Origin of the sequence: Marinifilum sp. D737 (genome assembly GCF_026672275.1) — a bacterium.
Taxonomy (GTDB): domain Bacteria; phylum Bacteroidota; class Bacteroidia; order Bacteroidales; family Marinifilaceae; genus Marinifilum.
On sequence record NZ_JANQCD010000003.1, the window covers coordinates 173,015 to 230,685 of the forward strand.

At 38.1% G+C, this 57,671-nt stretch carries 37 protein-coding genes and 1 tRNA gene (2 of these 38 running past the window's edge); 28 read left to right on the forward strand and 10 right to left on the reverse strand.

What is annotated here, in order from left to right:
* The 5 genes from NQ163_RS03895 to NQ163_RS03915 all read left to right on the forward strand — a co-directional run.
* On the forward strand, nt 1-1,242 hold the 3' portion of the coding sequence (locus NQ163_RS03895; RefSeq protein WP_268188976.1) for a cellulase family glycosylhydrolase. It extends 102 nt beyond the left edge of the window; only the last 1,242 of its 1,344 coding nucleotides appear in the window; the start codon falls outside the window, past its left edge; it ends in the stop codon at nt 1,240-1,242.
* A gap of 167 nt (nt 1,243-1,409) precedes the next feature.
* Nucleotides 1,410-2,081 carry a putative quinol monooxygenase gene (locus NQ163_RS03900; protein ID WP_268188977.1) on the forward strand — a complete coding sequence of 224 codons (672 nt, stop codon included), beginning with the start codon at nt 1,410-1,412 and terminating at the stop codon, nt 2,079-2,081.
* Nucleotides 2,082-2,382: 301 nt separating this feature from the next.
* A complete protein-coding gene (locus NQ163_RS03905; RefSeq protein WP_268188978.1) occupies nt 2,383-3,591 on the forward strand; it encodes an anaerobic sulfatase maturase in 1,209 nt (402 codons plus the stop codon).
* Between the two features lie 311 nt (nt 3,592-3,902).
* Nucleotides 3,903-4,313 carry a hypothetical protein gene (locus NQ163_RS03910; RefSeq protein WP_268188979.1) on the forward strand — a complete coding sequence of 137 codons (411 nt, stop codon included), beginning with the start codon at nt 3,903-3,905 and terminating at the stop codon, nt 4,311-4,313.
* A gap of 169 nt (nt 4,314-4,482) precedes the next feature.
* Nucleotides 4,483-5,115, forward strand: coding sequence for a hypothetical protein (locus tag NQ163_RS03915; RefSeq protein WP_268188980.1), 633 nt, complete (start codon nt 4,483-4,485; stop codon nt 5,113-5,115).
* Between the two features lie 405 nt (nt 5,116-5,520).
* Here the strand turns inward: NQ163_RS03915 and NQ163_RS03920 are convergent, their stop codons facing one another.
* Nucleotides 5,521-6,216, reverse strand: coding sequence for a DNA-binding domain-containing protein (locus NQ163_RS03920; protein WP_268188981.1), 696 nt, complete (start codon nt 6,214-6,216; stop codon nt 5,521-5,523).
* Nucleotides 6,217-7,097: 881 nt separating this feature from the next.
* On the opposite strand from NQ163_RS03920, the gene NQ163_RS03925 reads away from it, so the two are divergent.
* The 15 genes from NQ163_RS03925 (at nt 7,098) to NQ163_RS03995 (ending at nt 37,586) form a co-directional block, all read left to right on the forward strand.
* Nucleotides 7,098-8,609, forward strand: a complete 1,512-nt coding sequence (locus tag NQ163_RS03925; protein ID WP_268188982.1) for a sulfatase — start codon at nt 7,098-7,100, stop codon at nt 8,607-8,609.
* A gap of 266 nt (nt 8,610-8,875) precedes the next feature.
* Nucleotides 8,876-12,949, forward strand: a complete 4,074-nt coding sequence (locus NQ163_RS03930) for a hybrid sensor histidine kinase/response regulator transcription factor (RefSeq protein ID WP_268188983.1) — start codon at nt 8,876-8,878, stop codon at nt 12,947-12,949.
* 286 nt (nt 12,950-13,235) lie between these two features.
* The gene (locus NQ163_RS03935) at nt 13,236-16,253 is read left to right on the forward strand and encodes a SusC/RagA family TonB-linked outer membrane protein (RefSeq protein WP_268188984.1); all 3,018 of its coding nucleotides are present in this window, start codon (nt 13,236-13,238) and stop codon (nt 16,251-16,253) included.
* Nucleotides 16,254-16,344: 91 nt separating this feature from the next.
* Nucleotides 16,345-17,856, forward strand: a complete 1,512-nt coding sequence (locus tag NQ163_RS03940) for a RagB/SusD family nutrient uptake outer membrane protein (RefSeq protein ID WP_268188985.1) — start codon at nt 16,345-16,347, stop codon at nt 17,854-17,856.
* Nucleotides 17,857-18,021: 165 nt separating this feature from the next.
* Nucleotides 18,022-19,392: a glycosyl hydrolase gene (locus NQ163_RS03945; protein WP_268188986.1), complete on the forward strand. Its 1,371-nt coding sequence runs from the start codon at nt 18,022-18,024 to the stop codon at nt 19,390-19,392.
* Nucleotides 19,393-19,464: 72 nt separating this feature from the next.
* On the forward strand, nt 19,465-20,475 hold the full coding sequence (locus tag NQ163_RS03950; protein ID WP_268188987.1) for a glycoside hydrolase family 43 protein: 1,011 nt from the start codon (nt 19,465-19,467) through the stop codon (nt 20,473-20,475).
* A 59-nt stretch (nt 20,476-20,534) separates the two neighbouring features.
* Nucleotides 20,535-21,950, forward strand: coding sequence for a sulfatase-like hydrolase/transferase (locus NQ163_RS03955; RefSeq protein WP_268188988.1), 1,416 nt, complete (start codon nt 20,535-20,537; stop codon nt 21,948-21,950).
* Between the two features lie 10 nt (nt 21,951-21,960).
* Nucleotides 21,961-23,604 (forward strand): right-handed parallel beta-helix repeat-containing protein, encoded by a 1,644-nt coding sequence (locus NQ163_RS03960; RefSeq protein WP_268188989.1) that lies wholly within the window; start codon nt 21,961-21,963, stop codon nt 23,602-23,604.
* Between the two features lie 72 nt (nt 23,605-23,676).
* Entirely contained in the window at nt 23,677-25,890 is a 2,214-nt protein-coding gene (locus NQ163_RS03965; RefSeq protein ID WP_268188990.1) for a sulfatase-like hydrolase/transferase, read from the forward strand.
* A gap of 112 nt (nt 25,891-26,002) precedes the next feature.
* A complete protein-coding gene (locus tag NQ163_RS03970; protein ID WP_268188991.1) occupies nt 26,003-29,248 on the forward strand; it encodes a glycoside hydrolase family 2 TIM barrel-domain containing protein in 3,246 nt (1,081 codons plus the stop codon).
* 519 nt (nt 29,249-29,767) lie between these two features.
* Nucleotides 29,768-31,168: an arylsulfatase gene (locus NQ163_RS03975; protein ID WP_268188992.1), complete on the forward strand. Its 1,401-nt coding sequence runs from the start codon at nt 29,768-29,770 to the stop codon at nt 31,166-31,168.
* Between the two features lie 18 nt (nt 31,169-31,186).
* Nucleotides 31,187-32,695 (forward strand): sulfatase family protein, encoded by a 1,509-nt coding sequence (locus NQ163_RS03980; protein ID WP_268188993.1) that lies wholly within the window; start codon nt 31,187-31,189, stop codon nt 32,693-32,695.
* A gap of 36 nt (nt 32,696-32,731) precedes the next feature.
* Nucleotides 32,732-34,282 (forward strand): sulfatase family protein, encoded by a 1,551-nt coding sequence (locus tag NQ163_RS03985; protein ID WP_268188994.1) that lies wholly within the window; start codon nt 32,732-32,734, stop codon nt 34,280-34,282.
* A 340-nt stretch (nt 34,283-34,622) separates the two neighbouring features.
* Nucleotides 34,623-35,234, forward strand: coding sequence for a hypothetical protein (locus NQ163_RS03990; protein ID WP_268188995.1), 612 nt, complete (start codon nt 34,623-34,625; stop codon nt 35,232-35,234).
* 75 nt (nt 35,235-35,309) lie between these two features.
* Nucleotides 35,310-37,586 (forward strand): AAA family ATPase, encoded by a 2,277-nt coding sequence (locus NQ163_RS03995; protein WP_268188996.1) that lies wholly within the window; start codon nt 35,310-35,312, stop codon nt 37,584-37,586.
* Between the two features lie 434 nt (nt 37,587-38,020).
* Here NQ163_RS03995 and NQ163_RS04000 read toward each other — a convergent pair whose 3' ends face one another.
* The gene (locus NQ163_RS04000; protein ID WP_268188997.1) at nt 38,021-40,102 is read right to left on the reverse strand and encodes a hypothetical protein; all 2,082 of its coding nucleotides are present in this window, start codon (nt 40,100-40,102) and stop codon (nt 38,021-38,023) included.
* A 411-nt stretch (nt 40,103-40,513) separates the two neighbouring features.
* Between NQ163_RS04000 and NQ163_RS04005 the strand changes: the two genes are divergently transcribed.
* The 3 genes from NQ163_RS04005 to NQ163_RS04015 all read left to right on the forward strand — a co-directional run bounded on the left by NQ163_RS04005 (nt 40,514) and on the right by NQ163_RS04015 (nt 44,013).
* On the forward strand, nt 40,514-41,386 hold the full coding sequence (locus tag NQ163_RS04005) for an HNH endonuclease (protein WP_268189027.1): 873 nt from the start codon (nt 40,514-40,516) through the stop codon (nt 41,384-41,386).
* Nucleotides 41,387-42,048: 662 nt separating this feature from the next.
* Complete coding sequence (locus NQ163_RS04010; RefSeq protein WP_268188998.1) at nt 42,049-43,134, forward strand: 3-oxoacyl-ACP synthase III family protein; 1,086 nt, start codon at nt 42,049-42,051, stop codon at nt 43,132-43,134.
* A 138-nt stretch (nt 43,135-43,272) separates the two neighbouring features.
* Nucleotides 43,273-44,013 (forward strand): NYN domain-containing protein, encoded by a 741-nt coding sequence (locus tag NQ163_RS04015; protein WP_054717675.1) that lies wholly within the window; start codon nt 43,273-43,275, stop codon nt 44,011-44,013.
* 98 nt (nt 44,014-44,111) lie between these two features.
* Here NQ163_RS04015 and NQ163_RS04020 read toward each other — a convergent pair whose 3' ends face one another.
* Nucleotides 44,112-44,306 (reverse strand): cold-shock protein, encoded by a 195-nt coding sequence (locus NQ163_RS04020; RefSeq protein ID WP_268188999.1) that lies wholly within the window; start codon nt 44,304-44,306, stop codon nt 44,112-44,114.
* A gap of 777 nt (nt 44,307-45,083) precedes the next feature.
* On the opposite strand from NQ163_RS04020, the gene NQ163_RS04025 reads away from it, so the two are divergent.
* From NQ163_RS04025 to NQ163_RS04045, 5 genes are all read left to right on the forward strand, one after another.
* Nucleotides 45,084-45,869, forward strand: a complete 786-nt coding sequence (locus NQ163_RS04025) for an SDR family NAD(P)-dependent oxidoreductase (RefSeq protein ID WP_268189000.1) — start codon at nt 45,084-45,086, stop codon at nt 45,867-45,869.
* Nucleotides 45,869-46,840, forward strand: coding sequence for an NAD-dependent epimerase/dehydratase family protein (locus NQ163_RS04030; protein WP_268189001.1), 972 nt, complete (start codon nt 45,869-45,871; stop codon nt 46,838-46,840). Before NQ163_RS04025 ends, NQ163_RS04030 begins: the two co-directional genes overlap by 1 nt.
* 359 nt (nt 46,841-47,199) lie before the next feature.
* Nucleotides 47,200-47,505, forward strand: coding sequence for a hypothetical protein (locus NQ163_RS04035; RefSeq protein WP_268189002.1), 306 nt, complete (start codon nt 47,200-47,202; stop codon nt 47,503-47,505).
* Between the two features lie 134 nt (nt 47,506-47,639).
* On the forward strand, nt 47,640-48,347 hold the full coding sequence (locus NQ163_RS04040; protein ID WP_268189003.1) for a sensor histidine kinase: 708 nt from the start codon (nt 47,640-47,642) through the stop codon (nt 48,345-48,347).
* 699 nt (nt 48,348-49,046) lie between these two features.
* The gene (locus tag NQ163_RS04045) at nt 49,047-49,607 is read left to right on the forward strand and encodes a CPBP family glutamic-type intramembrane protease (RefSeq protein ID WP_268189004.1); all 561 of its coding nucleotides are present in this window, start codon (nt 49,047-49,049) and stop codon (nt 49,605-49,607) included.
* On the opposite strand, the gene NQ163_RS20805 is transcribed toward NQ163_RS04045, so the two are convergent.
* The 7 genes from NQ163_RS20805 to NQ163_RS04075 all read right to left on the reverse strand — a co-directional run.
* Nucleotides 49,604-50,326: a DUF6320 domain-containing protein gene (locus NQ163_RS20805; protein ID WP_442786018.1), complete on the reverse strand. Its 723-nt coding sequence runs from the start codon at nt 50,324-50,326 to the stop codon at nt 49,604-49,606. The two genes, NQ163_RS04045 and NQ163_RS20805, sit on opposite strands and share 4 nt — an antisense overlap.
* A gap of 2 nt (nt 50,327-50,328) precedes the next feature.
* Nucleotides 50,329-51,612 carry a hypothetical protein gene (locus NQ163_RS04050; protein ID WP_268189005.1) on the reverse strand — a complete coding sequence of 428 codons (1,284 nt, stop codon included), beginning with the start codon at nt 51,610-51,612 and terminating at the stop codon, nt 50,329-50,331.
* A 1,042-nt stretch (nt 51,613-52,654) separates the two neighbouring features.
* On the reverse strand, nt 52,655-53,866 hold the full coding sequence (locus tag NQ163_RS04055; RefSeq protein ID WP_268189006.1) for a site-specific integrase: 1,212 nt from the start codon (nt 53,864-53,866) through the stop codon (nt 52,655-52,657).
* A gap of 252 nt (nt 53,867-54,118) precedes the next feature.
* A tRNA-Phe gene (locus NQ163_RS04060) sits at nt 54,119-54,206 on the reverse strand.
* Nucleotides 54,207-54,312: 106 nt separating this feature from the next.
* Nucleotides 54,313-55,686 (reverse strand): 30S ribosomal protein S6--L-glutamate ligase, encoded by a 1,374-nt coding sequence (gene rimK / locus NQ163_RS04065; protein WP_268189007.1) that lies wholly within the window; start codon nt 55,684-55,686, stop codon nt 54,313-54,315.
* 117 nt (nt 55,687-55,803) lie between these two features.
* A complete protein-coding gene (locus NQ163_RS04070) occupies nt 55,804-56,277 on the reverse strand; it encodes a hypothetical protein (RefSeq protein ID WP_268189008.1) in 474 nt (157 codons plus the stop codon).
* Between the two features lie 65 nt (nt 56,278-56,342).
* Nucleotides 56,343-57,671: the 3' portion of a carbon-nitrogen hydrolase family protein gene (locus tag NQ163_RS04075; protein ID WP_268189009.1), read on the reverse strand. The gene runs 189 nt beyond the window's last position; the window shows 1,329 of its 1,518 coding nt (coding positions 190-1,518); its start codon lies beyond the right edge, outside the window; the stop codon is at nt 56,343-56,345.

Sequence of the window (57,671 nt, forward strand, 5' to 3'; positions counted from 1 at the left end):
AATGTAGATGATGGAAATACCGACGACGATAATGATGAATCATCGGAAGAGGACCGGATTGAAGGAGTGCTTTATCCGGATGAATTGGTACAAATGATGGGAAAGGGCTTCGATGTTGCCTGGTCCGAATTCAACAAATACATTGAAAATCATGATGAGCTAAAAGTAATTGATATTGCCGGGGCAGGTTTTACAATGGTGAGAATTCGTGTGAATAAACCAGCTACGGATGAGCTGTTTTCGCATTTGGATGAACAGATTGATCAGTGTTTGAAGCATGGCTTGATTCCTGTATTGGCTTTCCATGGACATGATGCTGAAGATGGAGAGGACATGGAACAGGCAAAGCAAGTTACAGTTGATTGGTGGCGTACTGTTGCGGAGCGATACAAGGACTATTCCGATTTGCTTGTGTTCAACCTCTTTGTTGAACTGAATGGCAATTTGAAAAAAGACCATCAGCTTTTGAATGAGTTTTATGCTGATATCATTCCGGCAATTCGGGAATCAAATCCTTATCGAATTCTAATTGTTCCACCGGTTGGTTTATCAAAACCTGCCAATTTGCAATACATTCAATTGCCGGATGAAACGGACCCTTTTATTATGATGGAATGGCACTGCTATGCTGCCGGGCCGGCTTTGGAAGGGAACAAGCAATGGACCACAGGAACTCCTGAAGAGCGCCAATTGGTGCTTGATCATTTTGAGGCTGCCAAGGAATACATGAAAGCAACTGGCCGCTCTACCTGGCTGGGAGCCTGGATGGCTGGGAACTACAACAAGGGAAATGAGTACGATATTCCTGCTCAGGTGCAGTTTGCTACCTTTTTTGTTCGTGAATTGGCAAAGATAGAAGTGCCTTGGTGTATCAATACCGATGATAAGTTTTACGACTACCTGAACCTTAGGTGGTATCCGGAAGGAGAATATGGTGGAATTCCGGTACGTGATGTCATATTGGATACAGAAAAAGTTGCTCTCTATTCCGGCGAGGGATACCAGGGTGAAAGCTTGCGTTTAAGTCCTGGCGAGTACGATGAGGATGAATTGCAGGCAATGGACTTTGACAATAACATTTCATCAATTATGGTCCCTTGGGGATTTAAAGTGATTGCATATACCGGGAAAGGATTTGCTGGAACTGCGCATGAATATACAAGGACAACACGCAGTTTTAGCAGTGAATTGGAGAATACAATTTCTTCATTGAAGATTATCGATTTGGAAACATACGATTAATCGAACTCAGATTTTTAGATTGGCTAGTCAGCCCGCTGATTTCTTAATTGGAATGGCGGGCTGTTTTTTTTCGAATTGACAGGTGAGAATAATAGAGAACTTAGTTGCCCCTTGATTCAAATCGTTGTAAATTAATGAGAACAAAAATGAATTAAAAAGAATCAAAGATGACTGAATATGCTAACCCCAATGACCTGGTGTTCTATGTGAAATATCATATCAAGCCGGAATTTACAAATGAGTTTCAGGAACGATTAATGGGTGTTGTTGAAAACATGACTCAGGAAGATAGTTTTGTGAGTGCTTTTGTGCACCAGTATGCCGAAAGTGAAGGGCGTTTTTCCATGTATGAACGATGGACGGATTCTTCGAAGGATGCTTTTATGACCTATCAAATGGAAGGAAAAGATTATCGAAAAGAATATGAGAAGCGACTGCCTTTGATAAGCGAAACTCCCAGAAAGATTCACTTGTTAAAACCATTGGCCTATTGGATTAGTGCAAATGTAAAGCCATCAGAAAATGATTTGATCTTCTATGTGAATTTCCACATTAAGCCGGATAAGCTTGAGGAGTGGAAGCAAGCAGCTTTGCAGGTACTCAATAAAATGGCCGAAGAAGACGCCTTTGTAAGTACTTTTCTCCATCAGGATGCAGAAGATCCTTCCCGATTTACCATTTATGAACGATGGAACGAAGCAAGTATGGAGGATTTTGAAAAGAACCACCTGAATGCAAAAGAATATCGACAGGTATATGAAAACATGCTACCAGATCTGATGCAAAGTATGCGAACTTTTCGAATACTGGAGCCTTTAGGAAGTTGGATAGGGAAATAGCAGTGAATTGAACCATTCATACCGCCTGACTGAACGGAAAATCTACTATTACTATTATTTCTATTGGTAATTTAGTACCAGCTTTATTGGCTGGTGTTGTTCGTATTTTTCACAGCTTGTATTTCGATTTTGAAATATAGTATGTAGTTTTACGCGACAAAGAAACACTTCCCGGTAATAGCCTACACATACATTAAAAAATCATACTCCTTCGCAAGTAAATGCGGGAGGTGATAAAATATGAATACAAAAGAAGACTCTGTACTATACAGAAGTTTCTGACGATAGAATAGTAGATGAAATGATTAAAAAACAACTAAACTCAGTTTTGATTAAGCCTTCGGGACCAGATTGTAATTTAGGCTGTACCTATTGCTTTTATTTGGAAAAGGCGGGTCTTTATCACCAACAGAAGGTTCACCGTATGGATGAGGAAACCCTGGAGATGCTAATCCGCCAGGTTATGGAACAATCAGGACCGGAAGTGTCATTTGGATGGCAGGGAGGAGAACCTACCTTAATGGGACTGGACTTTTTCAGGAAAGTGATTGAACTTCAACAGAAATACGGAAACGGGAAAACTGTTGGGAATGGTTTGCAAACCAACGGCTTATTGTTGAATGAAGAGTGGGCCGAATTCCTAAAAGAGTACAATTGGCTGGTAGGTTTATCATTGGATGGACCACAACACATTCACGATCATTATCGTCTTACTCCAAATGGGAAACCAAGTTGGGAGATTGTGTCGAAAAATGCCAAAATGTTATTGGACAAGGGAGTGGCTACAAATGTACTGAGCTGTTTGACCGATCATTCAGCGGATCATATCGAAGAGATCTACAATTATCACAAGGAAATGGGCTTCGATTTTATGCAGTTCATTCCTATTGTTGAGACAGATAAGGAGAACCCCAGGGCGGCTGCATCTTTTTCGCTTTCGCCTGAAAAGTACGGAGAAGTACTTTGTAAGCTTTGGGATCTTTGGATCAATGATTTCCAAAATGGAATCCCTACTACATCGGTTCGTCATTTCGATTCGCTTTTCCACACCTATGTGGGAATACCAGCACCAGAATGTACACTGCAGAAAGAGTGTGGAGTATATACGGTAATCGAGCACAACGGCGATGTATATGCTTGTGATTTCTTTGTGGAACCTCAGTGGAAATTGGGAAACATCAAGCAAGGGAAAATCATCAACATGCTAAACTCCAAAAAGCAGCATCAGTTTGGTTGCATGAAAGCCAAATTGCCGCGTAAATGTAAGAGCTGTAGTTACCTGAAACACTGTTTTGGAGGTTGTACAAAAGACAGAATCAAAGATCCTATGGACAATGGAATGCCGCGTTTCTGTACTTCATACAAAATGTTCTTTGCTCATGCCCACACCCAACTTCAGGAGATGGGAAGAAACTGGATTGCCCAGCAAATGCAGATGCAGAGAGAAATGGAAGCTCAGCAAAGCGGAGGAACCTACAATGCTTTCAATGACTTTGTGAAAAAATCTTAGTATTGATTTGTCATCGGGTGGCCTAAGCCCAATCAAATGCTTGTTGGAAGATCTCCGGCAAATCATACACAAATACAGAGAGTCTAAAAAATAGAAGAATGCCGATTCTAAAAATCAGAATCGGCATTCTTTCTTATATAAGATTTAATGGAAAAATATACTTGTTTGCTTTATATGTAAAATGTTTTAGTAATTTTATTGACTGTGTAACTGATAAAACAAAGAATAAAAGAAAAATAAATACAGCTTGATAAGCTAACAAATAAGTTGCCATTCATTGCGGAGTGGACTCAAGTTTTAAAAATATCTAAATGAATAAAAAAGAAAAACTACTTGCATTGATCCCAGCTTTATGGGCAAGTTTATTTGACACAGTTATAACGATTTTAGGTCAATCGAATGATTATTGGAATGGAAATTTAAATATGGCGAACGAAGGAAATCCCATTGGAAACTTTATGATGAAAAACCATGTTTCGGGAATATTTATCGTTTGTGGACTTTGGATGATCTTGATCGGAATCTTAGGCTACTATCTACCTAGAAAAGTATCTAGAATTTTCCTGTTATTTGTTTTGATAGCACATAGTTGGGGAGCTTCAAGTTGGATTTCAATGAAATTTGGATTTTGGCCAATAATGGTCTTTATTTTATTTAATGCAATTCTGTTTTGTAAAATTGAAGATATTATTAGTAAAAAAAATAGAGCTATGGTAATTTGAACTGGAATCCCCCTAGCTGGCGCGAGTTTGTAACTCGTGTCTTGCAAAATCAATAACACACAAATCCAGTATTAAAAATTACAAAGGCAGCAAATGACTACAGTTTCTGCTAAAGCAAAGTAGAGATACAAGCTCGCACTAGCAGGCGAACGTTGTAGTATATTAAAGATTGAAAATGGGAATAATAATAGTAATCTTAATTGGAGCAATCATTTTGATTTTGTTTCAAAGAAATTTTAAAATACAAACGTTTCAAACTTTCAGTGAATCTGCTGGAGAAGATACTAACGAATCAAGCTCAATATTTTTTCACGAAGATGATTACAAACAAGTGGAAATTGTTCCTTCCGAGAATTTCGGTGAATTGATAAAACAAGCAGAAAACGTTCAAGACTTTGCAGAGAAACATTTCGACGGGGGTGCTTTTACTGATATAATGATCAGAGAAGAAAATGGATTTAAATTGAAAAACCGTGGAATTAAACCCAGAGAGCTTGATTTGATTTTGTTAGACTTGCCTATAAATAAATATACTGAGGTTTCAACAGGAATTAGACCAGGAGAAATGAATAGCGAAAACACTTATGGATATGGGGAAAACTATAACGGAATATTCTTTGATTTCGAATTTGATTCTGTAACTGGAATTTGGATTGTAGGATCGCCAGAAGTAAAAAACAAAGAGTTCGTTCAAGTTTTAAATAATATCGGAAATAAATGGAACTTATTGCTAATGGATTGGAACTCTCTTGAACTGATTGATTTAAAAGACAAGGAACAGATTGAAAATTATTTAAATTAATATGTACTACCCCCTTGCTGCCGCGAGCTTTTAGCTCGTGTCTTGCGAATGCAAATACATTAATAAAATCCTTGAAAACACTATTATATGAATAAGAAAATATTAAAGGTCATAGGAATTATTGTATCCATTGTAGTGGTACTTTTCTTTCTAGATGCTGTTTTAGGAGAGTTTATAACAGGTTGGAATCATCCAAAATAAATTGACCTAGAGAAAAGATCTCTTTAAATATACTTGCAAGCTATTTACGAGCTTCAAATCCTTAGGCACGCAAGATGAAAATATCAGTTGATATACTTTAAAATATCAATTAATATCTGAGTATATATCAAGTGGTATTATGTGGTATATCAATTGATATACGCAGTGTCTATGCCAGGGGATCAAGAGTTTGTAATGCACTGTCTAAAGGGTCTGAAAGGGTAGACTGTAGCAGGACATCATCTCCCTGTGGTGCTGGTAGCGAACTACAATGCGAAAGCGGGCCTCACCGGCAGGCATATCTTCGGGAAGTAAAACCATAAGACTGGAAGCATTTTTATGGCTGATCATTTGAAGCTTAATTGCTTCCTCTTCACTTTCAAGATACACGCCAACCTGCTCATCATCTTTGGGAAATCGAAAGTTGCTGCCTTTAATTTCCACAACTAGTAAAGCTTTTAACTCCTTTAATTCTTCGTTGGTGTGTTTGTTAATTAGTTGATGGATAGAAGGTTTTTTGGGACTCTTGTGTGTTTTTTGAAGCTTTATCTCTTTGCCCAAATCCTTTAGTGATTTGCCCGGAGATGTGGTAAAACACAATTGGTGCTGCCTGGGATTAAAATAATCACTGGAATTGAGAAACTGTCCCCTGATGCTTGGCTTTATTTTCACAAAAGGAAGGTTCACGGTGTAGCCTTCCTTAAGAGAACTTTCGATTGCATGGTTCAGCTCCATGAGAACTCCTTTTGCTTCGGATCTTGTTATGCCTGATCCTGGAAAACAGATGCGATCTACAATGCCTTCAAGGTCTACACTTCCGATGCTTTGAACCTTGGCAAGGTAACTATTCTTTAATCCGGTTTTAAGTTTGTTGGGATTAAGAGCATATTTTATAGTCATAATTTTAGGATTTATTGATAAAGATAAAAGATTTATCATTTGATAGCAATGGGATGTAAACGGATGTTTGGGCAGGCTGCAAAAGATTGATGGTCCAGGGAGTTGGGAGAGGAGAAAATTGTTAAAACCCATATGCGCCCTCATGAACATGGCTTATGAAGCTGAACCGCTAAAAATGGCAGGGCTGATTTTGCCTGTTCTTTGTGCGAATTCCATAAGGAAAAGAAAGATAGGGAGATAGCGCCAGTCCGTGAGCTCAAAACCCCCATGGCGGGCAATAATAAACTCCTCATTATTGTGGATTCAACCACTTTCAAAGCATCAATATTTTCCCGATGCTCAGTTTTTTTATCCAATTTGCAACTACAGTTAAGTGTTAGATTTAGATGCGTTATTTTACTAAAAACAACATGCTGTTATGGCCTAAGTTGGTAGCTGGGCTATAAAATGAAGTATTGGTGAAAAGGGCAATAAATTAAATATGGTTCTATATGGAATATAGTGGGTAACTAAATCAATCATTACTAGAAAAATTATCCTATGATTCTTTAATTTAACTTTGTTTTGCTCGAGCCGCATGGCTCATCCTTTTTCCATTGATGAAAAAGGATGCAAAAAATCTAGGGCGCGTAAGCTCAAACTATTTATACTTGAAAAATTTAAGTGCGGCGGGGTGATCTTCGAACAAGTTCTCAGCTTCCCCGTCTTACTAAAAATTTTTCTGCGTCTAATCAGCTTGACCTTCCAATGCCCACTTTGGAGAATGGAACAAGGTAGGTAGATAATAATGAATTTAAAGAATTACCCACTCCAAATCATGCAGAGCCAGAGATATTTATTGTTCTTCTCACTTTTCTTTTAATAGGAAAGATTGTTACATCATGACAAAGACATTTGGGAAGAGAGTGAGTAAAGGAATTTATATTGGCCTGTTATTTTGGTTCTTGATTGCTCACATGCCGGGAGCAGGGGCGCAAGGCAAATCGTCAAACGCAAAGCCAAATTTTATATTCATACTGGTAGACGACCTGGGATGGGCCGATTTGGCCTGTTATGGATCGGATTTTTATGAGACGCCAAACCTCGATAATCTGGCAGCTGAGGGAGTACGTTTTAGCAATGCCTACGCATCGAGTCCGGTATGTTCTCCAAGCAGGGCAAGCATTTTAGCGGGGAAATATCCTGCCCGTCTTGATCTTACCGACTGGATACCGGGAAGGCAGGCTACACATCGGCCAGGTAAAGGGCAAAAGCTATTGTGCCAGGATTTTGCTGAAGAAATGAAGCTGGAGGAATACAGCATTGCCGAGGCCTTAAAAGATCATGATTACCATACCTTTTTTGCGGGCAAGTGGCACATTGGAGAGGATTCGATTTATTGGCCCGAGCACCAGGGCTTCGATATAAATAAGGGGGGATGGAAAGCCGGATCGCCCAAGGGAGGATATTTTAGTCCCTATGTAAACCCTCGTTTAAAAAGCGGACCCGATGGGGAATACCTTACCGATAGATTAACCAATGAAGCCATCCATTTTTTGAATGAAAGCAAAGAACAGCCCTTCTTTTTGTACCTGTCCTATTACACGGTTCACAACCCATTGAATGCAAAGCCTGAAACCATTGAAAAATATCGCAAAAAGGCGAGCAAACTAAAAGCGCCTCAGAAGGAAAAATTTGTGGACCGATCGGAATGGAAACAGGTATTGGGAAAAGGAAATTTTAGAGAGCGAATGGTTCAGGATCATGCGGTTTATGCAGCCATGATTGAGCATATGGATGAGAATGTTGGCAGGCTGCTGCAGGAGGTAAAGGACTTGAAATTGGATGAGAATACCATAGTAATTTTCACATCGGATAATGGAGGCTTGTCCACATCCGAAGGTTCTCCCACTTCCAATCTGCCTTTGCGTGCCGGGAAAGGCTGGTTGTACGAGGGCGGCATTCGTGAGCCATTGATTATCAAATGGCCGGGAGTGGCCAAGGGGGGAAGTGTGAACCACAGCCCTGTGATTGCTACCGATTTTTATCCGAGCATTTTGGAAATGGCCGGAATTGAAGCTATCCCTCAGCAGCATACCGATGGACTAAGCCTGGTTTCCATGCTGAAAGGAGATGAGGAATTTTCTCGCGATGAGCTGTACTGGCACTATCCGCATTACTCGAACCAGGGAGGTCGTCCAGCAGGAGCAGTGCGAAAGGGAAAATACAAGTTGATTGAGTTTTATGAGGATATGCAGGTAGAATTGTATGATCTGGACAATGATATTGGTGAGCAATCAGATTTGTCTGGTAAAAAACCGCAGCTGGTGAAAGATTTAAGAAAGAAATTAAAGGATTGGCGCAAGTCGGTGAAGGCTAAAATGCCACATCAGAATCCTCATTATCAACCATAGAGAATAACAAATGTAAGGGGAAGGATGCATGGTTTGAAAAAGGATTGCATTCGTTTACCTGTTGGCTCTAAGTGGATGGGTTTGAAAGGGGTTGTTTCTTGTTGCGAAGGAGACAGCCACTTTTTGTTACAGCCAATTTGAAATAAGGATGAATTGCATAAATTGGTATCCTCTGTAAGCTTTGTTATTATTAAAAGTATTAATTTGAACCCATAACCAAAATTCTCTTACCCATTGGAGAATACAGACCGAAAATTTGTGAAACTATGAGAGCATTTCTTTTCTTATTATTGTTGTTGATTGCAGAACAGCTTCGTTGCGAAAACGAGGTGGTTCGATATTTAACTGTGGAAGATGGGCTAACTCAGAATGAGATTACCGGAATTGTTCACGACTCAAAGGGCTTTATGTGGTTTGCCACGCGTGGTGGTTTAAATCGTTACGATGGCTATGAGATCGTACAGTTTAAACCCAGGGTGGGAGACCCCAACAGCATATCAAATCCTTCTATCGAATGTTTGTATGAAGATTCGAAGGGAAGATTTTGGATAGGAACAAAATCAGGAGGGGTGGACATGTATGATCCCAGTAGTGGGAAATTCAGACATTTTAGAAACGATAGCTTGTCAAAGCCTCAGATTGGCGACAATCGCATTGTTTCCATTTTTGAGCAAAGCAATGGGAACATTTGGTTTGGAGGCTGGACCGGGGGAATAAGCATCTGGAATTCGCAGACCGATTCAATTCAGTATCATTTTGAGAACCATAAGATTTCGGCCATAAAAAGTGATGGTAGGGGGAATATATGGATAGGAACCAATCGGGGAGTATATCAATATAAGATAGAAGAGAAGAAGTTTGAGAAACTCAAAATGGGTGCATATAACCGATCGGATATTAATGATCTGGTAATTGATTCGAAGAGAAATGTACTGTGGATTACTGCCTGGGATAAGGGCTTGATCAGGCACGACTTGCATAGTGGGAAAACGAAGGGATATTTGCCCGGGGATGATTCTGAATTGAAGAAAAGGTTCAACCGAAATTCCTATTCCATACTTCTTGATTCCAAGGGAATGGTGCACATGGGAACATGGGGAGGCGGTCTGTTTCGCTTCGATCCGGATTCGGAACAGTTTAGCAAGCAAGTTCTGAAACCTCAGATGCTTGGTGAGTTGAATACCGATTACGATATTGTTCTTAAGATCATAGAGGATAAAACAGGTACCATTTGGGTAGGTACCGATGGTGGAGGAGTATGTCGTTTGAGTGAGCAACCTCCGTTTCAGGGGATTTCGGTGTACAATGAAAGAAGAACAGGCATTGAAAATTACCACATGCTGTCCTTGCTGGAAGATAAAAGCGGAAAGCTATGGCTGGGCACCAAAGGGGGTGGACTATACCTGTCGAATGACAGGAATAATTTTATAGAGATTAAGCCCAACGATCCTAAGAATGTTGGTCCAGATTACAAGGTGATCAAGTGCATGTGGGAGGCTGCAGATGGAAAAATGTGGGTAGGAAGTAATTTTGGTTTGCATGAGATCATAAGCAGAAATGGAAATTACTACTTGTCCAATTACGCCGAAACAGCAAATCTGCAAATCAGAAAAATCTTATCCATACATGAAAAAGATGGTCTTTTAATGCTGGGAACACAGCAGCAAGGCTTATGGGTTGGAGAAAAGCTAAATACCAAGGAGGAAAACTGGAAGCAGTATTCTACAGGCGCAAACTCTATCCTGCGGAATGAGAGAATTTCTTTTATCCGTACCGATAGTAAGAAGCGCACATGGATTGGAACCTACAAGGGAGTTTATTTTTTCGACGAGAAGCCAGGGAATTTTTCAGAGCTGAAGCTGGCAGGGAACAACCAGCTGAGTAGCGATATTATCTTGTGCTGGTGTCAGTTGGATGAGACAACTTATTTGTTGGGTACTCCAAGTGGATTGAACCTTCTTTCTGAAGGAAACACAGGTGAATTTCAGGTAGAGCATTTCTATCAAAAGGAGGGTTTGCCCGATGACTATATTCACGCAATAGTATCAGATGAAAACAGGCATTTGTGGATTAGCACCAATAGTGGAATCTCCAGGTTTAATCCTGACAGCAAATCATTTAGCAATTACGATGTAAGTGATGGTTTGCAAGGGAGGAGTTTTTCAGAGGATTGTGCGTTTAAAAATTCCAATGGAGAGATCTTTTTTGGGGGAGCCAGTGGAATCAACTATTTCCATCCTGAAAATATAAAAGACAATACTGTACTGCCCAATCCGGCCATTATTGGTTTGGAAATGCACAACAAAAGGGTAATGGCAGGCGAGGAGTTGCATGGCAGAAATATTCTCGAAAAAAATATCAGCTATACCGAGGAGTTGGAGTTAACGCACCGGGAAGGTGAATTCTCGCTGACTTTTGCTGCCCTGGCCTACGATGCACCTGAACGAAATAAATATGCATATCGTCTTTTGAACTACGATACAAGATGGAATTATTCAGGAAGCAACAGAACCGTTACATACAACCAGCTAAGGGCAGGGAAGTATGTGTTTGAAGTAAAGGCATCCAACAATCACAATGTATGGAATGAGAAACCTGTACGATTGCACATCAAAGTGATACCCGCTCCTTGGAAGTCCTGGTGGGCCATTGTAATCTATATCCTTATTGCTTTGGGACTGGTGGCACTAATCAGGTGGGTAGCGGTTCGTCAGAGCAGGATGGCTCATCGCCTGGAGATGGAGAGCATGAAGCTCGATCAGGTGAACGAGTTGAATGAAATGAAACTGCGATTCTTCACCAACATTTCCCACGAATTCCGTACACCGCTGACACTGATTTTAGCTCCTGTTCAGGAACTGCTAAAGGGAGAGGACCTTCCATCCCTTGGACGAAAAAAGCTAAAGGTAATCGAACAGAACTCTAAAAAACTATTGGGACTGGTAGGGCAATTGCTCGACTTTAGAAAAGCAGAAACCGGTAAGATGAAAATACTGGTTCGCAAACTGGACCTGATCAAATTCCTGAACCAGGAAATTAAAGCATTTCGATCCTTGGCCGAAAGTAAGAATGTAGAGTTGTCTTTTGAACATGAAGTCAGTCAGCTGACCCTTTGGTTCGATCCTGAGAAAATTGGGATTGTTCTGAATAACCTGCTCTCCAATGCCTTCAAGTATGTTTCGGAGGAAGGACATATCGCTGTAAAAGTGAAGCGGGAAGAAGAGAAAGTGAGTATACAGGTTTGCGACAATGGTCAGGGAATTCCTGAAAGCGATCTGAAACGAATTTTTGACCGCTTCTACCAGGTAGAAAGCAATCTGAATCGCTCAAGAGGTGGTTCCGGAATTGGCCTGGCCCTTTCGAAGAGGATCGTGGAGTTGCACCAGGGAGTGCTTGCGGTAAGAAGTACCAGAAATGTGGAAACTGTATTTACCATAGAACTGCTGTTAGGGAAAGAGCAGTATGAAGAAAACCAGCTTGAAGTGATATCAGAAGCGCAAGAACCTATGGGAGAATTTGTGCAGCCTGCTGTAGATGTGCCTGCACCCAAAAGACAGGTGAAGAAAGAGAAGGGAGAAAGAGATGTCATTTTAATTGTAGAAGATCAGGAAGATATCAACAATTATATTGCGGATATGTTGGGAGAAGACTATGATGTCATTCAAAAATTTGATGGAATAGAGGGATATGCCAATGCCATGCAGAGCATACCGGATATCATTATTTCGGATGTGATGATGCCGGGAATGGATGGATTTGAGCTGTGTGAGAAGATTAAAAAAGAGGAAAGAACGGCTCATATTCCAATAATACTGCTGACGGCAAAAACAGCCGATCAGTTTAAAATTAAAGGATTGACAACAGGTGCCGATGCCTATCTGACGAAACCTTTCAATCCTGAAGAGTTAAAGACAAGAGTCTATTCTTTGCTGAAAAACAGGAAGATGTTGAAAGAATCCTTCAGCAAGAAAGTGAAATTGGAACCTACCGACATAGAAATCTCATCCTATGAGGAAGACTTCTTAAACAAAGCCGTACAAATTGTAGAAAAACAAATGCACGAAGCCGATTTTAATACAGAAGTACTGGCCTCTTCTCTAAACATGAGCAGCTCCACCCTGTATCGAAAATTAAAACAACTTACAGGGATGTCAACCAGTATTTTTATTAGAACGATTCGTTTAAAAAGAGCAGCTCAATTGTTGGCAGATCCACAAAAAACGATTGCAGAAATTTCGGTGCAGGTTGGTATTTCTGACTTGAAATATTTCCGCAAATGTTTTCGGGAATTATTTGGTAGTTCGCCATCCGACTATAGGCAAAATATTGAAAAACAATAGATAAGTATGATTGAGTGAAGGTTTAGCCCTTCGCACTTGCAATAAATAACCCCTTTAAAATAGATTGATTTCCCCCTTGTTGATGAAGTATTAGATTCTAAAAAGGGGCGTTTTTCAGAGATCTTGCAAGTAGAAATTATTTGTAAGGAAAATGAATAAATCAAACTCTTTTACAGGTCAGAAAAGTGAATCGAGAAAGCTTAAGCTACTTAATTTTATTGCGTACATCTTTTTGATCGCAATTCTGGCTGTAATCTTTATTGCAATTTTAATCTAATTACTAGTTATGAAAAAAACTATGCGAAAACTAAGTCTTCTGGTTGTAGTATTGTGTGCTTTTGTCTCTATGCTACATGCACAAACACTTACTGTGTCCGGGAAGGTTTCAGATCAATCCGGACTAGGTTTGCCCGGAGTAAATGTCGTCATTAAAGGATTTACAAGTGGAACGGTTACCGATTTTGATGGCAATTATACCATTGAAGCGGAGAAAGGAAATGTTTTGCTATTCAGTTTTATTGGATACAAAAGCAAGGAAGTACTGTGTTCGACCGAATCAAAAATCGATGTTGTTCTCGAAGAAGAAACCATTGGTGTTGATGAGGTTGTTGTGGTGGGTTATGGAACCCAGAAAAAAGCGAATTTAACGGGTGCTGTTTCTTCCATGCGAATTGATGATGCAGTGAACCAGCCTGTGACCAATACCACCCAGTTGTTGCAGGGTAAAATGACAGGGGTTCATTTAACTCAAGGAGGTGGACAGCCTGGTAAGGATGCTGCAACCATTCACATTCGTGGTATTGCTACCAACGGAGAATCGGGACCATTGGTTTTGGTTGATGGAGTGGAAAGAAGCCTTGGAGATGTAGCTCCATCTGATATTGAAAGCATTTCTGTATTGAAGGATGCTGCTTCGGCGGCTATTTATGGTAGCCGTGCGGCAAATGGTGTAATTCTGATTACTACAAAAACGGGTGAAGTCGGTAAATTAAAGGTAAAATACAATGCCTACTATGGCTGGCAGGAAGCTAGTGTACTTCCAAAGATCATGGATGCGGCAACCTATGCAGAATTGATCAATGAAGCTACGGGAGAAGTAAGATATTCAGATGAAGAGATTGCGAAAATCAAAGATGGATCGGATCCTGATCGTTATTCTCAAACCAACTGGGCAAAAGAGATTTTTAGAACGAGTCCGGTAACCAACCATTACCTGTCTTTTTCGGGAGGATCGGAAAAAACTTCCTATGTATTCTCCATGAACTATATGGATCAGGAAGGGATCATGCTTGGCTCAAGTGCCAAACGATACAATATGAGAGCTAAAATTGACTCTCAAATTAAGAAGTGGTTGAAAATTGGTGTGAACATCGATGGAAGTGTGAAAAATATCAAGTCTCCATTGGATGATCTATCGGGAGATGGTGGTATCATGAGAAGAATTTATTTTGACACACCAGTGGCTCCGGTAAAATATTCAAATGGCGATTGGGCAGTACAGGATGGGAGTGAAGCTTTCTTTATTAAAAACGTAGCTTTCCGTTCTCAATTGGGTAAAAATGAAGATGATCAGTACCGTTTGAATGCCAAGTTTTATGCGAACCTGAATTTGTTAAAAGGCCTGGAATTCAGAACCAATGTAGCCTACAGTTATTATAACGCATTGGGAACCAAATTTTCGCCAATATTTTCATTGAATGATCTGGATGGGAATCCTGTTGTGACCAACGAAATTAATACCCTGAAAGACAATTCAGCCACATGGCACAGACTTTTGAATGAGAACATTTTAAAATACAATGTGGATTTCGACAAGCACTCCATTAATGCTTTATTGGGACATTCCATTGAGACCTATCGCAAAGATGCCATGAACAGTCAGATCAGTGGATTTCCAAACAATGAGATTCATGAGTTAAATGCAGGTTCTATCGATCCAACGGTATCTGGTTCTGCACAGGAGTTGAAGCTACAATCTTTCTTCGGACGTGTAAACTATGCATACGATAGTAAATACCTGTTTGAGGCCAATCTTCGTATCGACAGTTCTTCACGATTTGCAAAAGGAAACAGAACCGGTTACTTCCCATCATTCTCTGTGGGCTGGAGAGTTTCTGAGGAATCATTCCTTGCGGATGCTGAATTCCTGTCGAATTTAAAAGTGAGAGCCAGCTGGGGAAAACTGGGAAATCAAAATATTGGTAACTCATTCTACCCTTATGAGCAAACTTACAACCTGGGTCAGGATTATATTTTTACCGATGGAGCCAGTTTGGTTGGAGGTGCAGCCATTACAGGTTTGGCTAACAGAAACCTGAAATGGGAGAGTACGGAAACCTATGACCTTGGTATTGACTTTGGGATTGGAAACAACTTTAGTATGTCATTTGATTATTTCCACAAGAGAACCAATGATTTGCTGTTGAAGTTGCCTCAACCTCTAAGTTTAGGTAGTGCGGCACCATATCAGAATGCCGGTGAAGCAGTAAATAAAGGTTGGGAAGTATCAGGTGAATATCATGGCAAAACAGGTGATTTGTCTTATTCGGTAGGATTTAACTTGTCGAGAATCCAAAATGAATGGACCGACCTGAAAGGAACAGAATTCTATCCAACCAACAGAATTCACCGAGAAGGAGAAGCCATGTTCTCTTACTACGGATGGCAGGCAATCGGAATTTTCCAAACCGATGAAGAGGTAGCCAATGCTGCAACACCTTCCAATAGTGCTGCTCCTGGCGATATCATCTACAAAGATGTGAGTGGACCTGATGGGGTACCTGATGGAAAGATTGATGACAATGACCGTGTAATTATCGGGAACCCGATTCCTGAATTTACCTACGGACTGAATGGTAGTTTAAACTATAAGGGAATTGATTTCGCCTTTTTGTTCCAGGGAGTGAAAAATGTGGATCGTTACGTAAGTGGAACAGGAAACCATGCCGGAAATGGTGACAGAGCCAACTGGACTCCTGATTGGGTAAATCGTTGGACTGCTGAAAATCCAAGTAGCAAATACCCACGTCTGGGTCACAACCGAGACAACGACAAACAATCATCTTACTGGGTGCAGGATGCTTCATACCTGAGATTGAAGAACCTGGAAATTGGTTACACCTTCCCACAAGCCTTAAGCAAGAAAGCTGGAATCGAGAGATTAAGAATTTATATGAGTGGTCAGAACCTATTGACTTTTACCGATTACAAGAACTGGGATCCTGAAAAGGCGATAGGTAACATTAGAAGTGAATCTTACCCATTGGCTAAAACCTATACTTTGGGTGTTAATTTAACTTTTTAATTGAATTAAGGAATGTTGATTTCCATGAGTATGTAGCTCATGAAATTCCTTCTTAGGAAGGAGAAAAACCTTAATGAAAAATTATAGACAGATGAAAATTAAGATATTATATTTATTCATGATACTTGGGATTGTGAGTGCGTGTTCCGATGATTTTATGGATACCTCCAACCCCAATCAAATTAGTGATGGCTCATTTTGGAGCAGTAAGAGTGATGCTGAATATGCCCTAACCGGTTGCTACGATGTACTACAGAGTAAGCCAATGTATGGTGGTGGCGTTTACAATTCAGGAATTAGAGATCATGATTGTTTGAGTGATAACTCCTATAATGTATGGGAGTGGATGGGATTGGAACCCATTGCTGATGGTACTACAGATCCTACTCATTGGTTTTTGCAGGGATTTTGGGAGAGTGCCTACAAAGGAATTGCCCGCTGTAACAATGTAATTGCCAATGTACCTACCATTGAAAGCATGAGCGAGGATGAGATCAACACCATCCTGGGGGAAGCCAAATTCTTAAGAGCATTGTTTTATTTTAACCTTGCCAATGGCTTTGGAGAAGTTCCCTTGATTCTGGAACCTCAAACCGTTGAGACTGCATCAATCGCAAAAAGTACAGTTCGTGAGATTTACGATGCAATGATTGTAGACCTGACCTTTGCAGCCGATAAGTTGGGAACAGCAGATTTTGGTCACGCCGATCAGGGAGCAGCATTAAGCTTGTTAGCCAAAGTATATCTGTATGATGGAAAATTTACCGAAGCAGCAGCTACTGCCAAGCAGGTTATTGATTTGGGAACCTATACCTTGTTTACGGATTACAATACCCTGTTTACGCCAGCCAACGAGGTGAATTCAGAGGTGGTTTTCTCGGTAAGATTTGAGAGTGGTTTGGCTGATAACAATGGAGAAGCATTTTCGGGTACCTGGGCTAAGGTAGCGCAAACACATCACCAGCCAATGCCAAACTTTGTGGATGACTTTTACTGCATTGATGGATTACCAATTGATCAGTCACCATTGTACGACGCCAATGATAACAAATTGAATCGTGATCCTCGTTTGGATGTATCTGTAATATTCCCGGGAGAAGTCTGGATTGAAGGCGGTAACCCATTGGCAAAGAAGAAAGTGAAGACAGGATATGCCATGCACAAGTACATTCGCAATACCACCGAATATTTGTCAGACGGACCCCAGGATTTCTACGTGATAAGATATGCCGATGTATTGTTAATGCGCGCTGAAGCCTTAATTGAAAGCGATCAGATCAGTCAGGAAATATATGATTTAATCAATGAAGTGAGAGCAAGAGTGAACATGCCACGAATCGAGGATGTTGAAGGAGCAGGATTAAGTCAGGCAGAATTGAGAAACATCTTGCGTCATGAGCGCCGTGTGGAATTTGGATTGGAAGGAACCCGTTACTACGACCTGAAAAGATGGGGAACACTTGAGGAAGCAACTGTTCGTGCAAATGCCGATAACATTGTGAACCATTTTATGGCATTCGAAGGAGACAGAACCCTTTACTGGCCTCTACCTCAGGTAGAAGTTGATAACAACAAACTTCTGGATCAAAATCCAAACTGGTAAAACAAGCAAAGAACAATTTGAGATAATTAGAAACAAAAGAAGCATTTCACTTGCTGCCCCATTCGTAAAAACGGGGCAGCAAGCTTAAGGCAAAGTACACCCTTTTGCCGATAGCTTTTGGGGAATACAAAGGTTTCTTTCTTAATTGTTTAAAAAGAAAATCATATGCGAATTCAAAATATACAACAAAGAACAAATGTTTTTTTGTGTCTGATTTTTATGACATGTTTCTCTATCGCCTGCGACAACAGTTCGGTAGAAGAAATCATCCCTGAAGAGGAGACTCCTGTTGAAGAAACACCACCGGCACCGGAAAACAAAAAAGGGACCTGCATGTCCTACAAAAATGCAACATGGTCAACCAGAGTATCGCGATTAAAAGCACATTGGCATTACTCATGGGGAAAAGACTTGAAACCCAATGAACCAGCCAATGTAGAATATGTACCAATGTTTTGGGGCAAGAAAGTAGAAGATGAAACCATAGCCTACCTAAAGCAACTCAAAGAAGAAGGAAAAATAAAGCACATACTCGGATTTAACGAACCCGATGGCGAGGAGCAAGCCAATATGACCGTTGATGAAGCCATCGCCCTTTGGCCTAAACTCGAAGAAATAGGATTGCCATTGGGAAGCCCGGCAACCGTTGGAAGTCCGGCAGGCAATGCCTGGTTGAATGATTTTATGGCGAAAGCAGAAGCTCAGGGGCTTAGAGTAGATTTTGTTTGCATGCACAGTTACGGCGGATTGAATGTAGATGCATTTATGGACAAGCTAAAAGAAGCACATGAATTGTATGGCAAGCCAATCTGGATTACTGAATTTGCAGTAGGCGACTGGAATGCAACAACACCAGAGGAAAACAAGTACTCTGCCGATCAGGTTTTAAACTTTATGAAAGCAGTGCTGCCTAAATTGGATGAGCTGGACTATGTACACCGATATGCATGGTACAATGCCAAAACAACTGATGCACCATTGGCATCATCGGTACTGTTTGATGAAAATGATGAGTTGACCCCACTGGGAGAATACTACGCAAACTTCGATCCCAATACGGAGATTGGTCCGGGAGAAGATCCGGTTTCGGAAGAAGACCCAAATAACCTGGTCGCCAACGGAATCTTTGAAACAGGAGAATTTACCCCATGGCAGGGTTTTAAATCAGGAGTTGTAGGAGAAGCCACTACAGAAATGTATGAAGGCGCCTATTGTGGAAGAATACAAAATAACGATGGCTCCATGTTCCAGGTTATCACACTGGAAGCAGGTAAAACCTATGAAATCAGCTTTTTTACCAAATGGGCGGAGGATACGGAACACACATTTGCCTTAAAATTAAAAGATGAGGCAGGTGAGAAAGCCATCTTGCACAGTTTTGACATTTCAAAGAGTATAGAGTGGACGGAAAATAAAACTGAATTTACTTGTCCTGATGGAGTCAGCAAGGTGAAATTCCTTCTTTACAAAGGAAAAACAGATCCTGCTATGCCACCAATTTACCTTGATAATATTTTGGTGAAGGAGAAAGTATAAAGTAGATGAATTACATGAAAAGAATCTGCGAATGAGTTGATTGGCAGATTCTTTTCGAAGAACAACGATATGATGAAGAGTACAAAAATGGCTTTGATTTTGGGAATGATAATGGCATTGTTCTCATGTGCAGAAGAAGAGAATACTACAATTTATCCTGGTGAAGTCTGGAAGGATACACAGGGAAATCCAATTAATGCACATGGAGGTGGTATATTGTTTCATGAGGGAACCTACTACTGGTATGGTGAAATGAAACAAGGTAAAACCTGGAGAGTTCCCTATTTAAAATGGGAATGCTATAGATGTGATGCGGGAGGAGTGAATTGCTATTCTTCAAAAGATTTGGTGAACTGGAAACATGAAGGAGTGGCCTTGCCATCTGTAAAGGTCGATTCAACTCATGACCTGCACACCTCAAAGGTGATTGAACGCCCAAAGGTAATCTACAACCGAAACACAGGAAAGTTTGTCATGTGGATGCACATTGATTCCGAAGATTACCAGTATGCAAGGGCAGGAGTAGCCATTAGCGATCATCCGCAAGGGCCATTCACTTACCTGCAGAGTATGCGTCCCAATGGTGCCATGAGCAGGGATATGACTCTTTTTGTTGATGATGATGGAAAGGCGTATCACTTTTACTCTTCGGAAAAAAACAAAACCATGCATGTAAGCCTGTTAAACGATGAGTATACAGCTCCATCGGGCAAGTACAAAAGAATTTTGGAGAAGGAGTCACGTGAAGCTCCGGCGGTATGGAAACATGATGGCAAATATTATATGATTTCATCAGGATGTACTGGTTGGTCGCCAAACCCGGCTCAAATTTCGATTTGCGATTCGGTAATGGGAGATTGGAAAACGGTATACGATCCATGCCTTGGAGAAAATGCCAACAAAACCTTTTTCTCTCAAAGTACCTATGTGCTGCCAAATCCATACAGAAAAGGAGAATACATTTACATGGGAGACCGCTGGAATAAAACCAATTTGGAAGATTCGAGATATGTATGGCTGCCCTTAAGCTTTGAGAATGGCAAAGCCAAAATTGAATGGCAGAAAGAGTGGAGTGTGAAATAGTTGGATTCCTCTGTACAGAATCAGAAAAAATTAAAAGAACGAATTAATCAAATTATATCATGAATTTTCAAAATTCAATACTACTGGGATCTGTTTTATTGGGAAGCATGGGCGTTTCCTGTAAAACGCAGCAAAAAAGTGCCGGGCCGACACAACCCAATGTAATTGTTATACTGGCTGACGACGCCGGCTATGCAGACTTTGGTTTTATGGGAAGTACCGATCTGGAAACACCTAATATCGATCGTTTGGCACAGGATGGTGTCATCTTTACCGATGCGCACGTTTCAGCTACGGTATGTGCTCCCTCAAGGGCAGGATTGATTACCGGAAGATATCAGCAGCGATTTGGTGCAGAATGTAACCTCCCTCCGCACAATTTAGGTGTAGATACCAGCGAGCTGAGCATTGCTTCTGCCTTGAAAAAGCAAGGCTACCATACATCTGTATTTGGAAAGTGGCACCTGGGAGAACAAGAGGAGTATCATCCCAATAGCAGGGGATTCGATGAGTTTTTTGGTTTTCTGGAAGGAAGCCGTTCCTATTTCCCACATGAAAAGAACGACAGACCCGGCGATCCGCATGAGATACAACACAATGGCAAGCATGTAGATTTTGATGGATACCTGACCGATGTTCTGGGAGAGAAAGCCATTGAGTATGTAGAGCAGCAGAAAGACAATCCCTTCTTTATGTACCTTTCCTTTAATGCGGTTCACACACCCATGCATGCCACCAAAGAAGATTTGAAAAGATACGAAGGACATGCGCGACAGGATTTGGCTGCGATGACCTGGGCCATGGATAGAGCCATTGGAAAGTTGGTGAGCAAATTAAAGCAGGAGAAGATCTATGAAAATACATTGATTTTCTTCCTGAGCGACAATGGAGGAGCTCACAACAACCAGTCTTCCTGCCTGCCATTAAAAGGCTGGAAAGGAAATAAATTCGAAGGAGGACATCGTGTTCCATTTGTAATGACCTGGCCTAAAAAAATAAAGGGCGGACAGAAATACCATGCCTTAACATCGGCACTGGACATTTATGCTACGGCATTTGAGGTAGCTGGCGGACAGGGAAGTCCGGGAAAGAAACTGGATGGCGTGAACCTGATGCCATTTGTGACAGGTAAAAAGGAAACGGCTCCTCATGAGCAATTGTTCTGGAGAAAAGAAGGAATGGCAGCTGTTCGCCAGGCAGACTGGAAATTGATTCGAGTGGATGGCTATGGCTATCGCCTGTATAATCTGGATCGTGATTTGGGTGAAAGCAAAGACCTGCAGCTGGCAGAAAAAAGTCAAATGAATGACATGAAAATGGCCCTGGAGAATTGGGAAGAGGGCTTAATGGCACCCTTGTGGACAGAAGATAAAAACTGGAACAGGGTAACCTTCGAAATTCATAAGGCACTTATGGAGAACCGGAAATCAAAGATTCATTCACCTGGCGATTTGAACGCAGCAGAACAAAAGTAAATCAATCACTATGCAAGGAAAAGTAATATCATATATCATTTTACTGATCTTGGTTTGTACCAATACAAGTTTTGCAAAGAACTACTATGTAAATCCTGTTACAGGCAATGATCAGTATCCCGGTACGACTCCTTCGCTGCCATTTCAAAATTTAGATAAGTTAACAGCACTTCAAATGCATCCCGGAGACAGTATACTGCTGTCTTCGGGCGCTGTTTTTTATGGCAGCCTGGAATTGAAAAATGTGAAGGGAAGGAAGGGGCAGCCCATTGTAGTTTCCACCTATCATGCAGGTGCTGCAAAGGCAGGAGAAAAGGCGCAGATTAAAGCTCAAGGAAAATTAAATGGCGTTTTGTTGGAGAACTGCAGCTTTGTAGAGCTGGAAAACCTTCAGATCAGTGCAGAAGCTGATGGTATGCCAACTGCCAATAAGAATGAAATGTGTTGCGGTCTGTTGGTAAGAACAAGCAGGGTGGATCAATATGCTCATATCCATTTAAGGAATCTGCATGTAGAGAATGTTTTCTATGAGAAAAAAGGCTTTCAAAGGGGAGCCAAAGAGGTAAAAACTGCCAACGGATCACAAAACTATGGTTGGGGAATTCGTTTTATCAATACCCTTGAGGGGGCATCAATCGAGGACATAAAAGTTCAGGATTGTTTGGTGAAAAATGTAGCCCATACAGGAATCAAATTTACTGGCAAAAGCGCACAATATAGCTTGAGAAATATAGAGGTAGAAAACAATAAGGTGATGGAAACGGGAGGTCCGGGCATTCAGATGTCGGGCGTGGAACATGTTGTTGTGCGTAACAATATTGTAGACAAATCGGGAAGTACGGATGATACCAGAAAATGGGGACGAGGCAGTGGCCTGTGGACCTGGGGTTCCAATGATGTTTTAATTGAAAAAAATCGTTTTGTAAATGCCAATGGTCCGGGAGATTCTGCCGGAGCCCACATCGATTACAATTGCAGCAACATTGTTCTGCAATACAACTTTAGTGCAAATAACGCCGGGGGCTTTTGCGAGATTTTGGGGAACAATTACAATTGTGCCTACCGCTACAACATCAGTGTTAATGATGGGCATCGTGTTAAGGGAGAGAAGAATGCTTTTCAGGAAGGAAAGATCTTTTGGCTGAGTGGATACAATGGCAAAAGGAAACGCAAAGGCCCTTTCAATTCCTATTTTTATAACAATACCATTTTCGTGAAGAAGGCAATTCATGCCAAAATAGCCATCGATAAGGCTGCTGAGGGTGTGCTCATTGCCAACAACATTTTCTGCATTCAGGGAGAAAGCAGTGCCGTATTGGGAGATCAGTATCGTCCTGAAAAAGCTGGAATGTCGCAGGTTAAAAATGTTGTTTTTCGGAATAACATGTATCTGAAAGCGGAGAATTGGCCCGGAGAGGTCTCCATTCAGGATGAAAGCGCCATTTATGCAAATCCGAAATTTAAAAATCCGGGAGGAAGTCAAATCTCAGATTACCTGCCGATGAATTCGAAGCAATTGAAGAACAAAGGAATTCAAATTCAGAAGCTACCGGGAGATACCATTGGTTTACTTCAGGGATTGAAGTTAAATTATGATATATTAGGGAATAAAATTACCGGCATGCCCGATCTGGGAGCAATCGAAATAAAATAAGGCCCAACAGGAAACGAAGATGTACACCGTACTTGAGAGTTTCCGGTGGCTTTAAAATGAATAGGTAAACAGATGAAGAAGATCTATAGCAATATATTAATGACTGGTGCAGTTTTGATGGGAGCTTCGCTTTCAGGAAAGGAAGCTGTAGCGCAGGAAAAGCCCAATGTGATTGTTGTTTTAACAGATGATCAGGGGTTTGGAGATGTAGGGTTCAATGGCTGCAAAGACATCCCCACTCCCAATATCGACAGGATTGCCAATAATGGAGTGAAATTTACAAATGGATATGTGACCTATGCCGTGTGTGGGCCAAGCAGGGCCGGGATTATTACCGGACGCTACCAGGATCGCTTTGGTTTTGGAAGAAATCCTCTTTGTGCCCCACAGGATACCATGCAGGGATTACCAGCAACGGAAGAAACCCTTGCAAAGACACTTTCCCGTTCAGGCTACAAAAGCATGGCATTGGGGAAATGGCATTTGGGAGCGCACAAATCTCAATACCCTTTGAAAAGGGGATTCGATGAGTTTTATGGTTTTCTGAGCGGAGGGCATAGATACTTTCCTGAAAACTGGAATTTGAACGACATTACAGAGATAAAAGCTCAATTTGATGCCTACAATACTCGCCTGATGCGGGATAATGGCAGGGTGCACGAAACAGAATATCTTACGGATGCACTCAGCAGGGAAGCGGTATCCTTTATCGAGCGAAAAAAGGAAGAGCCATTTTTCATCTATTTGGCCTACAATGCCCCTCATGCTCCTTTGCAGGCAAGTAAAAAATACCTGGATCGCTTCACGCACATCAAAAATAAAAAGAGAAGAATTTATGCAGCCATGCTTAGTGCCGTTGACGATGGTGTTGGCCTGGTTTTGGATAAGCTGGAAGAGCTGGGCCTGGATGACAATACCATTGTTTTCTTCCTGTCGGATAATGGAGGACCGGAAAGCAAGAATGGCTCAGATAATGGAGCATTGCGCGATGGAAAAGGGAGTTTGTACGAAGGTGGAATCCATGTTCCTTTTGCCATGCAGTGGCCGGGAAAGATTCCAGCTGGCATGGTCTACGAAAACACGGTCAGCTCTCTGGATATCTTCGCTACAGCAGTGGCTTATGCCGAAACTACACCAAAGAACCAACTGGATGGGGTGAACCTGATTCCCTATTTGAATGGAGAGAACAAGACGAAACCACACCCGCAATTGTTCTGGCGAAAATACGATCAGAAAGATTTTGCAGTAAGATCCGGCGCTCACAAATTGGTGAAATACAAATCGGAAGAGGAGGAGATCTACCATTTGGAGGAGGACATCAGCGAAAGCAATCCTTTGGAGCTTAACGAGGAGAATCACTATTCAGATTTAAAGGAAAGCTATCAGAAGTGGGAAGCAGAAATGAAAGATCCTGTCTTTTTGGGCTTGATGCAGAATAAAAAGTACAGCAGGCTAAATCCTGAACGCTTTAAAATGATTAGTCCTTTTAAGCCGGATACTTTAGGAGCCAGGGCTCCTGAAGGATATGAGCTTTTGTGGGCCGATGAATTTGATACGGATGGAAAACCAAATCCCAAATATTGGTCTTACGAAGAGGGCTTTGTACGCAATATGGAGTTACAGTGGTACCAGGCCAATAATGCCAATGTTACCGGGGGAACACTGATTATTGAAGGCAGAAGGGAAGAGGTAAAAAACAAGAAGTACAAAAAGAGAAGCAAGAACTGGCGTTACAACAGGAAACAGGCCGAATACACTTCTTCCTGCATCAAAACAAAAGAGAAATTCTCATTTCAGCATGGCATTTTAGAGGTCAGAGCTAAAATAGATTCTCAACCGGGCATGTGGCCAGCCATCTGGACCCTGGGAATCGATCAGAAATGGCCTGCAAATGGCGAAGTGGACCTGATGGAGTTTTACCGTCACAATGGAGAGGCCAAGCTACTGGCCAATGCAGCCTGGGCCAATGAGGACGGGCAAGCTGTATGGGATTCAGAAAAACTTCCTTTTGCTGATTTTACGGCTCAGGAGAAGGACTGGGCAGATAAATTCCACATTTGGAAAATGGAGTGGAGCAGGGAGTACATTCGCCTTTACCTGGATGATGTGTTGCTGAATGAAATCGACCTGAAAAAATCAGTGAATGCCGATGCTTTCAATCCATTTCATCAGCCCCATTACATCTTGCTGAACCTGGCCATTGGAGGAAATGGAGGAGATCCTTCCCAGAGTAATTTCCCGTCGCAATATGTGGTGGACTATGTAAGAGTTTATCAGAAAAAATAAAATAAAATCCGAATAAAAATATTGATGAAGGGGAGGTGAATTCATTTGGCAGACAGACCTTGGTGTTTCATTTAAAGCTCCTCTTCATTTACCAAAAGAAAAAGATACAAGCATGCAATCAACCTTAAAACGAGCAAGCTGGTTCATCATCATCTTGCTGATTACCATGAACATTTATGCCCAGCGACCGAACGACTGGGAAAATCCCCTGGTAACGGGCATTAACAAGTTACCGGCACGATCGACCATGTATTCTTTCGATAGAGAGGAAGATGCCTTGAAAGGAGTTAGAGAAACTTCGGACAGGCTTTTGTCCTTGAACGGGGAATGGAATTTTAAATTTACCCCTACACCTGAACAAGCGAGCAAGGACTTTCAACTACAGGAAGTAGAGGGCTGGGATAGAATTCAAGTGCCTTCAAATTGGGAATTGCAGGGCTATGGAACAGCCATCTATACCAATATCGTTTACCCATTTGTGGTGAATCCTCCGCTGATCGATCCTGCTGACAATCCGGTAGGATGCTACCAACGTAGTTTTAGCCTTCCCGAAAATTGGGATGGCATGAATGTGAAACTTCATTTTGGTGGGGTTAGCTCAGCCTTTTACGTGTGGGTGAATGGCGATTTTGTGGGCTACAGCCAGGGCAGTCGTTTGCCATCAGAATTTGACATTACCACCAGGCTTAAGAAAGGAAAGAACAATGTTTCGGTGAAAGTATTTCGCTGGTGCGACGGCTCCTACCTCGAAGATCAGGACCATTGGAGATTGAGTGGCATACACAGGGAGGTACTCCTGCTGGCAGAACCTGCCATGCACATCAATGACTTTTTTGTGCAAACCAGGCTGGATGAGGAGTACAAGGATGCAAAGCTGGAGATCAGACCCAATATTTATTGGGATGGAAGCACGGAGCTGAAAGGGGCAAAACTGGAAGCCATGCTCTACGATGCGGATGAGAAGGCTGTTTTTGATCAGCCTCTTGAATTGGCAGTGGAAAAAATTGTGAAGGAAAAGTATCCTCGTCTCGACAATGTGAAATTTGCCCTGATGGAAAAGAAAGTAAGCAATCCCCTGAAATGGACTGCTGAAACACCCAATTTGTATACACTGGTATTTGCCTTGAAAGATGCTGAGGGCAAGCTCCTGGAAGCCAAAAGCACAAAAGTGGGCTTTCGTTCTGTGGAGGCTTCTGCCGAAGGGGAACTGCTGGTAAATGGAAAGTCGGTACTGATGTATGGCGTAAACCGTCACGATCATCACCCGGTACGTGGGAAAGCGGTAACCAGAAAAGACATGCTGGAAGAGATTTTGCTCATGAAACAGTTCAACATTAATGCCATAAGAACCTGTCATTATCCCAATGATCCTTACTTCTACGACTTGTGCGATCAGTATGGAATCTATGTGATGGACGAAGCCAATCTGGAGACTCACGGTCAGGGTGGATTGCTGTCTAACAAGGCAGACTGGAACCATGCCTATATGGAAAGAGCCATACGAATGGTGGAGCGCGATAAGAATCATCCATCAGTCATTTTCTGGTCGCTGGGAAATGAATCGGGCAGAGGCCCCAACCATGCAGCCATGGCCAGTTGGATACGCGACTACGATATTAGCAGGCTGGTACATTATGAGCCTGCCCAGGGAAATCATCATTTGAAGGGATACATCCCACCGGGAGAACCGAACTATCCGCATCACGACGATCGATTGGCGAATCCCAGAGATCTTGACTATGTAGATGTGGTAGGACGTTTCTATCCATCTCCACAATCGGCTTTGAAAATAGCTAACCAGAAAGGAGATCATCGTCCTGTAATCTTCAGTGAATATGCTCATTCCATGGGGAATTCCACCGGGAACTTCAAGGAGTTCTGGGAGGCTTTCAGAAGCCATAAACGTCTTGTTGGCGGTTACATTTGGGATTGGAGAGACCAGGGATTGCTAAAGAAAAATGAAAAGGGAGAAGCCTTTTTTGCCTATGGTGGTGATTTTGGTGATAAAATCAACTCCGGCAATTTCTGTATCAATGGCGTGGTAGATCCAAACTTAAAACCACATCCTGCGCTTTGGGAAGTAAAGAAAGCTTTTCAACCGGTAGCGATTGCCTGGAGCAAGAGAAAGGAAAATACCATTCTCCTTAGCAATAGACATTTTTTTAAGACCCTTGATCACTGCGAATTGCATTACAGCCTGACAGAAGATGGAAAGGAAGTGAAATCAGGCAAAGTGGAAATGGAATCACTTGCGGCAGGAGAATCTGCAGTCCTGCAATTGCCTGTAAGCGAGCTGAAGAGAAAACAGGAGGGAGCCGAATATTTTGTGAGCCTTTCAGTCCGCCTTAAAGAGGCTGCAAGCTGGGCCAAGGCGGGACACGAGATCGCCTCGGAGCAATTGGCTTTGGAGTGGAATGCCAGGGCGGTGAAAAACCTGGATGGAAACCAATTGAGTCCAATCAGCTATCAATGGAAAGATTCTCTTCTTTGGGTTGAGGGGAAAGATTTTAGCCTGCGAATGAATCAGCGTACAGGAAGTTTGGATTCCTATGCCTACAAGAAGGAAGTGCTAATTCAGGAGCCTTCATTGCTACCAGAGTTTTGGCGTCCCCAGACCGATAACGACAGAAGAGGAGCTAAAACACACAAGAAGCTGGGGCTTTGGAAGAAGGCATCTCTGAATGCAAAACCTGAATCCTTTGCCCTTGAACAGATTCGTGAGAGCGAGATAAAAGTGAGTGTGACTTTCCTTTTTGCAGATGGAAAGGCCAAATGGAAAGCAGATTATCACATTTTTGGAAATGGTTTTGTGAAGGCGGAAATCCACATGGATGCAGACAGTACATTGCCTAATCTGCCTCGTATCGGTCAATCTCTGGCCTTGCCAAACACCTTTGAGCAGATCAAATGGCTGGGACGAGGCCCATTCGAGAATTATTGCGATAGAAAATCGGCCTCCTTCATCGGCTTGTACGAACAAAAGCTGGAGAGTTTCATGGAGGAATATGTCTATCCACAGGAAAATGCCAACCGTTCGGATGTGCGTTGGATGAGTTTTAGAAACAAGCAGAACAGCGGCATTCAGATTTTGGGAGAGCAAGGCCTGAACATGAGTGCCCGCAAACACAATTGGCAACAAATTGAAGCTGCGATGCATCCTTATGAATTGCCTGAAACCAATTTTATCAGGCTACAGATTGATGGACAACACATGGGTGTGGGCGGAAATGATTCCTGGAGCAAGAATGCCAGTCCGATAAAAAAATATCGAATCAAGGCAGGAAAGTATTCTTATTCATACTGGCTGAAACCCATGAATGCCAAATCTAAGGAAAACCGAAAAAGGATTTTTTATTGAATATTATAAAGTACTTGGAGTGGAAATGTTGGATGTAAAGAATACATAGCGTGAGGTGGTCTGCAATAAACTGCTCAATGCGAGCGGGCTTTGCGGGCATTGGAAGGTCAAGCTGCTTATGCGCAGAAAACTTTTAGAAAGAAGGGGAAGTTTCGAACTTTGTTCGAAAATCACCCCGCCGCACTTAAAGTTTTCAAGTAGAAGAAGCTTGAGCTTACCCGCCCTAGATTGTTATTCGCGAAATCATTATATCGGGTGCTCATGGTCTCACTTCGTTCGGCAGTTTACTTTTTGATCAATGCAACCGACCGAAGGGAGCTCATGAATTCCTTTTAAAGAAATCATTTGATGAATAAAAAGTAAGAGCCCTGCGGCTTAAGCAAAAAAAATGTTGAGTGAGCTATGTTTGATGATGGAATAATTAATCCAACAGTAAGCTATTTATTAGGATGATAAAGAACTCAAAATACTAATGATTCACAGTGTTCCATGTGGCAACTGTAAACAAATTATAATCATATGAAACTAACTCAAATATTAGCTTGTGGACTGGGAGCAAGTACTTTGCTGTTTTCCCCCAATGCACAAGCACAAACGAAAGCCGATCGTCCCAATATCATTTATGTTTTGGCAGATGATTTAGGCTATGCCGACCTGGGATGTTTTGGTCAAAAAAAGATCGAAACCCCACATATCGACCGCATGGCGAAAGATGGAATCCTTTTTAGCAATCACTATGCAGGAACCACTGTTTGTGCCCCTTCGAGATGTGCCTTGATGACGGGACTGCATACGGGACATACCGATATTCGGGGGAACAAAGCGAATCAGCCGGAAGGTCAGTATCCCATTTCTGCAAGTACAAAAACCGTAGCGGAATGCATGCAGGATGCAGGATACAAAACGGCACTGGTGGGAAAGTGGGGCCTTGGTTATCCAGGTTCGGCAGGCGATCCATTGAAAAAAGGTTTCGATCATTTCTATGGCTACAATTGCCAAAGACATGCACACACGCATTATCCTGATTACTTATGGGATAATGACAAGCGCATAGATGTTCCGGAGAATAAAAATGGACAGAGAAAAGTGCACAGCCATCAACTGCTTACCAATAATGCACTGGAATTTATCAAACAGAACAAGGAAGAAGCATTTTTTCTTTACCTGTCCTATGTGGTTCCCCATGCCGAACTGGCAGCTCCAAAGGAATTTATGGATCAGTACAAAGGAAGGTACCAGGAGACGCCGCATCCCGGAGGACATTACCACAAGCAAGATTCGCCCAAAGCTGCATATGCTGCAATGGTTTCGATGATGGATGCGGACCTGGGACGAATCAGATCACTTATCGAAAAAATGGGACTGGCAGAAAATACCATCATCATTTTTACCTCGGACAATGGGCCACATCTCGAATCGGGAAATGATCCTGATTTTTTCGATAGCAATGGGATATATAGAGGCTACAAGCGTGACCTTTACGAAGGAGGCATTCGTTCCCCTTTTGTGGCCTGGTGGCCAGGGAAGATCAAAGCGGGTACAAAGAGTGATCACATCAGTGCCTTTTGGGATTTCATGCCTACAGCCTGCGATCTGGCAGGAGTGGACGCACCGGAAGGTCTGGATGGCATCTCCTATGTGCCGGCTCTCCTGGGACAGGAACAGGCTGAACACGATTACCTGTACTGGGAGTTTCATGAAAAAGCAGGCAAGCAAGCCATCCGCAAAGGGAAATGGAAAGCCCTGCGCCTGGGGGCAAAAAAGGATAAAAATGCAGCCATACAATTGTTCGATTTGTCTGTTGATCCTGGCGAGGAAAAGAATGTAGCCGATCAGCATCCCAAGCTGGTCAAAGAGATGAAAGAACTGTTTGCGAACTCACGCAGGCCGGTAGATGCTTTTCCTTTTGGCGATCAGTAAAGAATCAATTTTAAAAATATGAAAACCACCATTATAAACTCCCTTTTAATCGGGGGCAGTCTTCTGTCTGCTTCATTGCTGACGAGTACAAGTGCAGCGGGAAGCAGTCCAAAAGAAGATAAAAACTTGAAAAAACCCAATATCCTTTGGATTGTAGCTGATGATTTGGGAACCGATTTAGGATGCTATGGCAATCAGTCGGTTAAGACTGAAAACCTGGATCGCCTGGCCGGAGAAGGAATCCTGTTCTCCAATTGTCATACGGTAACGGCAGTTTGTTCTCCCAGCAGGTCTGGTCTGATTACAGGAATGTACCCGGTAAGTATCAATTGCCATCAGCACAGAACCCGCAAGGAAGCCATGAAAAAGCTACCCAAAGGCATCAAAACCATTACCGAATATTTCGAAGAAGCCGGCTATTATACTTTTAATGGCAGTTGCGAAAAGCCCGGGAAACCTGGCAAAGAGGATTACAATTTCATTACTGATTATGAGATATATGATGGAGTGGATTGGCGTGAACGCAAAGAGGGACAGCCATTTTTTGGACAAATTCAAATTCATAAGCCACACCGCCCTTTCCGAAGAGATACCGCCCGTCCTGTTGATCCTTCGGGCCTACAAGTGCCACCCTACTGGCCCGATCATACTTTAATCAGGCAGGATATGGCTTTCTACCTGGAAACCGTTCAGTTGGTAGACAGGGAAGTAGGTAAGATTTTGGAACGATTGAAAAAGGATGGTCTGGAGGAGAATACCTATGTATTTTTTGTGGGCGACCAGGGAAGTCCCATGGTGAGGCACAAGCAATTTTTGTATGATGGAGGAACCAATACCCCGCTCATTGTTCGATATCCAAAGAAAGAGCATGCGAAGGAAGTGAGGGAGGAACTCATCAGCAATATCGATTTGGCAGCAACGGCTTTGCAGCTGGCAGGAATCAACATTCCCGCCTACATGCAGGGACAAAATTTCCTGGGGGCTCATAAACCGCGTACAGAAGTATTTAGCATGCGCGACAGAAGAGACGAAAGCGTGGATAGAATTCGTGCAGTTCGCACCGAACGGTTCAAATACATCCGAAATTTCTATCCGGAAAAGCCGTACGCTCAATACAATGCGTATAAACGAAATCAATACCCTTGTTTGCCCTTAATGGAAGTCCTAAAGGAGGCGAATCGCCTTAGTCCCGTGCAGCTACAGTTTTTATCAAACTCGCGCCCGGAAGAGGAGTTGTATGATTTATCAGCCGATCCGTATGAAATATATAACCTTGCCGAAGAAGCAAGTTATAGGGGGATTAAACAGGAACTAAGAGAAAAACTGGAGCAATGGCTTGAGGAATGCGATCGGGCGACTTACCCCGAAGATCAAAGGGAGATTGAGTATTGGAAAAAACAGATGGCAAATATGGACTCCATTTGGAAGGTGAAAAAGAGACTGCCCCTTGCTCCAACAAACCAGGAGTATGTAAGCTGGTGGGAAAAAAAGTTCGAGAGCCTGTTCAAAAGCCAGGCATCAAAATAAAAAGAGTGATTATCAGAATAAATAAGAGGAAGAGAAATGAAAAAAATGATGAAGTTTCTATTGCCAGTATTCGTGACTGCTTGCCTAACAGCCTGTCAGGCGAAAAGCAAAGGGAATGCTGAAGTGAATGAAAAACCGAATGTTGTAATCATATACCTTGATGATTTGGGATATGGAGACCTAAGTTCCTATGGTGCCAGCGAAATCGCAACGCCCAATATCGATAATTTGGCCAATAATGGGGTAAGATTTACCAATGGATATGCATCTTCGGCAACCTGTACACCTAGTAGATATGCTCTTCTTACGGGGTGCTATCCCTGGCGAAATAAGGATGCTAAAATCTTACCGGGAACTGCACCATTGTTAATTGGTACCGATCAGCCAACTCTGCCAAAAATGATGAAGGCCAATGGTTATCAAACGGCAGTGATTGGCAAATGGCATTTGGGTTTGGGAACGGGAGTCGTAAACTGGAACGAAAGGGTAACACCAGGACCCAACGAAGTGGGCTTTGATGAATCATACATCATGGCTGCAACCCAGGATCGTGTGCCAACGGTTTACATCGACAATGGCCATGTGGCAGGTCTGGACCCCAATGATCCAATTGAAATTGACTATGATCACAACTTTGAAGGTCAGCCTACCGGAAAAGAAAACCCGGAGCTCTTGAGCATGAAATGGCATCATGGGCACAACAGCAGTATTGTAAATGGAATTCCGAGAATTGGATTCATGAAGGGGGGCGAGTCGGCCAAATGGAGCGATGTTGATATGGCTGATCATTTCCTGGAGAAGGTGAAAGACTACGTGAAAACACATAAGGATCAACCATTTTTCCTTTATTATGCAATGCAACAGCCACATGTTCCAAGAACGCCACATCCTCGCTTTGTTGGCAAATCGGGAATGGGACCAAGAGGGGATGTAATTCTGGAAGCAGACTGGTGTATTGGTGAGTTCATGAAAACCATGAAGGAGGAAGGATTGCTGGACAATACCTTAATTGTATTTTCGAGTGACAACGGACCTGTATTGAATGATGGATATTATGACGATGCGGTAGAAAAATTAGGAAAGCACAAGCCAACGGGAGCTTTGCGTGGAGGAAAATACAGCTTGTTCGAGGCAGGAACACGTGTGCCTTTCATTACCTATTGGAAGGGGAGAATTCAATCACAGGAATCTGATGCTTTGGTCTGCCAGATGGACTTAATGAAGTCGATAGCCAGTTTAATTGGTGCAGAAGCGCCCAAAACGGACAGTGAAAATGTCTTGCCGGCATTAATGGGAGAAAGCAAGACAGGGAGAGAGAGCTTGATTATTGAAGCGACCACCCGAACGGCATTAAGAAAAGGTGATTGGTTGATGATTCCACCCTACAATGGACCTGCTGTTTCGAAACAAGTGAATATCGAATTGGGGAATTCCAAAGAATTTCAATTGTACAATTTGAAAGAGGACATTGCACAGCAAAACAATTTGGCAGCATCTGATCCGGCAAAATTGAAGGAAATGTATGATGAGTTTATTGCCGTGAGAGGGGAGAAGTATAAAAAAACACAAAAACTTAAACTGAAGTAAAGAAGGATACATATCGCAATTGCTCACCGACCCAATGGAAATACTTGTTTCAAACAAAGCTTTGTGAGCCAAATTGCCAATTCTATAAAAAGCACCTGTAAGTCAATGGATTTGCGGGTGTTTTTTTTATGTGGTTTGGGGGAGGCATCAATCGATATTCAATATTTTCATTAGTTCAACTCTAAATCAAACAAGCATAAGGATTAATTTAGATAATAATAATTAAAAGAGTCTTAATAAGAATTACGATATGACAGAATAATAATGTTATGATTTTAATATAATTCGTAAACAATATTTTAATTTTATAAAACTCTTTTAGGCACAATATGACTCAAAAATGAAAAATATAGTTTCAATATTAATTCTTGGCTTATTCTGGATAAGTGCTTTTGCTGAAAATGATGATATCGCTAAAGAGACCCAGAATTTGATTTTGAAAACTTTTACTTACTCAGATCAAAACCCAATATACCATCCAGAGTCTGAATTCATTGTTGAGGAATTTCAAAAAATCTTAGCGAATAGAACAGAGCACGATAAAACAAGTCAATTTACTCAGGATATTGAAAACCTTTTTAAGTACTTATTTAAAAATAGTCTTTGGGAGTATGAAGATTCATCTGAAAACCGAAGAATGAAAATGCGTAGAGCATTTTGTTTTGCATCACTTGCTCTTCTTTCTGAGGATAACAAAAGCTTGACATTTATTGAATATGCAAAACTTTCAATTATCGAGCATACAGACAATCCAGACTTCTATTTACTAGAGGAGCAACTTTTAGGTATAAATATTTTAGAAATGTTAGTAAAACATGAAAAAGGATTAGTTAATAATTCTGACATTCTATCAATTGAAAATTTTCTTAAGGACAATCAAGACGAAATAGAGAAATCAATAATTAATGAAGCTAGCATACTAATGGAAAAATATAGAGGAAATTTAAAATAATACCGTGTCTAACTAAAGTTAAAATTAAAGGATGTGCCTTAACAAAAGGGCAAAAAAACGCAACCCGAGATAAAAATGGCAGAAAAGATAAAAACACTAATAAAGTGTGAGAATATAGCTCCGATTGATAGTTTAGATAGGGAGATTAAATCAGGTACCTTAAAACTAGGAATATTTGCTAATAATGGTAGCGGGAAAACATTTGTGAGCAGACTATTCAGGCTTTCTGAAAATCAAACAAATTTAGAACTTGATAAAGACTTTAACAGTCCAACAGACAAACTTATTTCATTTGGAAAAAACAGTGCGAAGTTTTCATTTTCTGTAATTGATAAACAGGGGAATATCAAAGATGATTTTGAAATTAATTTGAGGCGAGGCCAAGTACCAAACATACCTGAAACTAAATATTTGTACCATACTTTTAATCAAGATTATGTAGAGGAAAATATTCGAGCACTAGGTTATGAAAAAGATAGTGAAATAGAAGGATTTATCCTTGGTAAGACTAATATTGACTTAAAAGATGATGAAGATAGGTTAAAAAACATTGAAGAAGAAGATACTACTTTATCAGCGCAAATTAAGAGTGAAATAGAATCATATCTTAATACAAATATTAATAGTATCCAAAATATAAAACGATTGACTGAATATCGTAAATTGAACTTTGAAAATGTATTTGCGAGTATTGATAAGGATGCTGTTCCGGTTGCAAAATCTTTTGAAGAACTTCTAGATGATTATAATAAAATAAAGTCTGTTCCTGAGAACTTACCGGATATTACAAAAATCAATCGGCTAAATTTAGATTTTGAACAATTAAACAAGATTAAAGATAATTGTTTGAAGTCTTATTCATTAAGTAGTTTAGCTGACGATTTTAAAACTAAGATAAAGGAAAAGCAACCTTTTATAGAAGCTGGTATGGCATTACTTGAAAATTTAGAGGTCTGTCCATTTTGTGAACAAAGTATTGAACAAGATGCAATATCACTAATTGATAATTATACGAAGTATTTAAACGATACTGAAGCTCAGACAATAAAGATTTTCAATGCATATAAATCAAGTATAGAAGATACTATAGAATTAGTTAAGAAGATAGAAGCTTTTAATACTAAGCGGATTATTGAATTTAATAATTATAAAACTAAATATATTCCTTCAAGTGCGAAAGAAGTATTAGTAGAAATCGAGATTCAAGACATTCTAAATTACTTACAACAAGTCATTGATATAATTGAAAACAAACTTATTAATATTTCTAAAGGTGTTGATTTTGAAGAGACGCTTCTTGAAGAAATTGAAAAAAAACAATCACTGCTCAATAGTGCCATTGATTTAAATAATAAAGCAATTAGTACAATAAATGGAAAAAAGAACCGAATCAATGATGAAAATAAAAATACAAGAAAATTACTCTGTCATAGTGCATTTAATAAACTAGTTGAGACTCATAGAACGAACTGTAGAAATATTGTCAAACTAAGAAAAGGTTATAAGAAGCTTAATGAGGAGATTAAAAAGAAAAAAGAACAACAAAAAGTAAGCAAGAAGGATAAAGTGGGTGAAACTATAAAAACTGTTCTAAATTACTTTTTCTCCGATAAATATACTCTAGATAGTGAAACCTTTAGATTGAAATTTAAGACTAATATCCTAGAGAAAAACCAGGCAAGAAATGTTTTAAGTGAAGGTGAAAAGAACATTGTAGCTTTTGCATATTATATCGGTGACACTCATCTTAAAATAAATAATGAAGATGATTACCAAAATATCTTCTTTGTCATTGATGACCCAATTTCTAGTATGGATTTTACTCATGTTTATACCTTAAGCGGTGTCATTAGAGATTTAGACAAAATAGTTGATAAACTTACAAGAGTTAAATTCTTAATGTTTACTCATAATAATGACTTTATGAGAGTTCTGACATCAAATAATATTTTGGATAAAAGATTGCTTTTAAAAGAAGGAAAACTAGTTGATTTTAATAATAACCTGACAGTCCCATATATTAACCACCTTTTTGATATTTACAATATAGCCGAAAAGGATAGGGAAGCTAATCATACAACAGCAAATTCAATTAGGCATATAATAGAAACACTTACAAAGTTTGATAAGATTGACACTTCTAGAGAAAGTATAGCAGAATATATTAGAGAAAATATACCAACAGATACAAGAGCATATACTCTTATTAATGATTTGTCTCATGGTGGTTGGCGTTCCGAACAGGCTCCAATAACCGATGAAGATTACAAAGAAATATGTACAACAATAATTTCACATATTGAGAATGAATATAAAGGGCAAATAGATTATTGCAAAAAGATTTGTTATTAAAGCCCAGCCTCTAACAGCGCTCATAGCCGAACCGTTGGCATTCATTGGGTACATTCAAGGCACATAGTTGACACTTATTTGAATTTCGACTTTTGAAGAAATTCAAAACAGATATAATAAAATGGAAACGAATACGGCAACGCTAAAAACGAAAAGCCTGTAGCTAGTTATTAGTTATAGGTTTTATGTTTTTTGCCTAAAGGTATCTGGCGGACACAAATATCAAGTTGCGATTCAAATAAAGTTAACCGAATATCTGGTAAGTGTCAAATAAGCAGGACGCTACAGGTTTTATTGTTTTTGATTTAACAGCTTGCAGTGTATTAATTGATAAATGTTGCGAGTGAGAATCTAGTTTATTGGCAGAAATTCAGATATGAAACTATAAGGATTAAAAAATAAAAACAAAAGCCCTCTTGTTTGAGGACTTCTGTTTATTGCTTGCCTTTTACTGATGGACTTGTTTTATCCCAAGAGCAATCGATAATCATATTTTTGATTCTATATGGCTTAACTAAATTAAAATCCAATTTTTTCTGCAATTCATCAATTGAGTCGTACTTTGTAGGTTTATTGAAATTATCTCCTTTGTACCACAAAACTAGATATATTCCTTCCTTTTTTCCAGTGTCTTTGATATACTCAGTGAGTTGTTTGCAATTACCTTCGTCAACATGGTCGTGATGTGCATTTTTTAATTCAACACATACTCTATACGATCTGTCATTCTTGGTATATTGGAAAAAGAAATCAAGGCTACCATTGCTGGATATTGTTTCCCTTGAGATTTGAACTCCTTTCATTTCTGCTACATGTCTAATAGTATTGTAAATAATACGTTGTGCTAACACTTCCATTATAGGATGGTTGATGCCTTTTTTCTCGGTCCACATATTCTTGTGCAGACCTCCTACCTCAATAGATTTTTTTATTGTCTTTTCTAGGAGAGCATAACAAAAAGATAGAAATTGTTTGTCATTCAAAATTTCAGTATTTCTTATAAATTCACCCAGGTTATTAATTTCATCAAATTCGAATTGATTAATATTTTCAAAATATTTGTTTTTAATCCTAAAGTAAGAGTCGAAGTTCGTTATGGTATATAATCTTTGATCTATTGGGGTGTTTTGATTAAGATACATTACTAAGTAATTTGATATTAAACTTGAAGTAATATCACGTTTTTCAATAGTAAATGGAAGTTGACCAGAATCATGGAGCTTCAATAATGTTTCAACTATGAAATCTTTATGAGGGTGATAACTGCCACCTCTTGTTGCTTTCTCAAGACTTAAATCTTTTTCAACAACTTTTTCATCAATAACGTCAAAGTCTGGATGGTAAAAATCAGGAATACTTATTCCCAATAGGTGTGATGACGAAAGGTTTCCAATTGAATCTGAAAAAACAGATACCGGCATTCCATCTATTTGTATTCTAAGCTTGTCCAAAAAAGCAAATACAGGATCATCAAATAGGTTATTGATTTTTTTTATAAAAATAGAGTTGTTGTCTATTTTTATCTCTTGGTAATCATCTGTGTTGGAATCGTGAATTATGAAGTAGATTATTGTATTTATGTTATTGAGATCAATATTTTTATATTTCGGATCTGCTAAGTTTATTGAAAAATCTTTGATCTCAAAATTGTTAGGATTAAAATCTAAATCATTATAAATTGATCGTGAGTGTTCTTCATTTAAGAAAGTTTTGTAATCATCAATAAGCTCTTTCAGTTCCTCTTTTGAGATTAGTTGGAATAAATTGTTGTATGTAACTAGGTTACTCAGTAGAATAAATACAATCTTACTTTCATCTAACTCTATAGCAGGATCAACATCTTCAAATCGATCTAGTTCATCTTTAATGAAGTTAATACCTTCTGTGAAATGATTCCTAGAAATAAACACTCTCAAAGAGGATTTGATAAAATTTTCGAACACATTATAAGTGACTTCAGGGTTTTCAACAGTTGAAAGTGTTTGTTGTTCTATGAATAAAGAATATACTAGTTTGATTCTAGATGATATAGACTTAATTGCTGTTTTTTCTTCAATTCTGAATAACAATAATTGGTTGTTATCTTTAAGTGATTCATTTTCAAAATTAAGTATGTTTAGCTTATGAGAAAGACTTATGTTTTTAGTCTCAAATATTGAAATTAGTAGCTTTTGAAGTTTTTTAAAATGAACTTCATTGATAGAATAGGATATCTGAATGAATACACTTCGAACAATTGAATCAACAGCTTCGCTTAATTCTAGAACTACGTCAGATTTATTACCATTCAATTCTGTCCCATTAAATTCTATTTTGTAGTCTAATCCTTTGATATTGATAATAAACCTTTTAGATGATCTTACATTATAGAATAGTAATGTGCTGAAACAAATCTCTATAAGATCTATTAACCTATCCGTATTTTTTAATATCGTATATTTATTTTTTGCAGAAAAATAACTCGTGATTTCTTTAGTGTTACCTAGGAATTGTCTTTCCTTGCATGGGTAAATCATATTCTCAAAAGTGGTGTGTTAAAGTGATAAATAATTTAGCTAAATTAATAAAAACAACCTAATGAAGTAGCTAAATTGCTGTAGTATTAAGTTGAAATAATTATAATTGTAGTACGAGATTTATTTAACTACCCCCCGTTAGCGCGAGCTTGTAGCTCGTGCTCTGCGTATGCAGGAATAGCAACTCATCTCTCGCAAATTTCTAATTTTCATTCAATTTGCTTTTATGTTCTGCCTTAGAAAATACAATACCGCACAAAAGTGAGCATCCTAATGAAAGAATCTTATCCAAAATGTTAAATTTGCTAGTGTATGCAAAATATGGGTAAATTGAATGATAGCATAACATGTTTAAATAGGGGAGTAAGCAAATACGGCCCCGCTCCCCACAAACCAATCCTTCTCTTGGCAGTGATCGAATCTTTCCACTATGGAGAAATCATTACCAATTGGATTGAACCCACAGGAGAATTATTAGTTCATTTTCGCAATCTCTGGGACCAATTGGTTCACACGGGGCATACACCCAATTTCTCACTTCCGTTTTTCCATTTAAAGAATGAGAAAGGAAAGTTTTGGGAACTTATTACTTTTCCGGGCAAAAACTTACCGGTAACCAATAGCAATTCAATCAAAAGCTATCGGGCTTTGGTCAATTGTGTGGCAGCAGCCAAATTGTCTGAGGAGTTCTTTTTACAGCTAATGGATCCAATGCAAAGGGAAATCCTACGTCAAAATATTTTGTCTGCCTATTTCCCAAAGCACAAAAATGCAGAGCTATCCCAAGTACCAGCAGCTAGTCAAGAGATACAAAATGAAATACTTTTCGATCCGGCACACAACTATGTCCGAAAAGTAAAACGCATCATAAAAGAAAAATCAAAAGCCGAAGTAGAAGAAGAATTGGCCCTACGCAGCCACATGTTCCGAAAAGGCGTAAAACAACATTACAAACACCAATGTGCGATCACCGGGCTCAGAATCCAATTTTCATTATCGGTATCCATGGTTGATGCATGCCACATCATCCCATTTGCGGAAACCCACGACGACACCATCACCAATGGTATTGCCCTTTCACCAACCATTCATCGTGCCTTTGATAGCGGTCTCATTTCCATTTCGGACGACTACACCGTACTGGTCCACAAAAAAGTGCAGGACCACTCTCACAACATCGCCTTTCAGCAGCTCCACAACAAACAAGTTTTTCTACCCGAACAGGAAGCATTCTTCCCCTCCTTGGAAAGACTAAAACAGCACCGTAAGAAATTCAATTTCTAAGTTTGTTCATGAAATTACCCCAGCTCCCGCAAATTTGAAATTTGCGGCTTAGGCGTTTTTTTGGTATGCAAATGTCAGGACAGAATTCTGCTATTGCATCGGCGAACAATCGATTCTTGTAAGGAGGTAAGGCGTTCACTCCTCGGATCTCGACAAAAATTTCGCCAGGGCTTACCAAAGTCCTGCTGCTTGTTCCGCTAGAACTCTAATTCGGGTTCATGCATCAAGCCGGTAGCTACTCAAGCAACAGGCATTTGTCAGAGAATTCGGCCTTTGTTTAGCTGGGCTGTTCGTTTTTTTCAGGGTCTCACTCCAGCAGAGGCAACGAATTAATATCCTTTTTCGCACAATAATCGATCAGGTTTCCGTATCGTTTTATGGGGAGCAGAAATACAAGAATTGTATCGCTTTGATGAGTCCAGCTTATTTTGTGGTGTAGAAATAAATCTAAATTTTATCAAGAGAATTTAGACTAAAGGGGAGGGGGTTGTTGCTGTGTGAAAATAATTTTGATTATAGAAAAATAATTTGTGTATCTTGAGATTATCGAATCAATTCCAAAGAATCAGAATTTTGGATTGATAAAAAAAAACTCCATATTGTTGTTTATCAATTCGAATACAATATATAATTTGACATCATACAATCCATAACGTTTATTTATGAACCATACTATTTACAGTATCATAACGGGCACGGGAAGTTATATCCCATCGCGCTGTATCAAGAACAAGGACTTTCTCGATTACGAGTTTTATGAAGGAAAGGGAGATAAAGTCGATAAATCGAATCATGAAATCATTGAAAAATTTCATGAGATTACCACGATAAAGGAAAGGCGTCATGTGTCGGATGATCTTCTTACTTCTGATATCGCTTATGAAGCAGCTGTAAAGGCCCTGGAGTCGGCAAATGTTGATGGGGAGGAGTTGGATTACATCATTGTCGCTCATAATTTTGGAGATATTAAAAGTGACAGTAAGGCTTTGGATATTGTTCCTAGTTTAGCTGCAAGGGTAAAGCACAAATTGGGTATCAAGAACCCTAATACAATTGCTTACGATTTGACTTTTGGTTGTCCGGGATGGATTCAGGCAGTTATTCAAGCCGATTATTACATAAAATCGGGAGATGCACAAAGGGCTCTGGTTATTGGAGCAGATGTATTGTCCCGGGTTTCTGATCCTCACGACCGTGACAGTATGTTGTATGCTGATGGTGCCGGAGCCATTGTATTGGAAGGTAAAAGCAGTGAATGCCCGGTAGGAATTCTTGCACACAAAATGCGTTCAGACACTTTGGTTTACTCTAAAATGTTGTATATGGGCAGCTCATCCAATCCTCATGTTAAAAATGCAGGCAATCATTTCCTAAAAATGAATGGCCGAAAATTGTACCAGTATGCACTCGAGCATGTGCCGCAAGCCATTCAAAACTGCCTGGAAAAGAGCAATACTCACTTGAGTGAAATTTCCAAAGTCTTAATTCATCAGGCCAACGGAAAAATGGATGAAGCAATACTAAAAAGGCTATATCGTTTGTACAAAATAAACAATATCCCACAGGGAGTAATGCCGATGACCATTGATTGGTTGGGCAATTCATCTGTAGCAACCATCCCGACATTGTACGATCTAATTCTAAAAGGGAAATTGGGAGCTTGTGCTGTAAATGAAGGGGAGAAGCTTGTTTTTGCATCTGTAGGTGCTGGAATGAATATTAATGCTTTTGTATACAAGGTGCAATAATTTTAAAATTTATTGCTAAGCATAGCTAATGCAAACATTTACAATCTCGTTTATATTATAACAGAGCCTTTGGCAGTAGTTATCTTTAAGAATATGTTTTTATCCTAAAGCATTGTATGCTGAATTTTAAAATGAAATATGAAAGAAAATAGAGACCTAAATTTAGCGGTGTTAATTGATGCCGATAATATTCCTTATTCTGCTATCAAAGGAATGCTTGATGAGATCACTAAATTTGGTGTTCCATCAATAAAAAGGATATATGGTGACTGGACAAAACCAACTGTTTCGGGTTGGAAGCCAGCTTTGCTTGAACATGCGATAACACCAATACAACAATACAGTTACACATCTGGAAAAAATGCTACAGATTCAGCGATGATTATTGATGCTATGGATATTTTGTATTCTGGCAAAGTTGGTGGATTTTGCATCGTGTCTAGTGATAGTGATTTCACCAGGCTGGCAACTCGCTTAAGAGAGGCCGGAATGTTAGTAATTGGTATTGGAGAGAAAAAGACACCTAACCCATTTATAGTAGCTTGTGATAAATTTATTTACATAGAGATATTAAAAACCAAGACCAAAGAGAAGGAGAGCGAAGAAGATAAGGAATTAGAGAAAGAAGCATTTGATGCAATTACTGTAAAAGAGATAAAATTAATTGCTTCAACAATTACTGACTTATCTGATGATGATGGATGGGCATTTTTAGGCGATGTTGGTAGCTTGTTGCAGAAGAAACAACCAAATTTCGACCCTAGAAACTATGGATTTCAAAAGTTAACCCCATTAATAAAATCAACAGGTAAATTTATAATAGAGCAACGAGATAGTCAGAAAAGAAAGAGCAAGTTGATCTTTGTGAGGAATAAATAAAAATCCCTGGAAGTTCATTCTTCCAGGGATTAAAAAAATCTTATTGTAACACTAAAGATGCATTATGCAAATTTAGAATAATTGAATAAGTTTATAGCTTAATAAACAACTTCAACGTCAACAGCGTTTAAGCCTTTTCTTCCTTGTTCTGTATTAAATTTTACTTTATCATTTTCTCTGATATTATCAATTAATCCACTACTATGAACAAAAATATCTTCTCCTGTTTCTGTGACTGAGATAAAACCAAATCCTTTAGAATCGTTGAAAAATTTTACTGTACCTTCTTGCATCTTTACTAAATTTTAAATTGTTAAATATTTTATTTTATCCGAGAACTCCAATATATTCTATATTAAATTAGAATATAATTTTTAAAAACAGCTGATCAGCTATTTTTAAAACATTTAAAAAAATAAAGCAATGGATTAATAAAATTGTAAAGAAGAGAAAACTCAAAAAAACGAAACTACTATAAACTACCTTATAAACATTAAATAGGTGCCCCTGATGGACGACACAAATGTAGAGCTTTTAATTTTAGGAAATAGGTTTTTTGAATTAAAAGAAAGAAATGATTTTGTAATTTAATTTCAGCTGAGGTGTATATGTCAGGTATTTAGGAGGTTGTAAAAAAAAGCGATGTTATTTTTAAATGAAGAAATATTTCAGGAAGTATATTTTAGACTCTATTATCTGAAAAATGACAGATGAGTAGTCATTTCAATGATAATAGTATTGTTGATTAAGCTTCAATTTACAGTTTACTTTTGGACAAACACATCTTATTTAAATTACGATCTGTAAGTAGTAAATTAGGGTAGAAAATCTAAATGTAACTTGTGTAGGATGCATGAAAATAATTGGTCTAGAGTAAATTAGACTGAAGGGTTGCTATGGAATAATTATAAAATTGGAGTTATTTAAAGACTAAAAGAGATCTTAAAACATTTTCTATAATTAAACTAGTTCGCTTATTAAGAGATTAAGTATTATTTTTAAAATTAGAGGTTAATAAAGCTTATCTTTCTAAGGATGTATATGAATTGCTCAAATTAATAAAATAATATATGAATTTCGCAGTAATTTCAGGAGCGGCAGCAGGTCTTGGTAAATCATTTTCTTATGAATTAGCAAAGATTGGTTATGATACGATACTCATTGATTTACCCAACACTGGATTGAAAAATATATGTGTGGAAATTGAAAATAAATTCGATCGTAAATCTTTATATTATGAAACTGATTTAACTAACATTGAAAATATAGTTGAAATAACAAATGACATTAACAAACGATACAATGTCTCAATTTTAATAAACAACGCAGGTGTTGGAGGGACCAAAAGGTTTAACGATGCTGATATCAATTACCTGAATACAATTATCCAATTAAATGTAATGGCGACTACCATTATGACAAAACAGTTATTTCAAAATTTGAAAAAGCAGGAGAATTCATATGTTCTTAACGTTTCTAGTATGGCTGCATTTAGTCCGGTTGCCTTTAAAACAGTTTATCCTGCATCAAAAGTATTTGTAAATTACTTTTCTCTTGGTTTATACGAGGAATGTAAAAATTCAAATATTTTTATAAGTGTATTAAATCCCGGACCAATGAAAACTAATCCTGAGGTAACCGAAAGAATTAACAGACAAGGATTTTTGGGTAAAGTTGGATTATTATCAACAGAGAAAGTAGCCAAGATATCAATCAAGCAGCTTTTTAAAAGAAACACATTTATAATGCTTAACGGAAACAAGTTTGGTTGGTTAATGTTAAAAGCAGTGCCAATATGGTTGAGACTTTCTTTGTTTTCGAAAGCTGTGCGTAGAGAATTAAAACATAAACAGTAGTGGACAAAGTATTTGTAACTGGGATAAATGGATTGTTAGGTACAAATTTAGCTTTTATGCTTATTGAGCAAGGGTTTTACGTTACTGCCTTAATACGCAGGAAAAGTAATTTTGTAAAATCTGAACTTAGAAATTTAAAACTTGTCGAGGGAGATTTGTCTGATTTAAATAAGATTATTGATGAAGTAAAAGGTTGTCGGTATGTTGTTCATACAGCTGCAAATACTTCACAAGGATTATTAAAACTTAAGGATTATCATCAGACAAATGTGCAGGGAACTGAAAACATCATCAAAGCTTGTATACAGAACAATATAGAGAAGCTAATATACATTGGTTCGGCAAATACTTATGGTTATGGAAGCTTAGCTGATCCAGGTGACGAATGTAAGCCCATTAAAGCACCTTTTACAAAATCGCTTTATGCAATTAGCAAAAAACAGGCTCAGGATGTTATCGATAAGGAAACCGCAAGGTTGAACATTACAACCATAAGCCCAACTTTTATGCTTGGCGCCTATGATACTAAACCAAGCTCTGGGAAAATAATACTATATGCATTAAATAAACGCTTTGTATTTTACCCTTCAGGGGGAAAAAATTTTGTTCATGTCTCTGATGTGGCAAAAGCTATCATAAAGGCATTTGAGCTGAAAAAGTCAGGTGAAAAGTTCATTCTTGCCAATGAAAATTTATCTTATAAGGAGTTCTATGAAAAAATGATATTAATCAACAGTCAAAAAACAGTATTAATTCGTATTCCCGATTATTTGTTATTGACTATGGGTTTGATTGGAGATTTATTTAGAATTCTAAAATTTAAAACCAATATATCATCTGTAAATGCAAGAATATTAACAATTAACAATTATTATAACAACAAAAAAGCAAAACAGGGTTTGGGTATTAAATTTACATCGGTTGATAAAGCAATATATGATTCGTTAAATTTTTATAATAATAGACGGTAGAACTATAAAGAGTGCTTATTATGGGATCCTATTTATGTATAAAATGAGCAATTTCCAACCAAATAGCTGTATGTTTCTATTATTTACTATTTTATTTGGATATTTCAATAACCTTTAAGAAAAGAGTACGTATACATATTGATAATTCAGTTTAGAATAGGTATAACGAATTGCCTATTATTCTCCTAAGTATGATCTGATCGAATTCCAATCTTAATTGAAAAATTCTGGAAAAATTACCATTATACCAGATTTGTGATCTAAAATTGATTACAAGCACTTTAGATTTAATGGACATAATTTAAGAATGAGATTTCAGCTCACCTAAGAAAACGGATTTTCACCCTAAAATAGGTCTAATGAAAAAGAAACAATTCATACAGGATTTGATTCAGGATGCAGCCTGTCAGGCTAAAGATAAAGAATATATAATCACCGAAGTTGCTAAGGTAGAGCTTGATGAGATGATACGAAGTGGAGTTTGTTCAATGACAATAAATGATTTATCATCGGTGGGTATGAGACAAATTGTTAAAGGTAATTTACAATATTTTATACAAGCCATGACTATAGATTCAAAGCAAAGATTCATGTCAAAACATCTTGAATACAGATCTTTTGTCAATGCTAGATTTGAAATTAAATCCCTTTGGCCATTTTATTAGTTGTGAATTCGTTATATATCAGTGTAACAAAATAGGTTTGTACATTTTTAATGTGGATTTTGTCCTACTTAGGTGAACAATTCGAAGTATGATCTAATTCAATGCATTTTGTAATTAGAACTAGAGATATCGATATGAAAACTAAAAATGAACTTCTTAAAGAGAGGCTGCAATTTATTGCTGAAATAGCACATGAGATAAGGATTCCTTTAGCGGGAATAATAAGTTTTTCTGAACTTTTGCTTACCCCAAATTTGGATAGAGGAAAAATTATTATCTATTCCAATTATATAAACACTTGCTCATCTAGCCTGTTAGAATTATTGAATAATTTAATAATTAGATCTAAATTAGAATCACAAGATGGGATTGTAGTTAATGGAATCTTAGATTTAAATTTATTCCTAGATGAATCTACAAAGCATTTTAAAATGCAAAGTGAATTATCAAACACTAGTTTGAGCACAGTATATGGACTAAAAGGAGATGCTTCCATGATAATTACTGACTCACTAAAATTGAATGTAATTCTAAACAATCTAATAGGAAATGCAATTAAATTTACGAAAAAAGGGAAAATCAAAATCGGTTACCTTAAGCGACAGAATTATTTGGAGTTTTATGTTGAGGACTCTGGTATTGGAATTCCTAATGAGGTTAAAAAGAATATATTTAAGCCCTTTTATCAAGTAAAGAACAAAGTTAATAGTTCAGGATTAGGGCTTTCAGTTACAAAATCTTTAGTAGAATTGTTGGGCGGAGATATTTGGTTTAACTCAAAACAAAATATTGGCACAAAATTTTCATTCACTATACCATATAAGCAAATTATTATGGAATAATACACTTATTTGTTGGATTAGAGTTTTAAAGATTATTTTTAATATCTCATCAAGCAATTATAATCCTTAGGCAATTCCACATCATTAACTTGGATGTATTTGAATTTTACTTTCATTATCTCTCTTAAAAATTGTTTTGCTTCATGAGTTTAATAGTCAAATTATAACCTCCTTGTGTTTTTAATCTAATTTGCTAATTTTCAAAGGGAAATATGTTAGGGTAATTCTCTTGTGTGTAATTCTTGCAAAGTCAATGAATAGTGTTGTTTGTGCAGGGGTAGTGTGGTTCTGGTGGGGTGCTAAAGAATCGAAACTGATAGTGTTATCAGTATTTTCATATTGCCCTGTTTAGGGTCAAAATTATCCACAAGAATTGTGTAGATATTAAATCACTTACTCAAATGCATTTTCTAATGAAAAATTTTGGTGCTGCTATAGTATTTTGCACTTCCTTAAAAAGTATCTCTATGATTATTAGCAAACCTAAGCTGTTGGTGTTTTTTGCAATGGCATTAGAATTTAAACACTTAAAAATATAATTTTTAAGCCAAAAGCATTTGAGAACTGTAATACGAGAAGAGAATATTAGTTTATTTGGAGTATGAATTTATAAATTAATAATGTCCATTGAAATTCAAAAATCAATACTACTTTGAGATCCTGGCGGTCATAGTAACGGCAGTATTTAAGTTCATCTTAATGGATTGGAAAAATTTAAGGGCATTCTATACATCAGGTGTTATTTTGTTTTGGCTTATTTATATTTTGTACAGAGTAAAAACTAATCCCAAAAGCTTGCATATTTGGGGTTTTAAGAAAGAGCATTTCAAGCAAACAATAATTTATTTGATCCCTATAATTTTTATAAGTATTGTAATATCTGTTATTTATGGGAGTTATAATAGTAAGCTATCTTTTTCCTGGCATTTTATTTTGATATTTTTACTTTATCCATGTTGGGGTATTATTCAACAATTTATGATGTTGGGTATTATATCACATAACTTAATAGCCATTTCAGAAGTGAAAATTAACAGGTTTTTTATCATTTTTCTGGTATCAACTTTATTTAGCTTAATTCATTACCCAAGTTATGTGCTTATGATTTTCGCCTTCTTTTTAGAGATGGTGTTTATTACAGTATATCTAAAATGGAGAAATTTGTGGGCTATTGGTCTTGCTCATGGTTGGATTGCAACATTTATATTGTACTTTGTTTTGAATCGCGATCTATGGTCTGAACTCTTTGTACGATTCTAAATATCAAAGAATCTACGCAACTTTATTTCAGCCTTGAGCCTATAATGCACAAATAACAATAATGTTGATATTGGTAATAGACATGATTCTGCAATGATACTCCATCGAAGTTGAATAGCATTTTTAAAATAGAGTGATATAAAAATTTCTGTGCAGATCAGAAATATGCCTATTGCAAAAAATATTGCTGCTAAGATGTTAAATCCATGATGTTTTGATATTTTCACAATCCAAAACACTATAACCAAGAGAGCATATAGCGAAACAAGAATAGGTATTCCTAGTTTTATTCCCCAACCCGTATTTGTACTTATCAAATCTAGAAGTACAATTAGAAGAGCATTGGAAAAGAAATTACCCAAGACTAAAAAAATGACTTTGTTACGACTGAATGTGAAACAGCTGATGTTGGCAAAAAGTGCTATGGAGACAACTGCATTATATAATGACCAGGAGATTGTTTTGTTTAAAACTAAATTGATAATCATTGTTGCAATACTTCCTGATAATAAGATTATGCCAGATATTTCCCAAAACAGTTTTCGTTTCTGAGCATTTGTCAGGTTCTTACTACAATTCTGAATTTCACTCTCAAAATTAAATTGTTTTGATTTTGATTCATGAGGGACACTCGGTTTCTTTCCTTTGGATAAACCACACAATGGACAAAAAGTCATATTGGTGTCCAATTCTACACCACAATAATTGCAAAAGCTCATATCTAAATCTTATTTTTCAGTTTCACATTTATTCCCTGCTGACTAAGAAAGTGAAGGAATTTTTGCTCAAAATCTTTTGATTTGGAAATATTTCCAAAACTTAAAACAAGTTTATTACCATATCCAATAACTCCACAGTTTAATTTAAGCTTTTTATTTGGGGGAGGTGGTGTAACAGCAAAAAAGTCAACTTTATTGCTAATTGAAGGAGGTAAGTCTACTTTTCCCAAATTGGTTACTACTCCGCTGTATTGGTTGGCTCCTTCTGAATAGTATTTTAGATACAGAACAAGACTTTTTAACCAAAGGGGTATTCCTCTGAGTAATATTTTTCTTTCGCTACCAACATTACGAGAGATTATTTTACTAATGAGTTTTTCGTCTGTTTCCACCTGCATTTTATGATAGACGATTTTGAGTATCTCTTCAAATGAATATTTGCCCAAGCGAAAATCTAATTCGGGCATTACAAAAAGTGAAAAATTACGCATTGTCTTACTTGGGTATATTTTTCTGAGATTAACAGGAACCTGGATTCGAGCAATATTATTTCTTGGAGATATGCCTTTTCCCTTGCGTTCAAAATAAATGTCTTGCAGAACTAAAAGATAAACCGCGACTAAGTATTCGGTAATGCTTACATCTTTTTCTTGTGTTTTTTGTTGAATTTCGTTTATGGATAAAATGGCGAACAAAACATCAAATCGTGGTTTGCTTCTTAGTTGGAAAGGCAAATGAAATGCCTTAGTTTGCCTTGTAACTGTTGGGATGTTTTCTTTAAAATAGCGATGATATGAATCTTCAATTTCTTCTTTATCGAAATCCCTGGTGAAAAAATGATCTATTTGATTATTACTTATTAATCCTCTCTCTTTAAAATAGTAGATAAGAATTGACTTCAGAAAGATGAACAGGCCGTGGCCATCGGTAAGAATGTGTGAGAACTCAACACTTAGGCGATTTTTAAAGACAAGTACTCGCAGCAATAGTTTATTTTCCTTATTCATGTCAAAAGCTGTGCAAGGTACATTATCATCTGGCAAAGCTCTTATCGAATCATCAACCTGTTCGAGGTAGTACCAGAAAAAGCCTTTACGTAATTGTACTTTAAAATAATTAAACCTTACTTCGGCCTTTTTAATGGCGTTTAGAAGACTGCTTATGACAATCGGTTCTGTTAATACTGCCGATAACCTCATAACTGTAGTTTGCTCCTTGTTACGAATGGCTGGAAATATTTTAGCAGCATTATCTAAAGGACTCCAGAAGGTTTCTTTTTTTTTCATGGTATAATGGTTTGTATGAAACCAAATCTTTAGATTAAAGTTACCAATAAAATAAACTATTGAATAATTAAAATTACTAACTTGTTGTTCAACCTTATTAGTAATTACTACTGAAAGTATTAGCTTAATATATCGTGAGGGAGATTTTAATCATTTTTTTTAGTAGTTGGAAATTTGCAGCAGTTTTTCCAATTGCCATATATGTATTGGAGATGTCATTTTTTGAGACGATACTATACACCAACATTGGTGGAATAGTAGGACTTGTATTGTTTACTTTTACATCTAAAGGTCTAATTAAAATTTACGATGTTTTATTACCTGCTATTTTCAAAAACAGAATAAAAACTAAAAGAATATTTACAAAAAGAAGGCGGCGAATTATAAAATTTAAAGCCAAGTATGGATTGACTGGAATAGTTCTACTCACGCATGTGGTCTTGTCTATCCCTGTTGGGGTTTTCCTTACCACAAAATACTTTGGAAATAAAAAATATAGTTACTTGTATTTGGTTTTGGGGCAAATTGTTTGGTCATTTATTTTTACACTTTTTTACACAGAGGTGAAGACTGTGATTCAGATATGACAATAATTTTTAGTACACACTGAGTGACTATATAAGAGTCGTTTTTTTAAGTTTAAATGTTGAAAAAATGTTTTTTTTATCTATAAATGATAATAGTTGTCTCTTCTTTTACTATCAAATATACCGTTGCCTAATCGGTCGTAGAATTATTGCACAGATAGTATAAGTTTAACAACATGAAATTTAATAAGCGGCTTCGCAAGTGCTTTTCAATGCCCTATGTTTCTTATTATCGCCGTTAACTATCTAAATCCCAACGGGGAGTAAATTAGGGTAAATCACTTAAGTGTTATTCTTGTAAATTGCATAAATATAGATATTTAGGTGGAGGTATGAAGGTTCTGGTGGGACTCTTGCTTTTTGTGTTAAGAATTCAGAAATTGTTTGTGCTTAAGATATTACAGAGAAAGTATCCCCCGAAAAATATTAATATTGATCGGGGAATACTGTCATTCTTATCCATATTGATAAACACCTTGAATTTTATTCATCTCGTTAGAAATTAATTTTTCACTAGCCCTAGCGTAATTTTCAGTCATTTTGGTGTTAGTATGCCCCATCATTTTAGAAATTGCTTTAATATTAAGATTATTTCCCAATGTAACGGTTGTCGCAAAAGTATGACGGGCTGAGTGAGTGCTTAAGTTCTTATTAATACCGCATAAGTCGGCAATTTCTTTTAAATAAGCATTCATTTTTTGGTTGCTTGGAACGGGTAATAGTTTTTGTTGAATCTGGCAAATAGGATCATCTTTATATTTGGAAAGAATTGCTTTTGGGATATTGAATAAGGGAACTTCAAATTCAATTTTTGTTTTTTGCCTTTTGCTTTTTATCCATTTGTTTCCATCAATTCCAGTAATAATATGCTCTTGATTAAGTGATTTTACATCAGAGAATGCCAAGCCTGTAAAACAGCAGAATAGGTACAAGTCTTTAATAACATCCAATCTTCTAATTTCAAATTTCTTGTTAATCAGTCTATCTAGTTCTTCATCATCCAGATACTCTTTATCAATCTTCTCCATTTTAAACTTGATTTTAGCAAAGGGATCAGATCTCATCCATTCATTGGCTAATGCCCAATTAGTAATTTTTTTGAAGTTTTTAAGGTATTTAGAGGTCGTATTTGTAGAACACTTTCGTTCCGTTCTGAAATAATGCTCAAAATCGCATATAAACTGATGATTAATCTTACTAAGTGGTAAGTCATTTAAATGGTATTGCTTCTTAATAAATTCCTGAGTGTGCTTTAAACAGGTGCTATATCTTTCAAGTGTACCTTCTGCCATATCAATACCAACACGCTTTTCACATCTGTCATTGTGTTTTTTGAAAATGCCAATGATACTATGCTCGTCTTTTTCTTGGTTCAAACAAGCTTTTAGGTTCTTGCAATTCAATTCTTCCTGAATTTCGAGATCATTAATCAGCTTTAAGATCTTTTCATTCATATGTTGGATGTAACGGTTGTTTTCTTTTGCTTTTAAGGAATTGCCTTTACATTTTCCTTTTTTGGAGTCCCAATGCTTTGAATCAATACTTCTTTTTAATGAAATATCTAATCTTTGACCATCAATTGTAATTCTAACAAAGATTGGAGATTCGCCATTTTTCAGTTTAGTCGTTTTTCTAGCAAAAAATAAAATTGATGTGGATTTACTCATTTTAATTTGTTTTGAGTGATTAAAATTAATTTTTCAAAACTAGCAAATGAGTGATTTTTGAATAGAGCAAAGCGGTGTATTGTAGTGCATTAGAGTCAAGGTGAGGTGTAGCATTTTTTGTGATTTGTAACTACACCAATTGAAACACCCTTTTCTTGTATTTTCATGTGTTTGTTTACACTGGTATAAAAGAAAAAAACCTTGCAAACGTACGTTTTACAAGGTTTTTCTTTTTGTTGCATTTCTGCGAAGCGGAGAGGAAGGGATTCGAACCCCCGAATCGCTTTTGGCGTATACTCGCTTTTCAGGGGAGACAGTTCAACCACTCCTGCACCTCTCCACAATTGCAATAATGGAGTGTGATTACAAAAGCAAAATACATTGCATCTGTTTTATTCTATTGATTATTGCCTTTCATTCCTAAAAAGTATATTCATTAACTCAGTTTATTTTTTGTATTTCAAAGCTATTTCTATTGCTTGAATCATTTTACCGGCAATATCTTTATTTGATGCTCCTTCTATACCTTCCAAGCCGGGAGATGAGTTCACCTCGAGTAGTAATGGACCTGACTGGCTTCTAATGATATCAACACCTGCTATTTTGAGCCCCATTGTTTTGGCAGCCAAAACAGCAATCTTTCTTTCTTGTGTAGTTATTTTGGTGATTGCAGCAGTTCCTCCCATATGTATGTTTGCTCTGAACTCGCCCGGAGCCGCAGTTCTCATTATACTTTCTACTACTTTACCATTCACCACAAAACATCTTATGTCTTTACCGTTGGCTTCCTTTACAAATTCCTGCACCAGTATGTTGGCTCTTAAGCTTTTAAATGCATTAATCAAGCTTTCGGCAGCTTTTTTTGTTTCAGCAAGCACTACACCTTTTCCTTGTGTTCCTTCTAAAAGTTTTACAATTAAAGGAGCACCACCAACCATTTTTATTAATTCATCTGTATCAAGGGGTGAATTGGCAAATCCGGTGGTTGGTATGGGAAGTCCATTGTTGATTAAAAGTTGCAATGCATAGAGTTTATCTCTTGATTGAGTAATTGCTGATGCAGAATTTAGAGTGTATACTCCCATGGCTTCAAAATGACGAGTTAACGCACATCCATAAAATGTTGCACTTGGTCGTATTCTGGGAATAATCGCATCAAAATCATTAAGGATACGTCCGCCTCTATAGTGCATTTCAGGATTTTTACCATCAAGTTTAATGTAGCAGTCTTTAATGTTTAAAAATTCAACTTCATGTCCTCTTTCTTGTCCCGATTCTATTATTCGCCTATTACTATATAATTCAGGATTACTGGCTAACAGGCCTATTTTTAAACCTGTTTTTTGTATGATGTGAGTAAAATAGAATTCATCCAATGATTCATTGGAAGGAGAGCCAAATAGGCAAGAAGCTTCAGGATCCACCAGCATTTTTCCCGACATGGCCTCTCTTCCCAAAAGCATACGGTATCCCATACTATCTCTGTTGGTAAGTGTGATTTCTATTTCCCAGGATTCATTGGCTATAGTCAGGATAGTTTTAATCACAAACCTAACTTCGCTGGATCCGCTGGAACTTTTTACTTTACGCTTGTCGTGAACGGGTGCTTCGCAATGAATTGTTGTTTTGCCATTGTTCTGTAAAGGATGAACATCGAAACTCACCCAAGGAACACCATCTTTTTTGAAAGCCATGATGTTAATTGCATGCAAGGATGATGTTTTTGCACCTGAATCTACACGTGCTTTAATAGCCGGAATTCTTAACTGTGGGAGAGAGCACCATTCTTCACTTCCTACTATCAATTTATTTATGCTCATTGTTATTCGTGATTATTTATGATTTAATTTTTGTTCAGTGTTATAGTTTATTGAAAAAGAAAGCCACTCCATGGGTAGAGTGACTTTCAGCCTTAAGTAAATGTAAAGTAAAACATTTTACTCCAACTCATCATCTTCTTCCTCATCTTCATCAGTCAAAGAAAATGAAACTTTTTTCGACTCTAATATTTCATAAACTTCAGACATTTTTATTTTATATATTGATTCTCCATCATCAGCCTGAATTCGATAAAATTTTATTTTATTGGCTGTTTCCACCAGGAAAATATTATCGATGACCGAACCTTTATATTTTTTATAAATTGGTTTAGTGATTTCTGCAGATGCAGACTCAACATTGATAGATGTAGAGGTTTTAAGCCATTTGCCATCGGCAGAAAACATAGCAAGTTTATATTCTTCGTCCACGTAAAAAGAGGCTTCAAATTCCCCATTCATTTCAGTCCAGATAACATCTTCGGCATCTGTAAATATTTTTTGAAATGCATCATTAACTTGTTTTGGCACATCATTATCCTGTCCAAAAACCATTAATGGAATAATACCTATAAGTAATAATAGTTTCTTCATTTTAAATGTTTTTTTAGAATTATGACATTTAGACGATAGATCTATAAAAAGTCACGACTTTTGAATTATATTTTTTGAATTTTATATAAGTTGTTTCTCAAGTCTTTCAAATTTCGATAGGTGCCAAATTCATGCAATATTTTTAATAAACTTAAATCCAAATCAGCAACTAAAGTCATTTCGGTATTTGGTGTCGATTCGGCCAATATTGCATCTGTAGGAAATGAAAAATCTGAAGGAGTAAAGATGGCTGATTGTGCATATTGAACATCCATATTCGAAACCTTCGGTAAATTTCCAACACATCCTGCAATAGCTACATAACATTCATTTTCTATGGCACGTGCCTGTGCACATCTTCGCACTCTATAATAGCTGTTTTTAGAATCGGAAATAAAGGGAACAAATAAGACTTCAACTTTTTCCTGTGACATAATTCTAGCCAATTCCGGAAATTCGATATCATAACTTGAAAGGATCCCAATATTTCCACAGTCAGTCGACAAAACTTTTATTTCATGTCCGCCTTTCATTCCCCAACAGGAAGATTCGGCAGGAGAAGGATGTATTTTAAATTGATAATCGATAGTGCCATCTCTTCTAAATAAATATGAGATTCCTTTGAGTTGAAAATCATCAATTGCAGGAATACAACCCGCAATAATATTTGCATTGTATTTTACGGCGAAATCAATGAATTTATTTTTTAAAGAATTAGAAGTTAGAGCAAGTTTTCTAATTGCTTCCGATTCAGACAAGCCTTCATAATTGGCCAGAAGTGGTGCATGAAATAGTTCCGGAAGTAATATAAAATCAACTTTATAACGACTCAGGGAATCAATAAAATACTCCACTTGTTCAATTAAACTTTTTTGGTTCTCAAATATTCGCATTTGCCATTGAACAATACCAAGTCTGATTGATGTTTTTGGGGAGTTGATTAGCTGTTCTTGTTCCTGGTAATAAATATTATTCCATTCCAATAGGGTAGCGTACTCTTTCGATTCTGCATCACCAGGCAAATACCCTTTAAGTATTTTCTTTACATGAAAATCATTGGCCAACTGAAAGCCCAATACTGGATCTTCAATTTCTTTATTTTTTACCTTTTCGATAAAAGTTCGGGGACTATAAACATCTGCATATCGCATGTAATTGGGAATTCTACCTCCGGCAATAATGGATTTTAGATTTAATTGTTCGCAGAGTTCTTTCCTGGCATCATATAGTCTTCGTCCAAGCCTTTTATCTCTGTGTTCAGGATGCACTAATACTTCAATACCATACAAAACATCTCCATTTTTTGAGTGGGTTGAGAAAGTATAGTTTCCTGTAGCTTGTTCGTAAGTGTGTTGGTTCCCAAACTGTTTGTAGTCTACTACTATGGATAAAGC

Excerpts from the sequence above, each read along its gene's own strand:
- NQ163_RS03900 (WP_268188977.1), top strand. The coding sequence starts at position 1,410 with ATGACTGAATATGCTAACCCCAATGACCTGGTGTTCTATGTGAAATAT.
- NQ163_RS03905 (WP_268188978.1), top strand. The coding sequence starts at position 2,383 with ATGATTAAAAAACAACTAAACTCAGTTTTGATTAAGCCTTCGGGACCA.
- NQ163_RS03910 (WP_268188979.1), top strand. The coding sequence starts at position 3,903 with ATGAATAAAAAAGAAAAACTACTTGCATTGATCCCAGCTTTATGGGCA.
- NQ163_RS03920 (WP_268188981.1), bottom strand. The coding sequence starts at position 6,216 with ATGACTATAAAATATGCTCTTAATCCCAACAAACTTAAAACCGGATTA.
- NQ163_RS03925 (WP_268188982.1), top strand. The coding sequence starts at position 7,098 with ATGACAAAGACATTTGGGAAGAGAGTGAGTAAAGGAATTTATATTGGC.
- NQ163_RS03930 (WP_268188983.1), top strand. The coding sequence starts at position 8,876 with ATGAGAGCATTTCTTTTCTTATTATTGTTGTTGATTGCAGAACAGCTT.
- NQ163_RS03935 (WP_268188984.1), top strand. The coding sequence starts at position 13,236 with ATGAAAAAAACTATGCGAAAACTAAGTCTTCTGGTTGTAGTATTGTGT.
- NQ163_RS03940 (WP_268188985.1), top strand. The coding sequence starts at position 16,345 with ATGAAAATTAAGATATTATATTTATTCATGATACTTGGGATTGTGAGT.
- NQ163_RS03945 (WP_268188986.1), top strand. The coding sequence starts at position 18,022 with ATGCGAATTCAAAATATACAACAAAGAACAAATGTTTTTTTGTGTCTG.
- NQ163_RS03950 (WP_268188987.1), top strand. The coding sequence starts at position 19,465 with ATGAAGAGTACAAAAATGGCTTTGATTTTGGGAATGATAATGGCATTG.
- NQ163_RS03955 (WP_268188988.1), top strand. The coding sequence starts at position 20,535 with ATGAATTTTCAAAATTCAATACTACTGGGATCTGTTTTATTGGGAAGC.
- NQ163_RS03960 (WP_268188989.1), top strand. The coding sequence starts at position 21,961 with ATGCAAGGAAAAGTAATATCATATATCATTTTACTGATCTTGGTTTGT.
- NQ163_RS03965 (WP_268188990.1), top strand. The coding sequence starts at position 23,677 with ATGAAGAAGATCTATAGCAATATATTAATGACTGGTGCAGTTTTGATG.
- NQ163_RS03970 (WP_268188991.1), top strand. The coding sequence starts at position 26,003 with ATGCAATCAACCTTAAAACGAGCAAGCTGGTTCATCATCATCTTGCTG.
- NQ163_RS03975 (WP_268188992.1), top strand. The coding sequence starts at position 29,768 with ATGAAACTAACTCAAATATTAGCTTGTGGACTGGGAGCAAGTACTTTG.
- NQ163_RS03980 (WP_268188993.1), top strand. The coding sequence starts at position 31,187 with ATGAAAACCACCATTATAAACTCCCTTTTAATCGGGGGCAGTCTTCTG.
- NQ163_RS03985 (WP_268188994.1), top strand. The coding sequence starts at position 32,732 with ATGAAAAAAATGATGAAGTTTCTATTGCCAGTATTCGTGACTGCTTGC.
- NQ163_RS03990 (WP_268188995.1), top strand. The coding sequence starts at position 34,623 with ATGAAAAATATAGTTTCAATATTAATTCTTGGCTTATTCTGGATAAGT.
- NQ163_RS03995 (WP_268188996.1), top strand. The coding sequence starts at position 35,310 with ATGGCAGAAAAGATAAAAACACTAATAAAGTGTGAGAATATAGCTCCG.
- NQ163_RS04000 (WP_268188997.1), bottom strand. The coding sequence starts at position 40,102 with ATGATTTACCCATGCAAGGAAAGACAATTCCTAGGTAACACTAAAGAA.
- NQ163_RS04010 (WP_268188998.1), top strand. The coding sequence starts at position 42,049 with ATGAACCATACTATTTACAGTATCATAACGGGCACGGGAAGTTATATC.
- NQ163_RS04015 (WP_054717675.1), top strand. The coding sequence starts at position 43,273 with ATGAAAGAAAATAGAGACCTAAATTTAGCGGTGTTAATTGATGCCGAT.
- NQ163_RS04020 (WP_268188999.1), bottom strand. The coding sequence starts at position 44,306 with ATGCAAGAAGGTACAGTAAAATTTTTCAACGATTCTAAAGGATTTGGT.
- NQ163_RS04025 (WP_268189000.1), top strand. The coding sequence starts at position 45,084 with ATGAATTTCGCAGTAATTTCAGGAGCGGCAGCAGGTCTTGGTAAATCA.
- NQ163_RS04035 (WP_268189002.1), top strand. The coding sequence starts at position 47,200 with ATGAAAAAGAAACAATTCATACAGGATTTGATTCAGGATGCAGCCTGT.
- NQ163_RS04040 (WP_268189003.1), top strand. The coding sequence starts at position 47,640 with ATGAAAACTAAAAATGAACTTCTTAAAGAGAGGCTGCAATTTATTGCT.
- NQ163_RS04045 (WP_268189004.1), top strand. The coding sequence starts at position 49,047 with ATGGATTGGAAAAATTTAAGGGCATTCTATACATCAGGTGTTATTTTG.
- NQ163_RS20805 (WP_442786018.1), bottom strand. The coding sequence starts at position 50,326 with ATGAGCTTTTGCAATTATTGTGGTGTAGAATTGGACACCAATATGACT.
- NQ163_RS04050 (WP_268189005.1), bottom strand. The coding sequence starts at position 51,612 with ATGAAAAAAAAAGAAACCTTCTGGAGTCCTTTAGATAATGCTGCTAAA.
- NQ163_RS04055 (WP_268189006.1), bottom strand. The coding sequence starts at position 53,866 with ATGAGTAAATCCACATCAATTTTATTTTTTGCTAGAAAAACGACTAAA.
- rimK (WP_268189007.1), bottom strand. The coding sequence starts at position 55,686 with ATGAGCATAAATAAATTGATAGTAGGAAGTGAAGAATGGTGCTCTCTC.
- NQ163_RS04070 (WP_268189008.1), bottom strand. The coding sequence starts at position 56,277 with ATGAAGAAACTATTATTACTTATAGGTATTATTCCATTAATGGTTTTT.